Below are 56,667 nucleotides of genomic sequence, written 5' to 3' on the forward strand. Positions count from 1 at the left end.
CGTCGTGTCGGGGAGGTTGGCGATGTCGCGATCGACCTTGTTCATATCTCTCAACGTCTCCACGGGCGAAACGTCGCGTTTCGCCGGCAATCCATTTTGTTCGGGGGCGGTCTTAGAGCCTTTTCCAACCTTATGAAAGTTGGAAAACGACACGAACCATAGGGTCGCTCAGCACAGGCCCGCCTGTTTGAGCACGCGATAGGCCTGAAGCACATCGCGGAACCGGTCTTCCGAACCTCTGTCGCCGCCATTCGCATCGGGATGGTGACGCTTCACCAGTTCCTTATAGCGCGCCTTGATGTCCTTGCCAGTCGCCTTTGTATCAAGGCCAAGCGTTTCCAGCGCCTTGGCCTCAAGCGGCTTGGCCTTGCGCTCGCGCGCCTCGCGCGGATCCTTCGGTCCCTTGAACAGGTCGAACGGGTCGCGCATGCGGTTGTAATAGCCCGCGCGGCCGGAGCGCATCTGCGCCATGTCGGGCGAAGAACGCGTCGAGGCGCCGTTGACGCCCATCTTCCAAGTCGGCCGGTGGCCGGTCATCGCTTCCTTCTGGAAGCGCGCCACCTCGGTGTCCGGCACGCCGGAGAAGTAGTTGAAGCCCTTGTTGTACTCACGCACATGGTCGAAGCAGAAGCGGAAATACTCGCCCTCCTTCATGCGGCCGACCGGCGCGCGATGCGTGCCCGCCTCCTTGCAGCCATCCCACTGGCAGATCGGCGCGTGCGCCTTCACCTCCGCGTCCTTGTCGGGGCGGACGCGAATCTTCTCGAAATATTTGGGATACGGCTTCATCTAACCCATTTATGGGGCGTTCGCAGATGCGAAACAAGAATTGACATTTTCGCGATGATCGCCCTAACCGCTGAATCGCGGCTTAAAGCAGGCGAATGACCGATTTTGTTGCGCGCCGGCGGCCCGGCGAATCCTGTTTCCGGTTTTCACGCCGGCGCGCCGACCATATGTGGTGAAGGGAGAAGACGATGTCCATACAGGCGACCATGGAAGACAAGCTCAACAGGGCATTTTCGCCCGAGCGGCTGGTCATCCTCAACGAAAGCCATCTCCACGCCGGCCATCATCACGTGGAACCCGGTCACCACGCTGAGTTCGATGGCACCGGCGAGACACATTTCCGTGTCCGTATCGTCTCGGCGAATTTTGTTGGCATGAGCCGCGTCGAGCGCCACCGCGCCGTCAACGAACTGCTGGCCGACGAGTTGAAGGCCGGCGTTCACGCACTGGCTATCGAGCCCACGGCGCCCGGCGAACAGACGCGCTGGTAGGCCAAGTCCCCGAGCTGAGCTGTAGCGCGCGTCTCGCGCTGTTCAGATTATCGCTTCGATCAGGAATGGCCCGCGCCGCGACAAGGCGGCATCGAGCAGCGCGTTAAACCGCTCGCAGGTGTCGGCACGCGCCGCCTCCACGCCCATGCCTTTGGCCAGCGAAACCCAGTCCAGCGCCGGATGGTCGAGGTCGAGCATGCGCCTGGCATTTTCGCCGATCGCGTTCACCCCGACATTGCGCATTTCGCCATGCAGGATCGCATAGGTGCGGTTGGAAAAGACGATCGTCACCACGTCGAGATTTTCCCGCGCTTGCGTCCACAGGCCCTGCACCGTGTACATGCCGCTGCCGTCGGCCTCCAGATTGATTACCTTGCGGCCGGGACAGGCGATCGCCGCGCCTGTCGCCAGCGGAATGCCGCCGCCGATCGACCCGCCCGTGCCCATCATATAGTCGTGCGGCGCGGCAAAGGCCGACAGCGCGAAGAAGCGTCGCGCCGAAGTGACCGCCTCGTCGCAAACGATCGCGTCGCCCGGCAGCTTTTTGGCGACGGAGAGTGCAATTGCATCTTCCGTCAATCTGCCGGTTGGTGTTGCCTCCTCGGGAAAGGCGCTTGCAACCAACGCCGGTTGCGATTGCTTGACGCGTAGTTCGTCGCGAAGCGCCTCCAGCGCCGCATGCAGATCCTGACCATGGGCGGCGAGCGTCAGCACCTGGCAATCGTCACGGACAAGCCTTCCCGGTTTTCCCGGATAGGCGAAGAAGGCGACCGGCTCCTTTCCGCCGATCAGCACAAGGACATCGATATCCCTGAGCGCTGCCGTCGCCGCGTCGACGGGATAGGGAATGCGCGTCGGCGCGACACGCCCGCGCCCGCGCTGCATACGCGCGATCAAAACCTCGCTGAACAGCCTGACATCGCAGGCCGCTGAAATCTGGCCGGCGATCTCGAGGGCATCGGCTCGCGCCGCCCGTCCCCGAACGATCATGCCGACGCGCCCGGGAGCGGCACGGATCGCGGTAGCCACCGCTCGCACGGCGTCGATGTCGACGGCTCGCGGCGATGCGAGTTCCACTTTGACGGGCGAAACCGCGTCGGCGTCGCCCCAGGCCGCGTCCGCCGGCAGGATCAGCGTTGCGACACCCGGCGGTGTCAGCGAGGCGCGAAGGGCCGCCTCCGTGGCCGGTTGGACATCCGTGGGCCCTTCGATGCGGCGCACCCACTTCGACATCGGCGCCGCCAGCCCCTCTATGTCGCTGGTGAGCGGCGCGTCGAGCGGCAGATGGTAGGAGGCATGGTCCCCGACGATGTTGATCATCGGGCTGAAGGCGCGCCTTGCATTGTGCATGTTGGCCAGCCCATTGGCGAGGCCCGGGCCGGTGTGCAGCAGCGTCGCGGCGGGTCGATCGGTCATGCGCGCATAGCCGTCGGCCGCACCCGTCACCACCCCCTCGAACAGGCCGAGCACGCAGCGCATCGCCGGCTTGCGGTCGAGGGCCGCGACGAAATGCATTTCGGATGTGCCGGGATTGGCGAAGCAGACATTCACGTCATTAGCCAACAGCACGTCGCACAGAACATCGGCGCCATTCATGCAAATTTTCTCCCATTCACGAAGAGCAATTGCACCCGCGGATATCGGCACGGCAATATCCCGCCGCCGCTTTTGGCATGATCCAGCCACGGAATGGGCGAGCGACGGTCGGCAGGATCAGGCGATCGTCGATTTCAGGAACGCTGGCGCCGCGGCGTTCGGCGCACTGCCGTCATCTCCGCCGAAATCGCGGTTGATGGGCGGCCATTCGGGCCGGAGCGTTGTTTGGATTTCAGTACCAGATGCATGCGCGCCGACGGAACAAACAATGCCTTCCCGCAGTTGAATATGCGAGCCCCATCAAAATGGCTCCGAAGGCAACGAACATGCGTGAGAACCAATCCGACGTCTTCCATCTCTTCTCGGAAATTTATGCGAACGCCGCCCAGGAAGAGATAAGTCTCCAGCAATATCTGCTCGCCTGCCGCGAGGACAAATCGATGTATGCCTCGGCGCCGGAACGAATGGTCGAGGCGATCGGCGAGCCAAACCTGGTCGACACCAGCAAGGACGAGCGGCTAGGCCGTATCTTCTCGAACCGGACCGTCAAGATATATCCCTCCTTCTCCGACTTTTACGGGATGGAAGATACGATCGAGCGCATCGCCGGATATTTCCGCTATGCCTCCCAGGGCCTCGAGGAGCGCAAGCAGATCCTCTACCTCTTGGGTCCGGTCGGCGGCGGCAAATCCTCCTTGGCCGAACGGTTGAAGAAATTGATGGAAGAGCGCCCGATCTACACGCTGAAGGTCGGCAACCAGATCAGTCCGGTTTTCGAATCGCCGCTTGGCCTGTTCCATCCCGATCGCATGAGCGATCTCCTGGAGGACAAATACGGGATAGCCCGGCGCCGCCTGAACGGACTTATCTCGCCATGGGCGGCCAAGCGCCTCGACGAACTGTCCGGCGACATTTCCAAATTCAGCGTCGTCAAACTGATGCCGTCGCGGCTGCGCCAGATCGGCATCGCCAAGACCGAGCCTGGCGACGAGAACAATCAGGACGTCTCGGCCCTGGTTGGCAAGGTCGACATCAGGCAATTGGAAAATTTCAGCCAGTCCGACCCTGACGCTTATTCCTACAGCGGCGGGCTGAACCGAACGACGCAAGGGCTGCTCGAATTCGTCGAGATGTTCAAGGCGCCCATCAAGGTGCTGCATCCATTGCTGACGGCGACCCAGGAAGGCAGTTACAACGGCACCGAGAATTTCGGTGCCTTTCCGTACCAGGGCATCATCGTTGCCCATTCCAACGAATCCGAGTGGCAACAGTTCAAAAACAACAAGAACAATGAGGCGTTTCTCGATCGCATCCTCGTAGTCAAGGTGCCGTATTGCCTGCGCATCACCGAAGAGAGGCAGATCTACGAGAAGCTGCTGCGCGAGAGTGAATTGGCCGCCAGCCCCTGCGCGCCCGAGGTGTTGGACATCCTCAGCCGGTTCAGCGTCTCGACACGCCTTGCCGAGCACGACAATTCGCCGCTGCACACCAAAATGCGCGCCTATGATGGCGAGAACCTCAAGGAAGTCGACCCGAGGGCGAAGTCAGTCCAGGAATATCGCGACGCCGCCGGCGTCGACGAAGGCATGACCGGCGTCAGCACGCGCTTCGCCTTCAAGATCCTGTCGCAGACGTTCAACTACGACACCAACGAGGTCGCGGCGGACCCCGTGCATCTTATGTACATCCTGGAAGAGGCGATCAAACGGGAGCAGTTTCCGAAGGAGACGGAAGCCGCCTATCTCGAATTCATCAAGTCGGAGCTGGCCGCCCGTTACGCCGAGTTCATCGGCCATGAAATCCAGAAGGCCTATCTGGAGTCCTATAGCGAATATGGCCAGAACCTGTTCGACCGCTACATCGCCTATGCCGATGCCTGGATCGAGGACCAGGACTACAAGGACCCCGACACCGGCCAAATCCTCAATCGCGAGGTGTTGGACAACGAACTGTCGCAGGTCGAAAAACCGGCAGGCATCGCCAATCCGAAGGACTTCCGCAACGAGGTGGTGAAGTTCACGCTGCGTGCCCGGGCGCGCAACCATGGCCGCAACCCGTCATGGACGAGCTACGAGAAGCTGCGCGAGGTTATCGAAAAGCGCATGTTCGGCCAGGTCGAGGACCTCCTGCCCGTGATCAGCTTCGGCTCCAAGCAGGATAGCGTCACCGAAAAGCGGCATAATGAATTCGTCCAGCGGATGGTGGAGCGCGGCTATACGGAACGGCAGGTGCGCCGGCTGGTCGATTGGTACATGCGGGTGAACAAGGCGGGCTGAGAGCAGTCCGGATGGTTGCATGCCGATCTTTATCGACCGCCGCCTGAATCCGAAGGACAAAAGCCTTGGCAACCGCCAGCGCTTTCTCAGGCGTGCCCGCGAGGAGCTAAAGCGCAGCATTCGCGACCAGATCCGCGCTGGGCGGATCGCCGACGTGGACGCGGAGCATGTCGTGCCGATGCCCGAAAGAGGCACTGGCGAGCCGACCTTCAACGACGCCAGGGACACCGGCCGGCGCCGGCACATCCTGCCGGGCAACAGGCAATTCTCCCAAGGCGACCTGATCGCCAAGCCCGGCCAGGGCGGAGGCATGGGCGGTTCGTCACCGGGAAAAACCGCGTCCGAGGACGACTTTCGTTTCGTGCTTTCGCGCGAGGAGGTGCTCGATCTCTTCTTCGAGGATCTCGAACTGCCCGACCTGGTCAAGCTCAATCTCAAGGAGATCCTTGCCTTCAAGCCGCGCCGGGCGGGTTTCGCCGCCACCGGTTCGCCAACCAACATCAATGTCGGCCGCACGATGCGCAACAGCCACGGCCGCCGCATTGCGCTCAGGCGCCCCAAGCAAGCGGCGGTCGATGCGATCACGCAGGAACTCGCCTTGCTGGAGGCCGCACCGCCTGATGCTCAAGCGCGCGAGCGCGTCGTGGCGCTCAAAGAAGAGATCGAGCGGCTGGAGCGCCGGCGCCGGCGGATCGCCTTCGTCGACCCGGTCGACATCCGGTTCAACCGCTTCGACCAGCGCCCGGTGCCGAATGCGAAAGCGGTCATGTTCTGCCTGATGGATGTGTCAGGCTCGATGGGCGAGCGCGAGAAGGACTTGGCCAAGCGCTTTTTCGTGCTGCTGCACCTGTTCCTGAAGCGACGTTATGAACGCACCGAAATCGTCTTCATCCGCCACACGCACGAGGCGCAGGAGGTGGATGAGGAAACCTTCTTCTACTGCGCGCAAAGCGGTGGCACCGTCGTTTCCACCGCGCTCGAGGAGATGCATCGCGTCATCGAGCAGCGTTACCCCGCGAGCGAGTGGAACATCTACGCCGCCCAGGCCTCGGATGGCGACAATTTCGCCACCGATTCCGAGCGCTGCATTGCCCTGCTGAACGGCAAGCTCATGCGCCTGTGCCAGTATTTCGCCTATGTCGAGATCATCGACGAACGCGAGAGCCACATCTTCGGCGCGACTGAAAACGGGACGTCGCTCTGGCGAGCCTACAGCGCCATCGAATCGAACTGGCCGAACTTCCAGATGAGCCGCATAGCCACGGCCGCCGATATCTATCCTGTCTTTCGTCAGCTCTTCGCCAAACAGCCCGCGCTCCGGAAGAGCGCCTGAGGGGAACCATGGCCAGGACAGCCAGCAAACCCGGTTTGCTCTTTTCCGGATCCGACTGGGATTTCCCGAAATTGTCGCACGCCTACGAGGCGATCGCGGCAATCGCCATCGAGGACCTCAAGCTGGACACCTATCCGGTGCAGATGGAAATCATTTCCTCGCAACAGATGCTCGACGCCTATTCATCGGTCGGCATGCCGCTGATGTACCGTCATTGGTCGTTCGGCAAGCATTTCCTGTACCAGGATTTTCTCTACCGCAAGGGTGGACGGGGCCTGGCTTACGAACTGGTCATCAACTCCAATCCCTGCATCGTCTACCTGATGGAGGAAAACACCATGGCCTTGCAGGCCCTGGTGACGGCGCATGCGGCGCTCGGACACAATCATTTCTTCAAGAACAATCACCTGTTCCGGCAGTGGACCGACGCCGGGGGGATTCTGAGCTACCTGGAGTTCGCCAAGGGCTACATCGCCCGATGCGAGGAGCGGCACGGACTGTCGGCCGTGGAAAGCATTCTCGACTGCGCCCACGCGCTGATGGAACAAGGCGTGTTCCGATACCACAGGCCGCCAAAGCTGTCGTCGGAGCGGCAGCGTGAAGGGCTGCGCGAGCGCCTGGAGTATGAAGAACGCTCCTACAACGACTTGTGGCGCACGCTGCCACCCTCGCAGGAGAGCAGCAAGACGGAGAAGAAGGACGAAGGCTTGGCGGATCGGAAGAAATCGCTCAACCTGCCCGAGGAAAATCTGCTCTATTTCCTCGAGAAGAACAGTCTTATCCTGGAGCCCTGGCAGCGCGAGATCATCCGCATCGTGCGCATCGTCGCGCAGTATTTCTATCCGCAGCGGCAAACGCAGGTGATGAATGAAGGCTGCGCCACCTTCGTGCATTACACCCTCATGAACGCATTGTTCGACCGCGGCCAGATCAGCGAGGGCGCCATGCTCGAGGTCCTGCGCAACCATTCCAATGTGATCTTCCAGCCGGCCTTCGACGACCCCCGGTTCTCCGGTATCAACCCATACGCGCTCGGCCTCGACATGATGCAGGACATCCAGCGCATTTCGACCGCGCCTACGGCGGAAGACCGCGACTGGTTTCCCGACATCGCGGGCCGGGGTGACTGGCGCGATGTGCTCCTGGACGCCTGGGCCAACCACCGCGACGAATCCTTCATCCGCCAGCACCTCAGCCCAGCCCTGATACGGAAATGGCGGATGTTTGTGCTGGCCGATCAGGCCGACAACGCGCATTACGAGGTCGCCTCGATCCACAACGAGCGCGGCTACCAAAAGATACGTGCCGCGCTGGCCCAGAGCTACGACATCGGGGCGAGCCGGCCGGATATCCAGGTGGTGGATGTCGACCTGCTCGGTAACCGGCATTTGCGGCTGCAGCACAAGGTGAAGGAGGGCGTACTGCTCGACAGCGGCAGCCGCGACGCGACCCTGCGCCATGTCCGAAGCCTCTGGGGTTATGAGGTCAGCCTCGCTTCGGTCGACGCCGAAACCGGTGCTACGCTGAGCGAGCGCTCAAGCAACGACTGTTGAATTTCCGCCCGGCCGCATCGGCGGGTGCCCGGCACAACGAGTGGATCACAGCCGGTGCGCTCAACCGACCCCCGATTTCGGGAACGCCAGCGCGGCAACTTGGCCGGACCAAGTCGACAGTTTCGGGGGTGGGCGTATCTCGCGCCGCGATCGTGCCGGTTGGCAACAAGGCAGCCATCGAGGCCAGGAGCAAGGTTCGCCGATCGATCGTCATCGGCGAACAATGCATCGCGACGGGCGGGAGTTCCAGCGAAGGATTGGTAAGGCGACGGCTCGATAGCAATTCCAGGAAAAAGTGCGTAGCGGTTTTCCGCCCGGAATTGTGTAAGAACAAAGCGTTGGAGCGGCTCGGCGATCCCATCAAACACTGACCCGCTCTAACTGTCGCCGGCCGGCCGGATCCTGACCCTGGCAATCCGGTTCTTGTCGCGTTTCATGACGACGAAGCGCTTGCCGTGGAAGGTAAAAGCCTGCTTCTCCTCGGGGATCGATTGCGCCTCGTGGATGACGAGGCCGGCGATCGTCGTCGCCTCTTCGTCCGGCAGGTTCCAGTCGAGCGCCCGGTTGAGGTCGCGGATCGGCACCGTGCCCTCGACGACGACGGAGCCGTCCGCCTCCTGCTTGACGCCCTGGATGTCGACATCGTGCTCGTCCGCGATCTCGCCGACGATCTCCTCGATAATGTCCTCCAGCGTCACCAGCCCTTCGACCTCGCCATATTCATCGACGACGACGGCAAAATGCGCCTTGCGGCGCAGGAAGGCGTTGAGCTGTTCCTGCAAGGTCGTGGTGTCGGGCACGAACCACGGTTTTGACGCGATCTTCATCACGTCGATCCGCGAGAAATCATTGCCGGCTTCGTTCAGCGCGCGCAGCAGATCCTTGGCGTGCAGCACGCCGACGATGTTGTCGAGTGAACCTTTCCAGAGCGGCATGCGGGTGTGCGGGCTCTGCAGGATCTCGCGCACCACCGCTTCCGGCGCATTGTCGGCATTGACCGAGCGCATATTCGTGCGGTGGACCATGACGTCGGAAACTTCGAGCTCTTCGAGGTCGAACAGGCCGCCGATGCGGTCGCGATCCTCACGCACCACCTGGCCGTCGCGGCGAAAATCGTCGACCGCGCCGCGCAACTCGTCCTGACTCGACCGCTGCGGCTCGATGCGCGAGAGTTCATAGCCGAACATGGCAAGCAGGCGGGTTCGCACGGCAACGACCAGGATGACGAGGATGGTAAGAACGGCGAAGACGACCCAGCCAGTGTCCATCTCAGCCGGCTTTCCCGTTGCCTGGATGGTTTTCCCTGAGGAACGCCAGCACTTCCGAGGCCGGCACATCCTTGGCGATGAAAGCCTCGCCGATCCCGCGCGTCAGAATAAAGGTCAGCGCACCGCGCGACACTTTCTTGTCCTGCGTGATGAATGAAAGCAGCGCATCGGCATCGGGCAAGTCGCCCGGAATGTCGGCCATCCGCCACGGCAGCCCGACGGCACGCAGATGCGCCTCGACGCGGGCCGCGTCGTCGGGGCTGGCGAGATTGAGCCGAGAGGAGAACCGGTACGCCAGCGCCATGCCGATGGCGACCCCCTCGCCGTGGACGAGGCGCGTCCCGTCATACTGCGTGGCGGCTTCGAGCGCGTGCCCGAACGTATGGCCGAGGTTGAGCAGAGCGCGGTCGCCGGTCTCGAACTCGTCGCGGGCAACGACATCAGCCTTGGCGCGGCAGGCTTCGGCAATGGCCTGGACCCGCTCCGGTCCGCCGGCGAACACCTTTTCCCAATTCGCTTCCAGCCAGGCGAAGAAATCCGGCCGGTCGATCAGCCCGTATTTGGCAAGCTCGGCATAGCCGGCGCGAAATTCGCGGATCGGCAGCGTATCGAGCACTTCGGTATCGGCCAGCACCAGCCTGGGCTGGAGGAAGACGCCGACGAGGTTCTTGCCGCGCGGGCTGTTGATGCCGGTCTTGCCGCCGACCGAAGAATCGACCTGCGCCAGAAGCGAGGTCGGAACCTGCACGAAATTCATGCCACGCCGCACGATCCCGGAGGCAAAACCGGTGAGATCGCCGATGACGCCGCCGCCAAGCGCGATGACGACGTCGCCGCGCTCCAGCCTGGCGGCCAGGACGCCGTCGACCACCGCCTCGAGATGGGCAAAGCTCTTGGTCTTCTCGCCGGGCGGCATCGTGATGATCGCGGGCTGGATGCCACTCTTCTCGAGCCCGGCCCTCAGCGTATCGAGATGCGCGGCGGCGACGTTCTCGTCGGTCACCACAGCGGCGCGCGTGCCCGGCAGCCGGCGCGAAATCTCAACGCCGGCGCGCGACAGCAGGCCGGAGCCGATCAATATGTCGTAGGCACGGTCGCCCAGACCGACTTCGACTGTGACAGGCTGATCCGCGCTCATGATTCGACCTCGCCCGTCGCGGCTATCGCATCGATGCCTAAATGCCGGCACAGCGCCTCGATCACCTCGGCCGCGATGACCTCCTTGCGATCGTCGCGGGTCGGCACGGTGACGTCTGAGGTCGCATAGACCGGATAGCGTTCCGCCATCAGCCGCTCCAGCACGGCACGGGGATCGGCGCTTTTCAAGAGCGGCCGGTTCTGCTTCTTGGAAACGCGGTCCATCAGAAGGTCGAGTTCGGCCTTCAGCCACACCGAGACGCCATGGGCGGCGATGGCTTCGCGCGTCTGCGCGTTCATGAAGGCACCGCCGCCGGTCGATAGAACCTGCGGACCGTTTTCCAGCACGCGCAGGATGACACGCTGTTCCAAGGCCCTGAACTCGGTTTCGCCATAGCGCTCGAACAGCTCCGGCACGCTCATCCGCGACACGCTTTCGATCTCCTGGTCGCTGTCGATGAAGGGCAGCGAAAGCATGGTCGCCACCTTGCGGCCGATCGCCGTCTTGCCGGCGCCCATCAGCCCGACAAAGACGATGGACCGGCTGCCCAGCCGGCCAAGCAGCGTGCCATGGGTCTCGCCTGGGGGATTTGCCTGTAGCGCGTTCATCGGCTGTTTCTTCGGCCCTCTTTGCCGGCGTATCGACATGAAAAGCCGGTTTGCGTCAAGCGTACCGAGTGCCTTGGGCCGATATGGACAGAGCGACGCTTGCGTCAGGAGTTGCTAACAGGGTCCGCTTCTTCCTTGAATTGGCCGGATTGGCGTCCCATAAGGGCACAGGGTTTGGAAACGCAGAACAAGAAGACGGGCGAGGACTGAATGCCGACACTGTTTCGCTTTGTCGTGACCCTCGCGATTCTGGCCGGCATTGCCTATGGTACGATGTTCGCGCTGGTGATGTTCGTCGAGCCGAAAAAAGCCGAGATGAGCGTGCGTATTCCGCCGGAAAAGCTCAATCCGAAGAAAAACTGAACCCCAAGAAGACTGACTCGGAACCGCCTCAAGGACATGAACAGCGCCGCTCGCATCGAGGCCTTCCTGGAAATGATGAGCGCCGAGCGCGGAGCGGCGGAGAACACGCTTTCCTCCTATCGCCGCGATCTCGAGGATGCTTCCGAGGGGATCGATGGCGGACTTGCCCGCGCCGGCGCCGCCGACATCAGGGCCTATCTCGACGATATCGCCGCGCGTGGCTTCGCGCCGACCTCGCAGGCGCGCAAACTGTCGGCGATCCGCCAGTTCTTCAAGTTCCTCTACGCCGAGGGCCTGCGCGCGGATGACCCCACCGGCACGCTGGACAGCCCGAAAAAAGGCCGCCCGCTGCCTAAGACGATGAGCGAGGCCGAAACCGGCCGGCTGATCGACCGCGCCGCGCAGGAAGCCGGCGATGATGGGCTCGGCCACGCCGACAGGCTGGCGGCCTTGCGCCTGCATGCGCTGGTCGAAGTGCTCTACGCCACCGGACTGCGCGTTTCCGAGCTGGTTGGCCTGCCGGTGACGGTGGCGCAGCGCGACGACCGTTTCTTCATGGTACGCGGCAAGGGCGACAAGGAACGCATGGTGCCGCTGTCGGCCAAGGCGCGCACGGCGATGCGGAACTGGCTTGAAACCCGGGCCAAGCTGCCCGCCTTCGCCAACAGCCCGTTCCTGTTTCCGGCGGCATCCGACAGCGGCTATCTCTCGCGCCAGGTCTTTGCCCGTGACCTGAAAGGATTGGCGGCGCGCGCCGGCATCGCCTCGGCCAAAATCTCGCCGCACGTGCTGCGCCATGCTTTCGCCAGCCATCTCCTCCAGAACGGCGCCGACCTGAGAGCCGTTCAGCAACTGCTTGGCCATGCCGACATATCGACGACACAGATTTACACCCATGTGCTGGAAGAGCGGCTGGTGCGGCTGGTCAACGATCATCATCCGCTTGCCGACTAGGCCTCATATCGCTATGTGAGGACGACATTTCACCGCCCGGAGCCTTGGTTTCAACGGTTCCGCTGTCATTGCCTTCCGACGTATCGGTCCGCCCAAGCATGTACAATTACCTCGATTTCGAAAAGCCGGTCCAGGATCTTGAGCTCAAGATCCTCGAGCTCAAGAAGCTTGCCGAGAACGGCGAGGCGGTCGATGTCGCCGATGAGATCACCAGGCTCGAGAAGCGCTCGCGCGACGCGCTGCGCGAACTCTACAAGGCGCTGACGCCGTGGCAGAAAGTGCAGGTAGCGCGCCACTCCGACCGGCCGCACTGCATCGACTACATCAAGGGCCTGTTCAGCGACTTCACGCCACTCGCCGGCGACCGCAATTTCGGCGAGGACCAGGCGATCGTCGGCGGCTTTGCCCGTTTCCGCGGCGAGCCCATCGCGATTCTCGGCCAGGAAAAGGGTTCGGACACGGCGAGCCGCCTGAAGCACAATTTCGGTTCGGTACGCCCCGAAGGCTATCGCAAGGCGGTGCGGCTGATGGAACTGGCCGACCGTTTCAAGATCCCGCTTTTGACGCTGGTCGACACGGCCGGCGCCTATCCCGGCGTTGGCGCCGAGGAGCGCGGCCAGGCCGAAGCCATTGCCCGATCGACCTCGGCCTGCCTTGGCCTGAAAGTACCGTCGATCTCGGTGGTTATCGGCGAAGGCGGTTCGGGCGGCGCTATCGCGATCGCCACCGCCAACCGCGTCTACATGCTCGAACACGCCATCTATTCGGTGATTTCGCCGGAAGGTGCCGCCTCCATCCTGTGGCGTGACACGACGCGCTCCAAGGACGCGGCAACCAACATGAAGATCACCGCGCAGGATCTCCTGGAACTGAAGGTCATCGACGCCATCATCCCCGAGCCGATGGGTGGCGCCCAGCGCGCCCCCGAAACGGTGATTGCCGCGACCGGCGATCTCATAGCCAAGACAATGAACGAATTCGCCGGCGCCAACACCGATTTCCGCGAACAGCGCCGCGAGAAGTATCTGGCGATGGGCCGCAGCCTCTGACGCCTTTTGGGCGGCGGAACAAGGCAGACGGAAGCTGCCTGTCCACGCCAATGTGGCGGCGATGAGCAATTTCGCCACAAAAATGCCGCCCCATTCGGTTCAATGAAACCACCGCGGGAGAACGGCCGAGCCTTGCGGTAAGGAATTTTCAAGGTTAACGGGCTTACGGTCCGTCAGTGTTCAGCATGCGGGTGTGGCCGTTTCGAAGCCATTGGCCCGAAAGAAAAGACATAGCCTTATCCATGTTTGCCAAGCTTGCCCGTACTGGAGTTCTTGCCGCCTCGATTGCCGTCGCGGGCTGTAATGATTCGTCGATGAAGGACTTTGCCCCGGAAGCCAACAAGCCGCTGCCCGACAAGGTCCTTGCCGATATGAGAGCCAAGGGCATGGTCCGCACCTCTTCGGTGATGGCGCGCATCTTCAAGGAAGAAGGCAAGCTTGAGATCTGGAAGGCCAAGACCAATGGCCGCTACGACATGGTGGCGAGCTACGACATCTGCAAATGGTCGGGCAAGCTCGGCCCGAAATACACCGAAGGCGACCGCCAGGCGCCGGAAGGTTTTTACACGGTTCGCCCGTCGCAGATGAATCCGCGCTCGAATTACCATCTGTCGTTCAACATCGGCTTTCCCAACGCCTATGATCGTGCCAATGGCCGCACCGGCCAGAACCTGATGGTGCATGGCGCCTGCTCGTCATCGGGCTGCTATTCGATGACCGACGCCCAGATCGAGCAGATCTACGCCTTCGGCCGCGACGCCTTCCAGGGTGGCCAGACCGAGTTCCAGATCCAGGCTTTTCCGTTCCGCATGACGGCCGCCAACATGGCGCGCTACCGCAACGACCCGAATTACGAATTCTGGAAGATGCTGAAAGTCGGCTACGACAATTTCGAGGTCACCAAGGTGCCACCGAAAGTCGACGTCTGCGAGAAGCGCTACGTCTTCAACCAGGTCGCCCCCGATGGGCAGACCTTCAATCCGACCGGCCCCTGCCCGGCGACCACGCAGCCGGATTCGCTTAGGAGCGCCTATAACGCCTATCAAAGCACCTATGACTCGGCCTTCAACAGCGCGCTCAAGGCCAGTGTGCCGCCACCCAAGCCGACGATTGCCGGCATCAAGGAAGCGAGCATCGTCTCCGACTGGTCCAAGCGCCGGGCGCGTGGCGAGCGCGTGCCGATCGATCCGCCGTCGCTCAACACCGACGGTTCGGTGACCGAGACGTCGCGCATGGGCCGCATCGATTCGCCCGCCGGCCGCAAGATGGCCGCGCTCGAAGCCGAAAAGGCCGCCAAGGAGAAGGCCGAGCGAGAGCGGGTGGCGGCGATAGAAGCGGCAAAAGCGGCGAAGGAAGCCGCCAAGGCGCAAGCGTTGGCCGAAAAGGAAGCTGCCAAGGCGCAAGCCGTGGCTGCGAAGGAAGCGGCTAAGGCCGCCAAGGAAGCTCCGGTTGCCCCCGCGACCATCGCGGCCCCGGCGGAGGCCGCGCCGGCAGCCGAGACGCAGGCGGCGAGCGCCGATGAAAGCCGGGTTACGAAGCTGAAGAACAAGTTGCTCGGCATGTTCGGCGGCTGAGGTTTTCACCTTGGCCGAACTGATAGCTATCTACGACCTCAAGGGGCTGAACTGCCCTTTGCCGGTCCTCAAGGCGAAAAAGCGCCTGGCCGGGATGCAGCCCGGCAGCAGGCTCTGGCTCGAAACCACCGACCCTCTGGCTGTCATCGATATTCCTGCCTTCTGCGCCGACAGCGGACATCAGTTGATCGAGACGGCGGCGATGTCCGGTGGCCATCGCTTTCTGGTCGAACGCGGCGAATGGCAATCGTAGGAAGCTAACGCCCGGCGATCGCCAGGGGATTGTTTTCCAGCGCCGCGCGGTCGGGCGTGTCGACCGAAGGCCGGTTGGTGAAGGCGGCGAACAGCCGGCGCACATAGTCTTCCGGCATGTCGAGCGTAATCAGCACCAGCCGCGTGCCGCGCTGGCTGTCCGGCCAGGACGGCAACCGCACCGGCGGATGCAGGATCTTCTGGACGCCATGCACGACCAAGGGCCGCGACGGATCCTCCTGCAATTCGATGACGCCCTTCATCCGCAGCAGGTGCTCGCCATGTGTGGAACGCAGGAGATCGAGGAACATCTCGATGGCTGAAAACGGCACCGGCCCGTCATGCACCAGCGAGTGGGTTTTTACGCGCTGATCGTGGCGATGGGCATGGTTATGCCCTTCATGGTCATGGTCACGGTGGTCGTGATCATGCGCGGCTTCTTCGCCGAGCCAGCGCCGCACGTCGGCGGATTTGGCCGCAGGATTGTAGAGACCGCAGTCGAACAATGCCGCCACCCCGGTTTTCGTCTCCCCGGCATCGAGCACTCGAGCCCCGGGATTGATCTGCCGCAAGCGCGCCCGCAGCGTGGCGAGGTCGCCGTGACCGGTGGCCAGATCGGCCTTGGAGAGCACGATGCGGTCGGCCACGGCGACCTGCTTGACCGCCTCGACATGCGCATCGAGCGTGGCATTGCCGTTGACCGCATCCACCAGGGTGATGACGCCGTCGAGCCGAAAGGCCTGGACCAGCGCCGGATGGGCCATGATCGACTGCAGCACCGGCGCCGGGTCGGCCAATCCCGTGGTTTCGACGATGACGCGGCCAAGCCGGACGATGCGGCCGGTCTGCAGCCGGTCGACCAGGTCGGCCAGCGTGTCGACAAGTTCGCCGCGCACCGTGCAGCACAGGCAGCCGTCGGAAAGCTGGATGATGCCGTCGGAGGCCTGCTCGACCAGCAGATGGTCGATCGCCACCTCACCAAACTCGTTGATGATGACCGCGGTGTCGACGAGCGCCGGATCCTTCAGGAGCCGATTGAGCAATGTCGTCTTGCCGGCGCCGAGAAAGCCGGTCAGCACCGAGACTGGGATCGGGAAACCGCTCATCTGGTTCTGTCTTCTAGTTTGACCATGATCTCTCGCGAAAGCCGGATCATGCTCTAATTCGCGACCTTGGCCGGCTGGTCGCCTTGCGCGGCGGCACCCACGACTTTCGGGCCGGTGCCGGCGGGCACCGGCTTGTCGGGCCGCCAGGTCGGGATTGGTACGTCGGCATATTCCTGCGCGCCCTCGTCGAGGATCGCCTTAGGCGCCGGCCCCGTCGCGCCGCCAAGGCCGACGGCAACCAGTGTCGGTACATGATCGAGCTTCTCCCGATAGGGCGATTTAGGCTGGTCCTTGGCGGCGGCCGGCGGCGGCGCCTCGGACTGCTCCGCCTTCGTCTTCTTCTTGCAGACTTCGTCATGCATGTCGTTGGGCGAGACCAGATCACCGTAGGGCGCGAGTGTGGTGACGGTGGTGGACCCCGCGGCAGGCGCGTCAAAGCCCTGATCGAGCAATTTGGCCGCGGTTTCGGCACGGCTGACCGCCGACTTCTCGCCAAGCACGACCGCCACCAGCGTACGTCCGTTGCGGGTCGCCGACCCGATCATGTTGAAGCCCGACGGGCAGACAAAGCCGGTCTTCATGCCGTCGGCGCCGGGATACCGGCCGATCAGGAGATTGTAGTTCGGAATGGCCTTCTTGCCGACCGCGAGCCCCTCGATCGAGAACCACGGCGCATATTGCGGGAACTCGCGGCGGATCGCCATCACCAGGATCGAAAGATCGCGCGCCGTCGTGTACTGGTCGGGCGAGTAAAGGCCGTTCGGGTTGACGAAATGGGTGCCGTTCATGCCGAGCCTGGCCGCCTCGGCATTCATCCTTTCAGCGAAGGCTGCCTGCGAGCCGCCGACATTCTCGCCGACCGCCATGGCGATGTCATTGGCCGACTTGACCAGCATCATCTTCAGCGCATTGTCGAGCCGCATCACCGAGCCGGGCTTGAAACCCATCTTGCTTGGCGGTTCGCCAGCGGAATGTTTGGTCACCTTGACCGGCGAATCGAGCTGGACTTCTCCGGCCGCGATCGCCCGGAAGGTCACATAGGCGGTCATCAGCTTGCTGAGCGAGGCCGGATACCAGCGCTTGAACGCATCCTGGTGCTGCAGGATCTGGCCGCTCTTCAGGTCGAAGACCACCACCGGATTGGCCAGCGCTGGCCCAGCCAGGACGGACAGCATGATTGCGCCAGCCGGGAATAGTTTGAGGAAATGCCTGTACCGCATGATCGAATCCGAAATCGCCTCTTGCCCTGATTGCCCCTGGCTCCGTAAGATTTCATTACGTGACCGCCAGCATAAGGATCCGACCCTCAAAAACCGGACCGCATTATTGCGGTGCTATTTACCCTATGTGACGCCAACATGGCAAAGCGCCTGACAATCATAATTGCAAGGCACCCCGGGCCCAATTGCAAACCATCAGGCTGAAGCCGGCTGCACCAACAACGAAATGGAACCATCATGCCAATCCTCAACCGCGCCGCCGAAATGCAGGACGAAGTCGCCGGCTGGCGACGACATTTGCACCAGACGCCAGAACTGAACTTCGATGTCTTCAAGACGGCGGCTTTCGTCACGGAAAAGCTGAAAGAGTTCGGCTGCGACGATGTGGTGACCGGCCTCGGCAAGACGGGCGTCGTCGGCATCATTCGCGGCCGTCAGGGGGAAGGCCCCACAATCGGATTGCGCGCCGACATGGATGCACTGCCGCTCAAGGAGATCACCGGCAAGCCCTACGCGTCGACCGTTCCGGGCAAGATGCATGCCTGCGGCCATGACGGCCACACCGCGATGCTGCTCGGTGCGGCGAAATATCTCGCCGAGACGCGCAACTTCACGGGCTCCGTGGCGGTGATTTTCCAACCGGCGGAAGAAGGCGGCGGCGGCGGAAACGAGATGGTCAAGGACGGCATGATGGAGCGTTTCGACATCGCTAAAGTGTTCGGCATGCACAACATGCCCGGCCTGCCGGTCGGCCAGTTCGCCATTCGTCCGGGCCCGATCATGGCGGCGACGGCCGAATTCACCATCACCGTGAAAGGCCGCGGCGGCCATGCGGCGATGCCGCACGGCACGATCGATCCGATCGTCATCACCAGCCAGTTGGTCGGCGCCTTGCAGACGATCGCCTCGCGCAGCACCGATCCGGTCGAAGCCGTGGTGGTCTCGGTGACCAAGTTCCACGCCGGCGACGCATACAACATCATCCCGGAATCGGCTGAGATCGCCGGCACCGTGCGCACGCTGAAGAAGGAGGTGGCCAGGAAATCGGAAGAGCGGATCCGCGCCATCTGCGCGGGACTTGCCACTGCCTATGGCGCGACGATCGAAGTCGACTACGACGCGAACTACCCGGTGACGTTCAATCATGCCGATGAGACCGTCTTCGCCAGCGATGTGGCCGCCGACGTGGCGGGCGATGCCCAGGTGCACCGCGAGATCCAGCCGGTGATGGGCGGCGAGGATTTCTCCTACATGCTGGAAGCCCGGCCTGGTGCCTTCATCTTCATCGGCAATGGCGAGACCGCCGGTCTCCACAACCCGGCCTACGACTTCAACGACGAAGCCATCCCGCACGGCATGAGCTATTGGGTGAAACTGGCGGAGACGGCGCTAGCCGCCTGAGGCCGGTCATATAAAGCGCCGGCCAAATTGCGTTCGGCCGGCCCTCTTGGCGAAACGATCCGAAGCGGCTATGTGTCGGGCCGCGTGGTCCCGTAGCTCAGTAGGATAGAGCGGCAGATTCCTAATCTGTAGGTCACAGGTTCGATTCCTGTCGGGATCACCAATATTTTTAATTACTTGGGCGACGACTACCGTACCTTTCGCAAATTAGTACGGCAATTGGTACGGCAAAGTTGCGCCTGTTAACGTTCTGATCCGCCTGTCAGGCGAATCACCGAACCTCACGATATCTGGGCTGAGGAAGCCGAGGCTCTCATGCCAGCGTCCCGTTTCTTCGACGGGTTTGTCGAATACACCAAACGGGTCTCCCCAACCTGCCTCGTGCATCTGGAGCGCAACCGCTACAGCGTTCCGGCGTCCTTTGCCAATCGGCCTGTGAGCCTTCGGGTCTATCCGGATCGTGTCGTTGTCGCTGCGGAGGGTCTGATTGTCTGTGAGCATCGGCGCGTCATCGATCGCTCCCATGATCGACCAGGGCAGCGATCTATGACTGGCGGCATTATTTGGCTGTCGATAGCTTCCGATTCAAAAACAGCTCCGCGATCATCAGCGCTTCGCCGGTCATTTGAACAAAACGGTCTTGCGTTGCGCGGTCATCACCATCCGTGCCGAACGCGTCAGGCCTGCAAGACCGATGAAGCCTATCTGGGCATCAACGCTTGCCCCTGTCCTGGCAACAACCGAGGTGGCTTCAAACGTGAATTCCAGGACCGGGTATTGCCGCGGGCTTGATCGCATTGACCCCTGGCTCATCCAGACTGTTCTCGAATTTGGCTACGGCCGCCGCGGCAAGCGAATTCCCTATGACGTTGGTGGCACTTCTCCCCATGTCCAGAAACTGGTCAATGCCAATTATGAGGAACAGGCCTGGCTCCGGCAGGCCGAACTGATGAAGAGTAGCCAAGATCACCACCAAGGACGCGCGGGGCACTCCTGCCACGCCCTTGGAAGTGAGCATAGTGTACCAGCAATCGCGAGTTGTGTGCCCATCGACAGATCAATGCCATAGGCTTGTGCGATGAAAAGGGTTGCGAAGGTCGTATAGGCCATCGTGCCATCGAGGTTGAAGGAGTAGCCGAGCGGCAATACGAAACTTGCGATGCGCTTGGGCACACCGAAACGCACAAGCTGATCGAGGATTTTGGGATAAGAGGCTTCCGAACTCGCTGTGGAAAAAGCCAGCAGAAACGGCTCTCGCATGCGCTTAACCAGATCGAACATGCGCCGGCCAAGCAAGAGGTAGCCAACAACGATCAGCAACATCCACAGTATGAACAAGGTGAGATAGAAGCTGCCCAGGAATTTGGCGAAGTTCAGCAGAATTCCAGGACCGGACTTGGTGATGACGGAAGCAAGCGATGCACACACCGCGATGGGTGCCATCAGCATCACATAGCTTGTGATCTTCAGCATCATGTGTGAGACGCGATCAGCAAGATCGATCAGCGGCCTGCCGACGTCGCCAAGGGCCATGAGGGCGATGCCGGCGAACACCGCGAAGACGACGATCTGGAGGATTTCGCCCTCCGCCAATGACTTGAACACCGAAGTGGGTACCAGGTGGTCGACGAAACTGGACAGACTGAAACTCTGGGTCGACAGGTTTGCGGTGTTGGCTCCTTGATCGGCGATCACGATGCCAACGCCTGGATGCAGCAGGTTGGCCATCAACAAACCGAGCGCCAGAGAGACGACTGACGCGGAAACAAACCAGGCCATGGTCTTACTACCGACACGCCCGACAGTGGCGGCATCGCCCATGTGGCCGATACCGACGATGAGCGTGGAGAGCACAAGAGGCCCGATTATCATCTTGATAAGGTGCAGGAAGACGGCGCTGATGAGCGACATATAGCCGGCCAATGCCGCGGCGGTGTCCTTGTTGGGAAAAGAATAATAACGGGCGGTGCCGATCGCGATACCCAGCACCAACCCACCCATTACGTGCATAAAGCTCTTGTTCAAGTTGGCCCCTCAATTTGCTGTTAAAATTCCATTCCGGTTGACGGCGCGGTGCTTCGTTCGCCCTCGATGGCGAAAGGGTTTCCCAGGTGGTGCGGCATCGCTCGCCGGCCCCCGCGCAAAAGAATGTGTAACGACGACCCTGTCAGGGACCTTTGCCGAGAGGGCGAAGTGGTGAGCGAGGGCGGCCGGTGACCATCAGAATCCGCACCAGCTTCCTTGCGCCCGCGCTGCCGATGCTGGCAACCGAAGGGGAAGGGCATCCTTGGGGGGTGGGTTATTCATCGTTCAAATCACCTTGAGGTCGGCCTGCTCAGGCCGCCGCGTGAATCGTAAGGTGGGTTTCCGTGTCGCAAACAGGTGATCGATTCAATCCGCTGACATTCCAAAGTTCGGCAATGGCAATGTCTGGCCAATGGAGACATGGATACAAGCCAAGAGATCACAAAAAGCGCAAAATGGACAAAAGATACGCATAACATGCCAGAAAGATCGCTGCAGGAATGCAGTTCCCCATCAGGTTGTAGAAGTAAAAGGTTGAAATCGACAGGTTAGACGGAGTGATGGCCGTTCGATCGGTTTGGATTGTGCTGAAGTGGCGTGGGGCGCAGCCCTGCTGACGTCGCGCACCCCAATGTGTGACACCCAACGTGTTTGCCGAGGCGCAACGATGTTGCATCACGGACGTGACAAAGCATCGAGCAGCTGGCGACGGCATGGTTGACGCGATTTGTGGTCGTTCGCCTGGTCTGCCCATCGAAACATCAGCGTTTTCCGACGCAGTGGTATGCAATCAGGGCTTCCCACCAGATGGGTCTAACAAAGCTGTGACTAACTGCACTTTCATGTCGTGTTTCTCAGGCGTCTGCCTCCCCCGCTGTAAACTCCTGCTCCATGCCCGGCTGAGGAGTGGCTGTCGCATGCGGAGTGGTTGTTGTGGCGAGGTATAAAGGACAGTTCCTGGATGTATTCGACTGGTGGTGCGATGAACTGCGCGCCGTCCGGGGGAGCCTTGTTCCCCAAACAGACCGGCTCAAGACTTCCGACTGGACCATCGGCATTGCCGATGACGGTATCCGCCTGCAGGCGGCTGAAGGACCGAAATTCCAGTCGCGGCCCCTGGAACTCGATGCAATCGCCGACGACATCGCGGCACAGCTGCGAACCGGGCGAAGACATCCCACCGTTGCAATCCGGATCGACAGCACGCTTGTTCTCACGCGGCAGCTCTCGACACAACGGCTGCCGGTGCGCCAGGCCCGCGACATGGCCGAGCTCGACCTGATGGCCTCAACGCCGATCGATCTGTCGCAGGTTCACATCGCTTTCACCGAGAGTGCCGATAGCGGGCATTCCTACCGGGTGATCAGAAAGAAGACGCTGGCGCCGGCGCTTGACGCCATCCGGGCAGTTGGGGGCAGTCTTTCCTCGCTGGCCATTGCCAGCGCGGAGCGGACATCGCGAGCGGACCTGCTCAGCCTAGCGGCGATCTGGCCTTCTCGAGCAGGTGACCGCTTTGCCCGGCGCACCTGGATCACTACGTCTGCTGCCTTGCTCGTCGGCGTTGCCGCTACATACGCGCACGCACATTGGCGGTACTGGCAGGCGGCAGACACGCTGGACGAGCAAATCGCCGTTGCCCAGGTTCAGGCCAAGAAAGCGCGAACTTCGCTGCAGAAGCGCCAGACCGAACTCGAACAGACTGAAAGGCTGCGCGCGGATAAGAAGAGCGCAGTCTCGGTGGTTCGGATTCTGGCGGAACTCACGCATCTGTTGCCGGACAGCGCCTGGGTGACGGATCTGTCATCCAGGGGGACCCAGGTGACGATTACCGGCTTTGCAGCTTCGGCTGCTGACCTGATCCAGCCAATCGACGCCTCGCCCCTGTTTTCCGCCCCTGAATTCTCGGCGCCTGTTGTCAAAATTCCGGGACAGACCGGGGAGCAATTCACGATCACGGCAAAAGTCGGGGATGGATGAACGATGCTGACGCAAATCCTCAACAGCCGTGTGCTGATCCGCCGCTCGGTGGCGCTGGGGATTGCCGCCGTGTGCGCACTGCTGGTCGGCTGGCTTTTGTTCGCGGCGCTCGGCAGCATCGCTTTGGCCAGCGCCGACATCGATCAGAAGCGCGCGACGCTGGGGCAGATCGATGCCGTGGTCGCACTGGCCAGGACCGTCGAAGCCTCGTCATCGCCGGTTGCCGACACCAGCAATGGCGAATTCTTGTCTGGCGAAAGCGAGGCGGTCATTCGTGGCTCTCTCCAGACCAGGCTGAACACCATCGCCGCCTCAAACAAGGTGACCGTGCTGTCGGCCGGCAACGCGCCCGTGCTCAACGAAGATGGGGTCGCCTATCTCGGTCTGCGCGCCAATCTTTCGGGCACGCTGGAAGGCGTCCATGGCTTCATGCTCAGTCTAGAAACAACACTGCCGATCCTGTTCATCCGTGAAACCATGCTGCGGGCAACAAACATCGCCCCTTCCGAGACGGCCAATGTCGAGCCGGAGATTTTTGCCGAAGTGCTATTTTACGGCGCGCTGCAATCGGCCCCGTCCGTGGCCGCCACAGCGGAGGCAAAGCCATGATCCGTATCGTGGCGGCACTGGGCCTTGGCGCACAGGAGATAAGCTTTAGAAGGTCCAAGAGTCATGAAATTACATGATGTTATCTTACCGCAAAAGATATTTTACTAAATATTTAAGAACTGCACTGCGACAACCGGCTTCTCCTCCAGGCGGCTTCTCCTCCTCCAGGCGGCTCGAGGCAGAGCCGGGCAATGACAAGCGCCTGCGCGATCTTGTCGTGGCGGGCGCCGACCGGAGTTTTGCCGCGTGGCACTTCGGCGGCAGGCCGAAGCCAGCCGAGAGACATGGTTGAATTGCGATGCGCTCCTGAGAGACCACCGGAGGCATTCATCCCAACGGGTACGGTGCGGAGGGTCCTTTGAATTTACGGTCATCTACACAATGGGATTGATGCCGCCGGGCCCAGCGAATGGTCCTGTAGGTGTCGGGTGAGGCGCGGTTGGTGTTGAGATAGACGCAGGTGCCCAGGATCTGGCCGCTGAGTTTGATCTTGCTGGTTGTCGAGGCTAACCCCGACGACAAGACCCTGCGGATTGATGGCGCTCGGACTGCTCTTGACGCCGGGATTAGGCCCCAGCAGGCCGGCGACGGGTTGCAGCAGTATCGGCGTGGCGCCCGGGCCGCTGCTGAACCAGACCGCATGACGCTTATGGCATCCTCGCGGGCGTCAATGGCACTCTGTCGCCGAAACACCAACGCAAAGCTTTCCGGCGTACTGAATGCACGCCTCGTCGCGCGGTAAACGAGTTGTCATGAGGGCCTGCCGTCACTTAGCCGTAACAACTCGCGCGAGATGGCGTTGAGCCCCATGCGCAGGCACGAGAGGTGGCCGCTTGAGCGCCACCGGCATGAGAAACACCAGCGGACCCCCGGAGCGGTCGCCGCGGCTCGCTTTGAGCCCGGCGTGCAGGTCGATTAACATTGCGCCGACCGGACGTATTACATTGATATCCTTATTAGTCTTGGGAGATGCGACAAGCCGAAGCCAAGATCTTGTTATGGTTGCCAATGTTAAGGTAGAGGTCACCACCGCCCGCGCCCGAGGCTTCAACGCACTCTTGCTGACTTTCGGTCAGATCGCTCCAATTGATCCAAGTAGGATGTGCGTTCGCTTCCATGGATATGCACGGCGACATGAACAGCGCTACCGCGACTACGAACAATTTTTTCATGACAACACCTCATAGGGTTCAAATCATTGACAACAGTCTGTCTTGTCAGACCACCGGCAATAATCATGCATCAGAAAAAAGCTGCTCGGATAGAAAAATAAGTTATTCACAGAAATGTCGCCATGCGCGGGTTTTTACCGTCTTTTTGTCTAACATTTACGCTAATTATTACCGACATGGCTGAACGACTCCCGATTTATTCCTGTTTTTCCCTGCGCTCCTTGAGCTCGCGGGCGGCGCTATCAAGGGCGCGTCGCAATGTGTATCGCATGACGAATTCGGCATTGCGCTGCCGAACGCGGTCGAGATCGTAGCCGACCAGTCTGGGCAGAGCCGCCAGATCCTGGTGGCTGGCGATGCCGTAAAGCACCGCCGTATGGTCGCGGTTGAACCATCGTCCCATCATCGGCATCGAGACGTCAGGCTTTCGAGCCTTGATCAGGTACATGGCCTCGTTGCGGGCCAGAACGACCTTGCGGTGCTTCGTGCGGCTGGCCACGTCACTGACACGGACGCCGACCCGGCCGCACACCTCCCTGACGATCGTCAGGGCCCAATCGGGCATTCCATGACGGCGCAAAATCGCCATTCCCTCCCGTGCCAATGCCTCCTCCATAAGCTTGACGCGCGCCTGTTTTAAAAAGGCGGCCGAATAACCATGATTTCTCGATATCGCTATCCAGGGGTCTCGTGCTGCTACGTTCATTGTTCCACACTTTCGTTCTGGTTTTGCGGACAAGCCGGTGCCTCTCACGGACCCGTGCCCTTCGATTTTCGTCAAGCCGCCATCAGCCAGCCACAGGGCATGCGGACGCCGTCGAACGCCGCATGCGGTCGATCATATGGAGGCCAGGCTCCCTTTGCGCCGTCGCCGCGTTGTGAATGCGTTTGCGGCTCATGCCATGGTATTTTTTGCGCAAAGCGGTGCGGACGCCAGCCAGCGTCGTCTCGACACGAGACCACTCAGTGAAGCTCGCAGACTGAGCGCAATGATGTTTTGCAAAAAGTTCCCGGGACGCCCTTGGCCGTCAGGGTCGCCGGCTTGAACCATTCGATAGCCTTGAGGCGGCTACTCGCGAATATGGCGATTACAACAATCGGGACCGAGCACCCCGGCCGGATGCAGACTTCCCGCTAACGCCAAACTCTTTGGTTCGTTCTATTCAGCCTGCAATAATATGCACACAAAAACACAATTGTCAAAAACGTACAATTACATGGCTTGGAGCGAAAAACGGCAGTAAATACAACACAATATTCCATATTTTATGTTATCATTTTAGGCAATTACCTTTCAATTTGCCTAAGGGCATCTGGCTCTCTCACTCGGTTCATCCTGTTGCCTGCCGCCCGTGGCGGCGCAATCTGGCGCCCGGCAAAGCATCCGGAATGGCGCCGTTCACCGCCAGGTTTATCCGCAGTGCACCACTGCATGCGCATGCTGGCTATATCTGGTCGCTGGACGAAGCACTGGTCAGCAGGCCTTCCCGGCCAGTTTGTTCAAAAGCTCCTGAACACAGGATCCGAACCCTGGGAGCGAGCAGCATGGGCACAAGAAATGCGCGATACGCCGGTTACCATGGAATCACTCGCGGCCACGGAGCACGATCATCAATAATGGTTCCTGAGGCGACCGCTGCGGGGCACTGGATCAACATTCCGGCCGACGAGATCATCGGGGCTAACACACGCCTCGCTTTGGTCTCGCAAGACAATTGAGGTTCTGATCGTTCCACATCGCCAGGAGGTGGCCCGCGCTATCGGCTTGGGGGAATAGCGCGGGCCATTGACGGCCTCGCGAGGGGGTAGCAGGCCGTCAATATGGCTGAAACCGATACTGGCTCCGACCGTGCGATGGCTCTGGACCTTACGCCATTACACTGAAACCCAGCGCCAGCTCGCATCTGCTTATGCTAGATTGTTGCCATCTTTTCTTGCACATATTTTGATGTTTTTGCCCGTAATGCGCTTTTTGTGATTGCTCGGCTTGTCTGCGATATCCGATCGACTAGGACGGACCCGTTATCTAGTTGGACCCGTTATCTCGTTGGACCCGTTATCTCGTTGGACACTTTATCTCGTTGGACACTTTATCTCGTTGGACCCTGGCCGTTGTCGAGCCGGGTGCTGTTCGGTGCCATTTTGTAGTGCAGTGCGGCGATGCACCTTCAGACCAGACCGATCGTCGTGACGAGCTAAAATCCAGACCATGTTCGCGATCGCCGCGCGTGCCAGCTCGTTGCCACCGCCAAGGCGAACTTGACCTTCGGTGTTCTGCCCGGGAGGTTGGCACCAACCCAGAGCGATCGTCATCGGGAGGATAGCACGCTGTACCTCGACAGATCGCTCCAACCCACGACCAGGGCACTCAATATGACAATCCGACCGATCAATCCGCGTGATCACGCCGCCGTCCTGGAACTCATCAACGCTGACCGCCTGGAGGGCCAGCCGGAATGCTCGCTTGAGATGCTGCGATCCGCCCTCCGCGGCCAGTCCAGCGTCGATGACGCCTGTTGGTGCGAATTGAGCGATCTGCGCACGATTGTCGTCGAGGCCCATGGGCGGGTGGCGGGCGCAATGTCGTTCGCCAGGCATAAGAAGACCGGGGACTATGCCATAGCGTGGCTGCATGCGTGTGAGAATGGCGTCGTTATTTCGGATTTGATTGACCATATCGACGTCCGCGCGCGCGAGAAGGGACATGGAATTCAGGCCTTCCATCTCGCCACAAACTTGACCGCCGGGCTCGAAGCTCTTCCCGCGCGCCATCGCGAAACGACCTTGAGGTCTTTTCATGGGTATGGGTTTGGCCATGAAGACATTTCATCTTACATGGTTCTCGCGAGTAAAGCTGGGCGGACACCGGACCCCGCAATCGCGGTTACAAAGCAAGAGCCATCACGTTGGACCCTTGAACTGTGGGCAGGATCCCAGCTCGCCGGCAGCGCCGAGATAGGCTGGCTTTATGGAACGGGCGTAATCTGGCATCTGGAAGTTGGCCATGAGCATCGTGGGCAAGGGCATGGCAGACGGCTCGCCACATGTGCCAGCTCCCTGCTTCTTGAGTATGCTTCATCGGTGATTCTCTGTGTCGGCCACGACTGTGGCGGCGCGCGCGACTGCTCCCGCGCCAAACATCTATATGCATCCTTGGGATTCGTCCAAGTCGACACGCTGGTGTCGCTGACGAAATGCCAAGTCTGATACAGTTTAATGCCTAGGCTAGAACCTGATCCCCACCTGTTGATCTCCACTGGGAATTGACCCGGCATTTCCACAGAGAAGTGACCCGCTTGTCATATATGTTTCGGTTCGGGGTTTACGGTCAAGGTTAACAGGGTCAGAACTGGCTGGATCGCGATAGTTGCCCGGCCAGTGGCGTCTTCACGGCCCAGGTCGGTCGATCGCCGGCCGTGCGCACGACCGCGGGAGCGGGGTGGTGTCCGGGCGGCCACGCGAGGTCGGGGCTTGCCACGACCACCAGCCGATCGCGCAGGAAGACTCGTCCGACGAGGCTGTTATCCGGATCGGGATTGACCCTGATCACCAGATCAAATCCCTCCTCGAACATGTCGACGGAACGGTCTTCCGTCGACACATCGAGCCTCACTTCCGGATATTTCAGGGCAAACACGGCGGCGATCTTTCCCATCGCGGTCTGCCAAAAACCAGTGGCGCGCTGATCCGCAACCTGCCTCGCGGTCTTTCACCTCCCGAGGCGATCGCTGCGGCTGTCTCGTCGAGTTCGGTAAGCAGCCGGCCCGCACGTTCGTACAGCGCTCGGCCTTCCTCGGTCAGCTTGAGCATGCGTGCGCCGCGTTCGAACAGGCGCAGACCAAGGCTGGCCTCAAGCTCCGGTACCCGACGTGACAGCGTCGCCTTGGGGCGAGCGGCAGCGCGGGCGGCACGCCCGAAGCCGCCATGGCGCGCCACGATGACGAAATCAGCGAGAGCAAGCAGATCCATGTGTTCCACCAGTGATACGCTGCGTTCAAATATCACAGCTATCGGCCCATGTGCGAACCACTCATATTCGGGTTGTCAAAGCAACCCAACTCGGAGAAACAATCATGACTATCCTCGTTACCGGCGCCACTGGCCGTGTCGGCCGCCAAGTCGTCCAGCAGCTCGTCAAGCGCGGCGCCGATGTGCGCGTCCTCGTTCGGGACATCTCGAAGGCCGACTTTCCGGCCGTTGTAGAGGTCGTTCAAGGCGAACTGCTCGACATCGACTCGCTGCGCAAAGCGTTTGCCGGCATAAACACACTGTTCCTGCTCAACGCCGTGTCGGGGGACGAATTCACCCAGGCGCTCATCACCCTGAACATTGCCCGCGAGTCAGGCCTCGAGCGAGTTGTCTACCTGTCGGTGATCCACAGTGATCGCTTCGTCAATGTGCCGCATTTCGCCGTGAAGTCCGGCGCGGAGCGGATGATCGAACAGATGGGCTTCAGCGCCACTATCCTGCGCCCGGCCTACTTCATCGACAATGAACTCATGATCAAGGATGTCATCTTCAACCATGGGGTCTATCCGATGCCGATCGGAGCCAAGGGCATCGCCATGGTCGACGCCCGCGACATTGCCGAGATCGCAGCCGTCGAGCTGATCCGTCGTGACCAGGCCCCGGGCAAGCTGCCGATCGAAATCATCAATCTGGTCGGCCCCGATACGCTGACTGGTTCGGATGTAGCGGCGATCTGGTCGGATGTCCTGGGCCGCCCGATTGCCTATGGCGGCGATGATCCTACCGGGTTCGAGCAGAATCTGGCGAACATCATGCCCAAGTGGATGGCCTATGAAATGCGCCTGATGGCCGAGCGCTATGTCGCCGACGGCATGCTTCCGGAGGCCGGCGACGTCGAGCGTTTGACAGGGATCCTGGGCCGCCCCCTGCACTCCTATCGCAACTTCGCGAATGAGCTTGCGGCATCGGTCTGAGGCCAACCGCATTCGCACTCACCTTCAACGAGTGGCAGCTGTATGGCCCGAATCAATCCCTACTGGGGCTTGTCGCTCGGCGTCCATTTGAAGTGGTCGCCGTCTTTCTCGATCTGCCCAATACCTGGGAACGGAAAGTGTGGCGCGAAGATCATCTCGTGGTCCTTGGCCAGTGTGGCCAAGGTCTTGGCCCTGTTCTGCTCACCTTCCGGCTTGTCGCCGTCGAAGGCCACGGTCCAGTCCGGCTTGGCGAGCGAGATGATTGAGCTGTGCACCGTGTCGCCAATATCGAACAGCCTTTCTTTTCCGGATTAGATCTGATAGCCGACATGGCCAGGTGTGTGCCCCTTGAGCGCTACCGAGGTGATACCAGGCGCAATCTGGGCGCCGGCCTTGAAGGGTTTCACATGGCCGGCGATGACCTTGACGATATCGGCCGCATCCTTGTTGGACTTGGCGAAATCCCACTCCACGTCAGACATCCTTATCGTGGCATTGGGAAAAGCCAATTTGCCGTCCTTGACCAGCCCTCCTACGTGATCGGGATGGGAATGGGTGATCAATATCTCGTCGACGTCAGCGGGTTTGATGCCGGCCTTGGCCAGGCTGTCCTGCAGCGCACCGCCGACACCCGTGTCGATCAACACGACGCTGGTCTTCGATTTGACCAGCAGGGCGTCAACACTCAGCGTGATGGTATCGGTCGGCGCCCCCGCCGCCTTGAGCAGCTCGCCGACTTCCGCGGGGCTGTGATCGAGGCCGAAGGTCTTGCCATCGTTGGGCTTGATGAACTGGGCGTCGTGCAGGGCGACGATGTCGAGTGTGCCAAGCTTGAATGACTTGGCATCCGGCTGCTGCGCCGGCATTTGCGCCATTGCCAACCCCTGATGGAGCAGCATCAAAGTCGTTGTGGCCAACAGCCTGATGGAATTGGACCTTATCATGCGGGTATCCTCTGGCTGCGGAGGCGCGACCGTATCGGAAGACAGCTGGTGCGGCGGGCAATTCCGGGGTCGGGCCGATCACAAATTCGCTAGGGATATAGGGCACGGTCCGGCAATGGCGACCCCTTACCGATAGCCGCTTCCCGGGACGACTCGGTAGGCTGGCGTGTTCTCAAAGGCCTCGGCGAGCCCCGAAGAATAGTCCGCGCTTCAGCGTCGGCGCACTTCGGTTGGGTCATCGGCGACACCCACGCGATGACGGTAGACCATTTCCCAGCCCTTCCAGCCCGTGAACAGAAGAATGAGAACCACGATCAGCGAGAGGACCAGGCCGGTGGGCATCACCGCCGTCTCGCCATGGGTATAGCGCGAGTACCAGTTGTAGAGTTCGACCAGGACGACTAGCACATTGCCGCCGGCGTGGAGCCAAGCGTCACGCAGATTTCGGATTTGAACATCGCCCAGGACATCGGTCAGCCCGGCAAGGGCTGCCAAAGCGGCCATTATCAGGCCCGCCCCAAGCAGCCAGATACTAGCGGTCACCCATCCCGGATTGCCTGTTCGCCAGAAGATCAGGTCGCAAACGAAGGTAGCGACGAAGAAAGCGATCGGGAAAGGAATCAGCATGGGATGGATCGGATGGCCGGCAATGCTTGCCGTGCTTTGCGGGTTGCGGGCCATGGTAATGCCTCCAAAGGCAGTCGCGCGCGACTGCGGTACATCTCTGAAAGACAGTGTGGAGTAAAACGCCGGCTGCAGGTGAAGGTTCCACACCCCAAAGCGGTAGAGCTCCGAAGCGGAAGGCGCGCGGGCACGGTTCGATGGCGGAGCTGGTTGAGTGGAGTCGTGGGGCGGATAGCCATGCCGCAGTAGGCGCAAGGTTATCCGTGCTTACCCGCCTTGGCGAACCACGGCGGGCCTGCTTCGGCTGCGATCGGGCGGGCTCAGCCGACCCTGACGACAAAATGCTTGGTCACCGGCTCGATGATCTTCCAGGTGCCCTTGAAATCGGCTTCCACCACGAAGGCGTCGCCGGGGCCGACCTCGACCGGCGTGCCGCCGTCGGGCGTGATGATGATGCGGCCGGCGATCATGTGGACGAACTCATAATCGGTGTAGGTCGCATGATAGGTGCCGGGCGACGCCCGCCAGGTTCCCGATATCACCTTGCCATCCGAAGTCGTGTGCTGGACAGCTGTCTGCATGGTTGGCTGGCCCTCGACCGCGATCCAGCCAGGCAGATCGCCGGCTTCCGCGTGCTCGACCGCGCCGAATTTCAGGATGGTCTTGTTCGTCATGCCGGGCTCCGTTTGCTTCATGTGTCCTGCGGTTCGGATAGCCGATGCACATGACGGGAGCAATGCCGTGCCATGCCAAACAGGCACGGCGGCGCATTCGGGCTGACCGGCGCGGACCTGGAGGATTATGGCTTGTGCCGTGCCGAGACCAGCTCTGCCTTGCGTTGCGCCGTCTCCAGCCCGAGGCCGATGAAGGCGCGCGCGTGCTTGGCGAGCGCCATGTTGTCGGTCCACAGATTGCGCCAGATCGCCGTCTTCTTCGACAGGTTCTCGTCGACAATCTCCGAGGAGAAGGATTCGAAGCTGAGATCGTCGGCATAGCCGATTGCGGTCAGCGCGTCGAAAATCCCTGCGAAATCGATGTTGCCGGTGCCGAGGAAGCCGCGATGGCTTTCGCCGATATGGACATAGCCGATCTTGGCCGCGGCGTGGCGGATGGCCAACCCGACATCGGCTTCCTCGATGTTCATGTGGAATGTGTCGAGATGCAGGAAGATGTTGTCCGACCCGGTGTCCTCGATAAAGGCCAACCCTTGCGCGGCGGTGTTGAGCAGGTTGCTTTCGAAGCGGTTGACGATTTCGAGGTTGAGCGTGACGCCGGCTGCCTTCGCCGTCTCGGCGACCTTTGCCAGCGTTGCCGCGCTACGGTTCCATTGATCGCGTGTCGGTGCCTCGATCTGCAGGCCATGGCTGGTCGAAAGAATGCCGGCGACCTTGCTGCCGCCAAGGTCGCGCGTCAGCGCGACGGTGTCGCTGAGGATCTCGACACCGCGGGCGGCGACCGCCTTGTCGGCGCTCGAAATATCGCCGTCACCAGGCAATCCGATGCTGATCGCGACGCCGAGACCAAGATCGGCGATGCGTTTGGCAAGCCCGCCAATATCGACATTGGCAGGGTCGAGATAAGAGAATTCAATCAGGTCGAAACCGGCCTCCCTGGTATTGGCCAGCGTGCGTTCGAGTTCGCTCTGCGCCGAGCTTGCCGACCAGACGAAGGAATGGATTCCGATGCGTGACATGATCGTCTCCGGTTAAAGCAATTCCGGGAAAAGCATGCAGCGGTTTTCCGTCCGGAATTGCGTAAAACAAAGAGTTAAGCGGCGAGGAGAATGGTGCGGCCGGATCGCTCCGGCCGCACCGGCCTTGGGAGGCTTATCGGGCCGCGGTCCAGCCCTTGTAGTCCTTCAGGTTCTCGGCCGTGATCAGCTTCGGGTCGAGCAGTACGGTGGCCTCCGCCGGCTTCTTGCCGGCGAGCAGGTCGGCCGCCATGGTCAGCGACTGGCCGGCCATCACATAGGGATCCTGCGAGGCCGAGGCCTTGATCATCGATTTGCCGGAAGAAAGTTCCTTTTCGATATCCGGCGCGCCGTCGACCGCGGTGAAGATGAACTCCGAACGGTTGAGCTGCTTGGCGGCGAGTTCCGCGCCGATCGCCGTCGGATCGTTGATGGCGAACACCGCGTCGATCTTGTCGAAACGGGTGAGCAGCGACTGGAACACTTTCAAGCCGCCATCGCGGGAGCCTTCGGCGTTCTGGTCATCGGACAGGATCTTGATGTCGGGATGCTGGGCAAGCACGTTCTTGCAGCCTTTCACCCGTTCCAGGATCGACGACGACGCCGGCCCGTTGAGGATGACATAGTCGCCCTTGCCCCCGGTGTGGTCGACCAGGTATTGGCAGGCTTCCTCGCCGGCCTTGACGTTGTTGGTCATCACCGTGACGTCGGCACCGGGCGCCGAAACGTCGAAGGCCGCGACGATGATGCCGGCGGCCTGCGCCTTCTTCACCGCCGGAGCGATGGCCTTGGCATCGACCGCGTTCAGCATGATCACATCGACGCCGGCGGCGATGAAGGAATCGACCTGCGAGACCTGCTTGTTGAGGTCGTAGTCGGCCGACACCGACGTCACTTCGACTTTCGGATTGATCTTCCTGGCCGCGTCCTCGATGCCCTTGATGGTGGCGACGAAGAAGGGGTTGCCGAGCAGGCCGACCGAGATGCCGACCTTGTTGAGGTCCTTGGCCGATGCCGGCGCGATGGCGACGGCCGCGAGGGCGGCGCCGCAGAGCAGTTTGGCGATGGTCTTCATTACGCTTACTTCCTCCTGATGCCCCGCGCCTCTCACGGTGCGTTACACAAGCCGGTCGTTGATGCCGGCGACTAGGTCACTCACGTTCTTGCCCCTGCCTGGAGCCGGTAGCGGTCGAGGGCGACCGCCACGATGATGACCAATCCCTTGATGATGTACTGCCAGATGTCCGAGACGCCGGCCAAGATGAGGCCGTTGGAGAGCACCGCGATGATCAGGCCGCCGATCAGCGTGCCCCAGATCGAACCGACGCCGCCGACGAAACTGGTGCCGCCGAGAATGACGGCGGCGATGGCGTCGAGTTCGTAGCTTTGCCCGAGCTGCAGGCCGTTGGCGGCGTAAAGCCTTGCCGCCGACATGGCGCCGCCAAGGCCGGCAAGCAGGCCGGAAACGCCATAGACGAAGAGCAGCACCAGCGGCACCTTGATGCCGGTCAGCCGAGCTGCCTCGGCATTGCCGCCGACGGCATAAATCCAGGTGCCGAGCACCGTGCGCTTCAGCACCAGCCAGGACAGCACCACCACCGACAGTGCGATGACGACGAGCCAGGGGATGCCGAGCACCGAACCGTTTCCGATGAAGTCGAACGGCAGGTCGGAGTTGAACACCGTCGTGTCCTGCCCGAGCAGGCGGGCAATGCCGCGCACGGCTGTCAGCGAGCCCAGCGTGACGATGAACGGCGGCAGCCTGATATAGGCGATGAGCAGCCCGTTGATGAGCCCGAAGCCGAGCCCCGCCAGGATGGCCGCAGGCACGCCGAGCAGGCCCCAGTCGGGCACCAGCGACACCAGCACCGCCACCATCGCGGCGGCTGCGAGGATAGAGCCGACCGACAGGTCGATGCCGCCGGTCAGGATGACGAATGTCATGCCGGCGGCAAGCACGATGTTGATCGACGATTGCTGCGTGACGATGAGCAGGTTGGTGCCGGTGAGGAAGCGCGGGTTGATGAACTGGAAGCCGGCCGCCAGCAGCACCAGCACCGGCAGCATGCCAAGCGCCGCAAGCGCGGTGCGCAGCCGCCGGCTCATGACCGCCGCCTGATCCACGCTCTTCGTCGCGGTCGTCCTGTCTGTCATCGCTGAGACGCTCCCGTCGCTAGTTCCATGATCGCTTCCTGACGAAGCGGCTCGCCTTCGGATGCCGTCACCTCGCCTGATATGGCGCCGTCGCGCATCACCAGCACGCGATCGGCGACGCCGATCACCTCGGGCAACTCGCTTGATATCATCAGGATGGCGATGCCCCGGTTGGCGAGATTGTCGATCAGCCGGTAGATTTCCGATTTGGCGCCGACATCGACGCCGCGGGTCGGCTCGTCGAGGATGACCACCTTCGGCTCGGTCTCCAGAAGGCGCGCGAGCAACACCTTCTGCTGGTTGCCTCCCGACAGCGAGCCGGCATTGGCCTGCGCCGAGTTGGTGCGGATCGACAGGTCGGCAATGGCCTTTGCCGCACGCCTGTCGGCGGCCGTGAAATCGCGAAGGCCGCCGGCTCGCGCGTCCCTGACAAGTACGCCCATGCTGATGTTGTCGGAAATGGACATATCGAGGAACAGGCCGAGTTCCTTGCGGTCCTCGGTGAGGTAGGCGATGCCGGCGTCGAGCGCCTCGCGCGGCGAGTCGATGGTTATGGGCTTACCGTCGAGCTCCATCGTGCCGGCGCTGCGTTTGTCGGCACCGAAGATCAGCCGGGCAAGCTCCGTGCGGCCCGAGCCGACGAGGCCCGCCAAGGCCAGCACCTCGCCGTGATGGAGATCGAACGAACAGTTCTTCAGCAGACGAGCGTCGGACATGCCGCGCACCGAGAGCGCGACGGCGCGTTCTCCGTCTGGAGGGCGATGATCCTTCTTGTAGAAGGCGGAGAGATCGCGGCCGACCATCATCGACACCAGGCGCGAAGCGTTGAGGTCGGCGCGATCGAGCGTACCGACATAGCCGCTGTCGCGCAGCACGCTGACGCGGTCGGCAAGTTGGTAGACTTCCTCCATGCGGTGGCTGATGTAGATGATGGCGATGCCTTGCGCCTTCAGCGTCGCGATCACCTCGAACAGGCGGTCGGTCTCGCGAGAGGTCAGCGATGTAGTCGGCTCGTCCATGACGATGATGCGCGCATTGGTCGACAGCGCCCGTGCGATCTCGACCAGTTGGCGCTCGCCGAGCGACAGGCCGGAGACCAGCGCACGCGCCGAGAACGAGACACCCAGCCGACCGACGATCTCCGCTGCGCGCCGGTTGCACTGGTCGCGGTCGACGATGCCGAAGCGGCGCGGCTCGTTGCCGAGGAAAATGTTCTGCGCCACCGTCAGGTTCGGCGCCAGCGACAGCTCCTGGTAGATGACCGCGATGCCGGCGGCGCGCGCCTTGATCGGATCGCCGGTCGCGGCGGGCGCGCCATCGATCAGGATCTCGCCGCCGGGATCCGGCCGATAGGCGCCGGACAGCACCTTCATCAGCGTCGATTTGCCGGCGCCGTTCTCGCCCATCAGCGCGTGCAGCTCGCCGGCGTGGACGCTGAGCGAGACGTCCTGCAGGGCACGGATCGCGCCGAAGGTCTTGGAGATGTGGCGCATCTCCAGCACCGGCTGGCGCGCCGCCTGCGTCTGCACCGCGCTCATCGCGCACCACCCGCCGCCGTGGCGGCGGCACCATGCCCGGCAACGAGATCGCGCCAGGCGTCGCGATAGCCGGCAAGCCCACCGAATTGTGTCCCCTGCACCGGCTCTGGCGGCTCGGCTGCGAAGTCGCGCCCCACGCTCTCGAAGGCGAGCGCCGCGGCACCCGTGGCGCTGCCTTCGAGCGAAGCACCTTGCAGGAAGGCCTGACCGGGACGCAGCTGCGCCAGCAGCCCGGCAAGCAGGCCGCCAGTGTTCAGCCCGCCATCGATGATGACGGTGTCGTCGGAATGGATGAGATCGAGGCAGAGATCGATCATCAGCGCCACATAGAGCAGAGCCACGGCCGCGCGTTCCTTGGCATCGGGCGTGCGCCCGACCAGCCGGCCGGAACGGTCCGGCATCGGCCCGCCCGCAGCGAAGCTCGGCAGCGCCATGAGGCCGGCATCGATCGCCTGGTGGATCGAGCCACGCGGGATCGCGCCTTGCCAGTCGCCGCTGATGACGGCGAATTCGCGCCCGCCCATGAAGCGGATGGTCGGTACTGGACCACCGTCGACATCGACATTGACCAGCATGTCGCGCTCACGGTCGAGCGCTTCGAGCGGACAGTCGGGGTTGAGCACGACCACCCAGGTGCCGGTCGACACGACAGTCAGCGGGCCAAGCTCCTGGCGGCGATAGGCATGCAGTGCCGCATTGGAGTCGTGGACGCCGTTGTGGATGGCGACCGGGCGCCCGGCACCATCGAAGCGCTGCTCGCCGATGACGGCGCCGGCGCGTTCGAAAGCCGGCATCTGGCCACGCCAGCCCTCGGCGTCGACCAGCGAGGAGAAATCACGTTTGCGCGGTGCCCACAAATGCGAATGGCAGCCGAGATAGGAGACTTCGCAGACCGGCCGGCCGCCAAGGCGCCAGCTCCAGTACTGGGGATAGCCGAGGATCCATTTCGCCGCCGCGAACGCGTCGGGATCGACTTCCTGCAGCCATAGCATATGACGGCCATAGTTGAAGCCGAGCGGCAGGCGGGGGGAGAATGTCTCGCCGAAATCCGGGATGCGGCGGTCGATCCGCGCCACGATTTCGGCCGGTGGCTCCTGTTCGTAGTCGAGGATCGGATGGGTCAGCGCCTTGTCGTCGACAAGAGCGAAGGTACAGCCATGGCCCGACACCATCACCCCTTCGACACCATGGTTTTCGACCGCGGCGGCCACGGCACCGAACGCCCAGCCATGGAGGGCGGCCTCGTCGAGCACGCTGAAGCCGCCGTGGCGCGCCCATTTCGGTTGCGTCCGGCGCTCGTCGAGAATGCGTCCGTCCTGGCCGAAGACGAACAGCTTCGAATTGGTCTTGCCGAAGTCGAGCACCGCCACGTTCACGCGAGGGCTCCCGAGGTTGAAGCGATCCGCACCATGACGCCGGCATCCTCCAGCATGCGCGCATCGGCATCGGAGAGCCCGTCATCGGTGACCAGCGTGCCGATGCGCGACAGCGGCAGCGCGACATTGCGCGCGTGGATCGACAGCTTGCGGCTGTCGGCCAGCACCACGATCTGGTCGGCGCAGAGGCTGAGCTCGACGATGGAGCGGACCAGCAGCGGATGCGATTCCAGCAACCCTTCCTGGTTGAGCCCTTGTGTGCCGAGAAAGAATTTCGAGGCATAGAAGGGCGTCGCCTGGGTCGGCGAATGGATGATGCCGGGTTCGCGGTGCAGATCGCCGCCGGCAACCGTCAGGCTGCAATGGCCATGGTCGCTGAGATAGGCCGCGAGCGGCATCGAATTGGTGTAGAGCCGGATGTTACGGTCGGCGAGCTTGACGCCGAGATGGAAGCAGGTCGAGCCGCCATGGACGATCACGGCGTCGCCATCGCGCACCATGGTCGCGGCGACGGCCGCGATCTGCCGCTTGGCCTCGACGGCAAGGTCACGGTTCTCGTCATAGGGCCGGGCATAGGCGACGCCCGCATGCGAGGCGCCATCGAGTGCCGAAATGCCGCCATAGACCTTGCGCGCCTCACCGGCCTCGTCGATACGGTCGATATCGCGCCTGACCGTCGCCGCCGAAACGCCGAGCCGCTCCTGCAATTCGCGCACGGAGGCAAACGGGCGATCCCGCAGCAATTCGACGATCTGACGCTGGCGGCCGAGGTCGCTCAACCTTTCCTCCCTGACGCCATTTCTATGGCAATTGGTGCAACTTACTCAACATTAGTTGGATTGCAAGCTGCTTTTGACGATAGTAGATCACTATTGACGCAGATCACTCACATCTTCTATACCAGCGCCAACACCCGTCCCGACGACGGGATTTCGTGCAAGCGTTGGAGAAAAGGGCCATGGCGACCCAAGCTGATGCACAGGAACTGGCCGCCTTGCGGGCGCTTTCGGCCAGCATCGGGCTGAACCCGCATATGACGCAGGCGGCGGGCGGGAACACCTCGCTCAAGGCCGGCGACACACTGTGGATCAAGGCCTCGGGCACCTGGCTGAAGGACGCGCTCAGCGACGACATCATGGTGCCGGTGGCGATGGCGCCGCTGCTCGAGGCCGTCGACCGTCGCGACCCCGCCGCCGACAAGCCACAGGCCTTCGCCATCGGAGACCTCAATCCACGCGGCCTGCGTCCGTCGATCGAGACCACGGTTCATGCCTTGATGCCGCAACGCGTGGTTCTGCACGTCCACTGCGTCGACACGATTTCGCTGGCCGTGCAAGCCGATGGCGAGGCCGAGGTCGCCACACGGCTGGGCGGCATCGAATGGGCCTGGGTGCCCTATTTCCGGCCGGGCCTGCCGCTCGCCCGTGGCATTGCCGAGAGATTGCGCCCCGGGGTCAACGTACTGATCCTTGGCAATCACGGGCTGGTGGTGGCCGCGGAAACCGTCGCCGAGGCGCAGGCCTTGCTGCACCGCGTCCGGTCGCTGCTGGCGCGCCCGGCGCGCGCGACCGCCGCACCCGACATCGCCGCCCTGACGACGCTGGCCGGCGACTACCGATTGCCGGCGGACATCGAAGCGCATGCTGTCGCGCTCGATCCGGAAAGCCTGGATATGGCCGAGGCCGGCAGCCTCTATCCGGACCATGTCATCTTCCTTGGCCAGGGCTCGGTCGTGGCGAGGTCGGGCGAGGACGTAGCCGGCGTCGTCGCGCGGCTCGGCGCGGCGCCCCCGGCGATCCTGTTTCCCGGCGCCGGCGTGCTGATGCGCGGCGACGCCAGCGCCGGTGCCGACGCGATGCAGCGTTGCCTGGCCGACGTGACCACGCGCGTCGATGGCAAGGCGCGGCTGAACTATCTCACTGCCGCCGAGAATGACGAACTGGTCAACTGGGACGCCGAGCAGTATCGCCAGAAGCTCAACGCCGCCGGCACGGCCTGACAAGGAACGGGACGACATGACGCCACTTGTCGTCGGCATCGACATCGGCACCTCCGGCGCCCGCGCGGTCGCCATGCGCCAGGATTTTTCCATTGCCGCCCAATCAGCCGTGCCTCTCGACAAGTTCGGCCCGAACCCCCGCGATCCCCCGACATGGTGGCAGGCGGTCCAGGCGGCGCTGGCCGGGCTGCTCTCAAGCATAGACCGTGCCACGGTCCGCGCGATCGCCGTCGACGGCACATCGGGCACGCTGCTGCCGGTCGACATCGATGGGCGGCCCCTGGCCGAGCCGCTGATGTACAACGACAAGGTCGATGACGTAGACATCGTGGCCATCGTCGCGCGCGAGGCGCCGGAAGCGAGCGCCGCCCACGGGCCGACTTCAGGCCTCGCCAAGGCGCTCCGATTCCAGCGCTTGCCCGGCATGGCGGGCGTGCTGCACCAGGCCGACTGGATCGCCGGCAACCTGTCCGGACGCTTCGACGTCAGCGACGAGAACAATGCGCTCAAGACCGGCTATGACGTCGAGGCCCGCCGCTGGCCTCATTGGATCGCGGCCACCGGCATGCGCATGAATTTACTGCCTGATGTCGTTGAGCCGGGCCAGGTCACCGGCACGCTCACCACGGCCGCCGCCACGCTTTTCGGCCTGCCGCCCGATGTGGTTGTGGTTGCAGGCACCACGGACGGCTGCGCCTCATTCCTGGCGACGGGCGCTACGGCAGCCGGCGACGGCGTCACCGCATTGGGGTCCTCGCTGACCATCAAGATCCTGTCCGACCGGCCGATCTCGGCGCCGCGCTTCGGCATCTACAGCCATCGTCTTGGCGACACCTGGCTGGCCGGCGGCGCATCGAATTCTGGTGGCAAGGTGCTGGCGCGGCATTTTCCGCTCGCGCGGATCATCGAGCTCAGCGCCATGATCGACCCGGCGACCGAGACCGGCCTCGACTACTATCCGCTTGGGACGGCTGGCGAACGGTTCCCCATCGCCGATCCGGGCTTGCCCCCACGGCTCACCCCTCGGCCTGCTGACGATGCCGATTACCTCAAGGCGATGTTCGAGGGCATGGCGGCCATCGAAGCGCTTGGCTACGGCAGGCTGGCCGAACTCGGCGCGCCGGCCCTAACCTCGATCCGCAGCGTCGGCGGCGGCGCCGCCAATCCGGCGTGGAGCGCGATCCGGCAGCGCAAGCTCGGCGTCGCGTTCCTGCCGGCCCTGTCGGACGAGGCAGCCGCGGGTACCGCACGGCTGGCGCTGAAGGGCGCAAGCGAGACAGGGCTTCTATGAACGTCGAACACCTCGATAGCATCGCACCGCTGGCGGAACGCTACCAACTCTTCCTGCTCGACCAGTTCGGCGTGCTGCATGATGGCCAGGCTCCCTATCCTGGCTCGGTGGATGCATTGTCCACGCTGAAGCGCGCCGGCAAAACCGTGGTGCTGGTTTCAAATTCCGGCAAGCGCGCCCGGCCCAACGAGGATCGCCTGCTGAAGCTTGGCTTCGCGGCCGGCAGCTGGGACCATTTCGTGTCTTCGGGCGAGGTGGCGTGGCGACGCTTTCACGACATGACGGCGTCCGGAGCGTTGCGGTCCGGCACGAAATGCCTGCTGATCAGCCGCGACGGCGACCGTAGCGCGATCGAAGGCCTGCCCTTCGCGCTATGCGAAGCCGGTGAAGAGGCTGAACTGGTGCTGATCGCGGCCAGCGAGGGAGACCGCTACGGCCTCGACCACTATCGCAGGCTGCTGGCCCCGGCTGCGACGCGACAAGTGCCGTGCTTCTGCACCAATCCAGACAAGATCATGCTGACGGCGATCGGACCCCGCTTCGGCGCAGGCGAGATCGCCGATCTCTACGAAAGCCTGGGCGGCAGCGTCACGCGCATCGGCAAACCCTATCCGGGGATCTTCGAAGCGGCGCTCGCGTTGGTCGGCGAACCGGAGCGCGGCAGCGTGGTCTGCGTCGGCGACAGCGTCGAACACGATATTGCTGGCGGCAACGGAGTCGGCATCGCGACGGCACTGGTGATGGGTGGGATATTGGCCGACGCGCCTGACCTCGCCGCTGTCTTCGATGAGCATAAGGCTTGGCCGGACTATAAGGTGTGGTCCTTCAGCTTTCGCTGACCGCCGCCAGGATCCGCCTTGCACTCTCCTCGTCGGTGATCAGGATTGTGGGCGCGATCAGGTTCATTGCGCCGAGCAGGGCGTCGGTCTTCTCCGCGCCGCCGGAGGTCAGAACGCGGATTGGTGCCTTGCGCAGCCGGTCGACATCCACCGACATCACATGGTTGTTGACGGGATGGTCGACCAGATCGCCGTTGCGGTCGTAGAAGTGGAACAGGAGGTCCCCGACGGCGCCGCGCGCCAGCAGCGCCTCCCGGTCCGCTTCCCTTAGGAAGCCGCCGCGCGAGAAGGTGGTGGCCGAAGCGATCCCGCCGACACTCAGCAGAACGGCATCGAGCGCGTCGGCCATTTCAAAAACCTCCTGCAGGCCGCAGCGTTCGATCAGCGCGATCTTGGTCTCGACGCTGTCGACGACGGCTGGCGTCGGCATCAGATAGCCGTCGCCCTGAAAAATCTGGGCGAAGCGCCAGGCGAACTCGGCCGGGTTGACCCGGCGCGCGACGCCGACGCCGCCAAGCAGCGAAATCACCTTGAAATCGGTCAGCGATTTGGCGCTGATGAACGGCAAGGTGTGGAACAGCGTATTGCCCCAGCCGACACCGACCTGCATGCCGGATTTCATCGCGTCGGACAGGAACATGCCGGTCTTGGCGGCTATTGCCGGGATCGGATCGGCACTGGCCGCCGTCAGCGGCGCCACCAGGGCCTGCTGCAGGCCGAAGGTTTTTTCCAGCGCGCGCTCCAGCCGCACGATCTCCAGAAGCTCGCTCTCGATGGTAATCTTGACCTCGTTGCGCGACCGCGCCTCCGCCAGCATGCGCACGATGGTGACGCGGCCGACGCCGAGCACATCGGCGATCTCGTTCTGCGTCATCTGCTCGACGAAATACATCCAGGCGGCGCGGATCCTGAGGCGGTCCGTGCGGCTCTCGCTGACGACCTGCTCGGTCGCTTCGGCTCCTGCCCGCCTTTCCTCGGCCCGCCTTTCATCGGCCCGCCTTTCCACGATTTGTCGTCCCCTGGCCAATCATCCCTCCCCCGCGACGGACGAGCGCGCCGTCGCCGATTCTGCATGCTGGTCTAGTATCGCCTATTGATCTACCAATCGATAGGAACAATGTAGAGTGGGTGGCGCCCGTCACGGATGGCGCCGCACGGCACATTCGAGGCTAACCGCGATGCTCCGACAAATCTCCGAAGATGTCCGCGTCAACCTCAAGGACCGGCTGCGGGAAGTCCGCGACATCATCCGCCAGAGCCGCCACGACGGCGCCAGCGATGCCAGCCTGCTGCGCGAAGCAACCAGCCATCTGCCGCCATTTCCGGGCAAAGGCATCGAAGGCCTGCTCAGTCATGCCGCGAGTGCCGTCGACGAAGCGCTGTCGATCGCCGAATCCTTTGTCCCACACGAGCGCCCGATAAGGGTGGACGGAACGACTGTAAAAGGGCTCGCCACCTATTTCCCGGCCGGTGACGAAGACCAGCAGTTGAGCGCCGAGCGCTTGTTCCGGCGCGACATGTACTATCTGACCAAGGCGGTGCTTGCCGGGCTGAAGATCGACCACGCCCGTATCCATGAAGCCGGGTTCGCCGCCGTCCACGCGGCCATGCGCAAGCGCCATGGCGAATTGTTGGCTGCGCTGGCCGCGCCGCGTGCTGGACTGCAGGCCATCGCGGCCATCTGCGCGGCACTGCTGGTCGAGTTGCTCAACCAGCGTCCGGTCCGCTTTGGCGAAGCCGCGCCGGAAACGAACGCCGCTGGCGGCCAGGCGCTCGACATAAGCTGCCTGGCGCCGGTCGTCCTGGCCTGCGGCCTGGCGACCACCGGTCGAGACGGCGCGCCGGAGCCCGACATGCTGGAAATCGCAATTCTGGCGGCCGACATACGTCATGAGCGCATTGCCCAAGCGTGCGCCAAGGCGAGCCCGGTCGATGAATTGACACCTGTGTTCGCCACCTTGCTTGCGCATCTGCCGTAAGCTCCAGCGGCGATTGCGGAACTACTCCCCGGCTGCCATCGCCGTGATCGTCTTCTTGGCGCGCTGGATCGAGGCCGGGCTCATCGACAGCTCGGTCAAACCCATCTCCACGAAGGCCGGAATGAGATCCGGCCGGCCCGCCGCCTCGCCGCACATGCCGACCATGATGCCGGCGGCGACGCCGGCCTTGGCCGTCAGCTCGATCGCCGACATGACCGCCGGATTGGTGACGTCGTTGAGCTTCGCAACGGTCGGGTTGAGCCGGTCGGCGGCCATGATGTACTGGGTCAGGTCGTTGGTGCCGATCGAGAAGAAAGCCACTTCCTTGGCCAGTGCCGGGGCGATCAGCACGGCGGCCGGGGTTTCGATCATCACGCCGAGATCGAACGTCGCATGCGGCACGCCTTCGGCCTTGAGTTCGGCGGCGCATTCGTCGACAAGAACGCGCGTCTGCCGCACCTCGCCGAGATCGGAGACCATCGGCAGCATCACCTTGATGTTGCCATGCACGGCGGCCCTCAGCAGCGCCCTTAGCTGGCGCTTGAAGATATCGGGCCGGTCGAGGCACATGCGGATGCCCCGCCAACCGAGGAAGGGGTTCTCCTCGTCGGGGAACTCGATGCCGGCAATCGGCTTGTCGCCGCCAATGTCGAGCGTGCGCACGATGACCGGATAGGGTGCGAAGGCCTTGGCCAGCGCCGCATAGGTCTCGGCCTGCATGTCCTCCGACGGAAGGTGCATATGGCGCATGAACAGGAGCTCGGTGCGGAACAGGCCGACACCCATGGCGCCGGCCTCTTGCGCCGCCTCGATCTCTTCCAGCGAGCCGATATTGGCCGCGACCTCGATGACCCTGCCGTCCGCCAGTTTCGGCGTCACCGTCTTGAAGGCGGCCAGGCCGGCACGCTCCTTCGCCGCCGCTTCGACACGACCGGCGAAATCGGCGCGCGTCGCCGCATCGGGGTCGATGATCACCTGGCCGCTGTTGCCGTCGAGCGCCACCTCTTGCGCCTTGCGCAAAAGGTGGATCCGGTCGCCAAGGCCGAGCACCGCCGGAATGCCATGCGAGCGGGCGATGATGGCGATGTGCGAGGTGGCGCCGCCATGGCCGCACACCACCCCGCCGATGCGTTTCAGCGGCGCCCGCGCCAGATCCCAGGCGCCGATATCATCGGCGATCAGGATCGCGCCTTGCGGGATGTTTTCGAGGCTGGCGTCGTCCTGGCCAAGCAGCACCAGGCTGATCTGCCGTCCGACCGCATGGACATCGTCCGCCCGCGCATTGAGATAATGATCGTCGACGGCGCTGAAGTCGGCGGCGATGGTGGAGGCTGCGGTGATCGTGGCCGAGACAGCGTCATTGCCGCCCCTGATTGCCTTCTCGGCCTCGCCGGTCAGGCTGTCGTCGGCGGCGATATCCCTCAGCGCCGCGACGATGCCCCGGTCACCGGCCGACAGGCTATCCTGCGCCAAGGCCCGGTCCATGCGTGCCTGAACGGCGGCGACGGCGGCGTGAAACCTGTCGATCTCGCCGGCGATCTCATCGGCCTGCAGCATGCGGCCCTGCCCGGCGATGTCAGGCGGGAAATGTACGAAAGCCGGCCCGATGGCGACGCCCTCGCTTGCGGCGACGCCGCGCAAACCACTGCTTGCTTCGTCTGATACGGCGGGCGCGGATCGGGGCGCTGGCGCGGGTGCCGCTTCCTTGCCGTGGTCATTGGCTGGAGCGTGGGTTTCTTCGTCGTCGAGACCCGCCTTGGGGTTTTCGAGATAGCCGATCAGCGCCTCGATCGCCTCGATGGCGTCGGCGCCGTTCGCCCGCACGGTGACTTCCTGGTTTTCCTTGACCGCCAGCAGCATCAGCTTGACCGAGCTCTTGGCACTGACCGCCTTGCCGTCCTTGACCAGTTCGACGTCGGATTCGAAAGCCTTGGCGAGCTTGACGAAGCGCGTGGCGGGACGGGCGTGCAAACCTTCATGCACTCTGACGATGGTCGAGCGTTCCATGGCGAATACTCTGCTTTTTTGGGCGCCAAAGCCAGACTGGCTGGGCGCGAATGCTTTCAAGCGGCGATGGTGATGATCGCGTCTGTCTTCAGGGCAGCCACGAGGGCTTGCGTATCGACCTGGGACGCGCAGATCTCGCCCGGCCTTTCGGCCTCGGTGGCGCCGTTGAACGAGATGACGACGTGGCCCATCTCGAGCACCTTGCTCCAGGCGCTGGAGCCGACGGCGGTTATGACAGCCGAAACCGGGCCAAGAGTGATCGACGCGCCCTGTTCAGGCGCGCCGTCGCTGGGTCCGATCTCCGTCTTGTGGAGCACCGAGACCTCGGCAAGCTCCGGTGGCGAGCCATCCGCGAACAGAATGACCACGCCGCCCTCGGCGAGGTCCGCCACTTCGGGTCCTATTGCCGTGACCCGTGTCTTGAGAAGAACCGACATATGGCGAACCTCGTTATTTCTGGTGTTTAAAACACGATCAGGGAGACGACCCAGGCGATCAGCACCGAGACCGGACCCATGATCTGGCGGCTGATGAGCACCGCCGGCACGCCGATTTCGATGGTTTTCGGCTTGGCTTCACCCAGTGCAAGGCCGACGGGAACGAAGTCGCAGCCCACCTGGGTGTTGTAGGCAAACAGGGCCGGCAGCGCCATCGCCGGAGAGATCGTGCCGTTGGCAATCTGCGGGCCGATGATGGCAACGCCGATAACCTGCGCGATAACAGCGCCTGGCCCCAGGATGGGCGACAGGAACGGCAGGCCGCAAATGGCCGAGATGATCAGCAGGCCGACGATATTGTTGGCCAGCGGACCCATCGGCTGCGCCAGCACGTCACCGACGCCGGTATACAGGATCAGGCCGATGAGCATTGTCACGAAAGCCATGAACGGCAGCACGTTGCGGATGACCTGGTCGATGGTGCGGCGGCCGGCATTGAAGAAGATGCCGACGACACGACCCATGACGCGGCCGATCGTGCTGATGAAACCGATCAGGCCACCCTCGCTGGGCAGCGCCGTCGGCGTCGCTGTGTTGTTGGTCGAACTCATCGATGCTGCTCCCCCTGCAGTCGTGACCGCCTCGGACCCGTCCGCCATTGTGACGTCGGCCGGCTTGACGCCCGAAACGTAGATATCCTCGGTGATGAACTGGGCGAGCGGCCCGGACTGTCCGACCGGCGTCAGGTTGACGGTCGGGATACGCTTGCGCGGATAGACGCCGCATCGCGCGGTGCCGCCGCAGTCGACGACGACAACCGCCATTTCGCTTTCGATCGGCGGCGCCCTGAAGCCGTCGACGGCTTCAGCGCCGGTCATATCGGCGATGAGCTGCGCCACCGGATGAATGCCACCACCGGTGACGGAAACAACCTTGCTGCGCTGTTCGGTCGGCTCGATCACAAGCGGACCGCCCCACCCTGTTTTGCCCCGGGTGATCCGTACGGCTTTGTATGTCTTGGCCATGATGTCCTCCCCGCCCTTACAGCTCGACGCCCTGGCGGCGTGCCATGATGGCGGTGATGCGCTCGGTCAGCATCCCCTTGAGCAGGATGACGACGAGGCCGACGATGGCGTACCAGATGGCAACCTTGACATGGTAGCCGGCGGCAATGACGCCCCGCTTCTCGAGATCGAGCAAGGCCACGAGCATGCCTCCCCAGACGAAATATTCGCCAGGGTTGATGTGCGGAAAGAGGCCGAGCGGCGGATGCACGTAGGACACGGCCGCGTCATAGAAGGCCGGCTTGTGCTTTTCTTCCAGGAACGAGCCGAAGGTGTAAGCCATCGGGTTGGTGAGGAAGAACACCGCCAGCAGCGGCAGCACGGTGTAGCGAGTCAGCGCGATACGGCCAGCGCCACGCGCCAGACCGTGAACCCGCTCTTCGCCGACCAGTTCGGTGACGGCGTAAAAAGCGGTCATCAGCACCACAAGCGTCGGGATGATGCCGGTGACAAAGCCGGCGAAAACCTCGCCGCCCTTCTGGAAAATGCCGATGAAGTACTTGCCGATGGCAGTGAGCCAGCCAAGCTGCTCTTCCTGCTGCAGGTTTTTCAGCTGCTCCTTCAGCTGATCGGCGGTGACCGGCCCGCTGTCGGTCTGCGCCTGCGCCAGGACCACGAGATGATCGGAAGCATGCTCGACGGCGAGCTTGCCATGCAATGCAGCATCCGAGACCATGGCACCCGCGACATGCAAATTGTGCACGGCCAGGTCGGCATGCTGCGCCAACAACGAAAATACAGACATTTCTCCTCCTTATGCCGGCCCGCCGGTAGATCCCAGTCGGCGCACGGCCTCCTCTAAGCCCTTGCTACATTCAAGCCGGCCAAACCCGGCTTCTTCCCCGGCTCCGACCGTGCTTTGTCGATCTGTTCGATCGCCCGCTTCACGGCCTCGGCCACACCGGGTTCCCCCTCCCCCATGATCGCAGGGTTGGACCGGAGTCGATCGAGGGGAACGCCCTCGAATTCTTCATGTCGCTTGAATTTGGTGAACACGGAACGCCCGCTCATCACCATCATGCGGCGCACGATCAAGTCGGGCGTAACCACGACCAGCGCGATCGTTCCCTTGGCAAATCGGCCGCGAAAATTGCCGGCTCCGACGAAGCCGTCCTTGAACTGGTCGGTGACGCCCCGGAAGACATCCGAATAGTGCCGCATCTGCAGCCAGACGCCGAGCGACTGCAACGCCCACACAATAACCAGCAGAAGCAGTCCCCACTGCCAAATCGCCATTCGGTTCTCCTCCCGAAGCCTCGGTCGAGGCGCACCTTGGACCGGCGCGCGACAACAGCAAAGTGAGAACATTTGTTTCCGCCAATGTCAATATGTATGATATTGGCCTCTACCACGGTCATCCACAGGGCCGCTGCGCGATTACCGTGACGGCACGACTGTGATAACCTGCGGGAAACGGGATACAGGAAATGGAACTGCCCTTCAGGGACGAACTGGCCCTCATGCCCGACCTGCGCCACCGGCTGCGGCAGTTGCGCTGGTTCCGCGCCACCTTCCGCGGCAGCGCCAAGGTGGTTTCGGACACATTCGGCGTACGCTTCGACATCGACGAGGCGAAGCTGACCCGGGCTTTTCTCGATTGGGTCGAGGTCATGGAAGCGCAGAAGCGTTTTGCCGCGATCGACCGCGCCGATTTCATCGTCTTTGCCGCCGGCCTCGTGCTGCGCGAACTGATAAAACAGGCGCCGGCTCGGGAAATCTCCGGCCTCACCCAGCTCATCGAAACGGATCAGAATGCCGGCACGCTGGACATCATCCGTTTCTGGCCGGAAGGCTTTCTCTACACCAACTACTGTGTCTCGGTGATTTCGGCGATCTACGAGCAGGAGTTTGGCTCGGCGCCCAGTATCGACAAATGCGCCGACGACCTGCGCACATGGTGGTCCTATCGCGAGAACGTCACCGAAATTCCGGCGTATGCCGTGGCTTTCCTCGACCGCTTCCTGGGGGCGGAACCGAACTGGATCACGCCCGATCGCGCACAGTCGCGGCAGGCCATGCAGCGGGCGCTAGGGTCCTCCCGCGCCAGCGACGTCTTGCGCCAGCTTTGAATCGGCCTCTATTACCCCCTATCCACGAGGCCGAGCGTGCCCGCTATTGAACATTTGACTTTTTGCCGGTAGCGATGTGCGAAATCTGACAGAGGCCGGGAGAAACGCGTGGCGCCGTCAAGACTGATCATTTTCGATTGCGACGGCGTTCTCGTCGACAGCGAGCCGCTGGCCGCCAAGGCCTATGAACGTGTCTACGATAAGCATGGCATGCCGGGCGTTCACGGCGGCATCATCGCCCAGTGCGTCGGCATGAAACAGGCCGATATCATCGTCAGGATCAAGGAGTTGACCGGCCATCAGTTTCCCGCGTCGGCCGACGGCGATATCTGGGCCGAGACCAAGGTGCTTTTCACCGAAGAGTTGAAGCCAACGCCTGGAATAGGCTCGTTTCTGGAAACGCTTGCCGGCGACCGCTGCGTTGCCTCTTCATCCTCCATCGAGCGTATAAACCACAGCCTGGCGGTGACCGGACTGGCACGCTTCTTCGGCGATGCGATCTACAGTTCCTCGATGGTCAAGAACGGCAAGCCGGCGCCGGACATCTTCCTTTTCGCGGCTGCCAGGATGCGCGCCAAACCAGCCGACTGCATCGTCATCGAGGACTCGCCTTTCGGCATCCAGGGCGCGGTTGCCGCCGGCATGACGGCGATCGGCTACACCGGCGGCGGCCATACCTATGCCGAGCATGCCGCACGGCTGACGGCGGCCGGCGCCGATCTCGTCTGCGCCGACTGGCATGAAGTGAGCCGGCAATTGGCTGGACTTGGTGTGCCAGCCTAAGTGGCAGAGGCTAAAGAGGATGGTTTGGCGGCCATTCGCTGCGTGGAATCTCGGAGCCGACACGGAAGCCGAACGACAGGACCCTGGTCGCCTCGGCATCCACCTCGCATCGGAAGCTCAGTTGGTACCATGTGGTTGTCGTGCTGAAGGCCGCTTCGGGGCGGTCGAGAACATTGCCGGTTTTCAGCGGGATCGTCGGCAGCCATTTGGGAGAATAGTCGGCACCCTGCAGCTCCTGGTCCAGCACGTTGGCGCATAGGGTCGCAACGCGCTGACTACGAGGTACGCCGCTCATGGAACTCGTGGCCAACGCGTCGCCGGTAGCACCCTGCGAGTAGAGTCTCCGAACCCCCGGAAGACCGGAATACATCGGTGATCCAGCACCTGCGTCGTTCGTGGGATTTGAGGCGGTGGCTTTTCCGGCCCGGGACTTCAGGGCCTTTTCTGACTTGAACTTCATCGTCTTGACGACTTTGGCCTTGGGCTTTTCGGTCGCGGGCCCGGTCTTGGCGTCGCTCTCGGCTGGCGACGGCTTCGGCTCTACGGCTGCTTGCTGATCGGCGGCTTTTGGCGCAGCCAGCCGTTTATCAGCGTCCTCCGTGACCTGCTTATCCTCGCTCGGCGTGGGCTTGGCGACGGTCGGCTCGGTTGGCGGATTCTCATCGGCCTTGCTCGCATCCGGCCGCGGCTCCGCGTTTGCCGTGGCGGGGGGGTTGTCCTCGGCGGACTTGGGCTCAACCGGAGGCTTCGAAGCGTCATCCTTTGCAGGCGACGGCGCATTGTCCTTGGCCGCCGCCCCATCCGGGGATTTCTTCGGTCCTGTATCTTTGTCGCCATACTGGAAAACGCGCTTCAAAGCGGTGTCATCAGGTTGTTTGCGCGGCTGTTCGGGTGGTTTTTCAACCTTCTGCTCGGGGGGCTTCTCAGCCTTCGGTTCCGGCGGTTTCTCGGCCTTGAGCGGCTGCGGTTTTGGCTTGTCGGGCGGAGGCACGAGCGCGACGCTTATCGGTTGCTCCTGCTGCGGCTCTTGTGAGGCTTTTGACAGGCCTTGGATGAAGAACGATGCGACAAGCGCATGCAGCACCAGCGATGCGGCCAAGGCCCACAGCAGATTCCGGCGCCATTCGCGTGTCTCGTCCTTCATCTTTTCCGATGTGGAATGAAATAGCGGCGGCTTCAAGCATAAGGACCGGATTGGCGCCATTTAGCCGCTGACAGCTTGGTGATCTGAATGATGCCGCGCAGCGAGATCGGCTAGCTTTGCCGCCAGCGTGGGATTCCGTCCAGAAATCCTTCGTCCAGCCGCGTTTCGCCAAACCAGTTCAGCCGGTTGATGCTGACGAAGCCGGCATCGATCGCCGCGTTTTCGTCGCCCGGCCCACTGGCATGCGCGCGCCCACGCGGCACGGTGATGACCGTGCGATCGCCGTCGCTTTCCATCACCTCGGCGGTGCGGCCGATCTTGTCGCGGCCGATGCGCGGCTGTCGGATTTCGGCCGGCAGCGCGGTCGGCAGGTTGACGCTCAGCCAATGTCCCTCTGTCGCCCAATCGGCGCGCGATTGCCAGAGCGAGGCGATCAGCCTGCCCAGCCATTCGTCGTCGCCATCGGCGAATTCAGGATTCTTCACGCGCGAAAAGCCGATCGCCGGTACGCCCCAGAAAGTCGCTTCGCGGGCAATACCCAGCGTGCCGGAATAGGCGATATCCTCGGCGACGTTGCGGCCGTCATTGATGCCCGACAGCACCAGATCCGGCTTCTTCGCCTCGGCGAACAGCCACGTCATGGCGCTCACCACGCAATCGGCTGGCGTGCCGGAGCACGAATACCAGTTCGGCTTGACGCGCCGCATCATCAGCTGCCTGGCGATGGTCAGCGACGAGCCGGCGGCGGTGCGCTTGCCGTCCGGCGCAACCAGCCAGACATCGTCGCTCAACCCGCGAACGGCATTCACGAGACGGGCAAGACCCTGCGCTTCGATGCCGTCATCGTTGCAGATCAGGATTCTCATGATGCGCTTCCTTGCCGCACCGTGATGCGTTGGCCCGTACGGCATTGCGTGAGCAACGACGGGATATGGCCTTTCAACTCGCCAAGAAGATCGGGGGCGCAGGAATGCCCCAGTGCCCTGGGGCGTCCCGCCTTCTCCCAGATGCCGACATTGCCCGATAGTGTCGGGTGAGTGGGCATGCGGATCCAGTCCGCCCGGCCGGCCTTGTGCATGAGATCGCCCGGAGAGCCCAAGGGCAGATGTCCGGTGAGCAGCACCGGAAACCCGGCATCGTCGGCGCGAGGCAACAGTAGCGACGACGGGCCGGCCTCGCCCATGCCGTCATCGGCCAGCAGGGGCAGCGAAGGCAGCGGGTCGGCGTCGGTCCAGTCCACGGCACTCCGCAGCCGCAAGCGCAGCATCTCGGATGCGCCCGGCAGCAGCGCTGAAGTGGCGGCGACCTGCGCTTCGAGCGACGAACGCATGCCGGCGTGAATGGCGAACGACCCGGGCAAGGCCGCGATCAGTTCCAGCGATCGGCCAGACAGCGGCGTCGGCAAGAGGCATCCCTGCGGATGCCGCGCCACCCATTCGGAAATTTCTTGCGCCCGGGCAGCCCCCGGCACGGGATCCGCGCCGTAGGAGGCATCGAAGACCAGGAGATCGCAGTGCCGGATCGTGTCCATGACGAACACATTGCTGTCAGGCACCACATCGGCGGAATAGGCGACGCGGCTTGTCCCGTCATCGACGGCGAACCAGACCCCGCCAGCGACATGACCTGAACGTCCCGAACTGACGACGAGATTGCCGCTCGTGAGCGTGTCGCCGGGCTCGAAGAGCTCGATGCGGTTTTCGGGCAAGGGAAATCGCCTGAAATCCTCCGGCTCGGCATAGGCGGCGAGCGTGGCCGGCGCCTCGGCGCGGGTCTCCGCCGTCATGAAGATCGGACCGCTATAGCCGCGTGACAACAGCCAGCTCAGTGCGCCGACATGATCCTCATGGGCATGCGAAACGAAAACGGCGTCGATATTGTCGATCTGTCCGTTGAGCGCTGGATAGTATTCCGCCCCCGAAGCGCCGACCTTGATGCCGACATCGAGCAGGATGCGATGGTCGCCGCTGTTGAGGGCGAGGCTGGTGCGGCCCTTTTCTCCGAAGCCGCCGGCAAGGTCCACCATCATCACGGGGCCGTCCCCGCCGCCGGGACCAGCCAGCCGGATTTTATGCGCAGGCGCGCTTGCGCCCCGTTCACCAGCACAACCGGGTCGGGCTGCTCGAAATGCAAGGTGAGGTCGGGACCAGCGGCCGGTGCGAATTCAATCCGCGCCGCGCCGCCCTGGTAGATTGCCCGCTTGACGAGACCGTCGAAGCCCGAGGCATCGGCCGAAAGCTCGATATCGGCGGAGCGGCAGCAGATCTTGGCGCCGGCGCGCGGCCGCTCGCCAAGCCGGCAACGGACCACCAGCTCGGTTCCGAGAACCCGGACCTTGCAATGGCCGTTTTCCTCGCTGGCCAACACGTCCGCCGGAAGCAGAATGCCTTGTGAAATGAAGGAGGCTACCATTTCATTTGCCGGCTTATGATAGAGTTCGCGCGGGGTCGCGAGCTGCGCCAGGCGTCCATGGTCCATCACCGCGATGCGGTCGGCCAGCGCCATCGCCTCGGCCTGGTCGTGGGTGATGTAGACGATGGTCGTGCCCGTGCGCTTGTGGAAGGCGGCGAACTCGTCCTCCATCGATGCTCTGAGATGGACGTCGAGGTTGGCGAGCGGCTCGTCGAACAGCACCAGCGAGGGTGTCGCCACCAGGCAACGCGCCAAGGCCACGCGCTGGCGCTGGCCGCCGGAAAGATTGGCGGGCCGGCGCTCGCCGAGCCCCTGCAGATTGACCAAGGCGAGCGCGTCTTCCACTTTTTGGCGCGCAACCGCCTTGTCGAGCTTAGCCACCTTCAGCGAATACCCAATATTCTCGGCGACGCTCATATGCGGCCACAGCGCGTAATTCTGGAAGACGATGCCGACGCGCCGCTTTTCCGGCGCGACGCTGCCGCCGCTGTTCGACACGACATCGCTGCCGATGCGGATTTCGCCCGAGGTCACCTTTTCGAAACCGGCGACCAGTCGCAGCAATGTCGTCTTGCCACAGCCGGAGGGGCCGAGCACCGCCAGAAACTCGCCGTCAGCGACATCTATCGAGACATCCTTCACGGCGTCGAAATCGGCGAAGCTTTTGGTCACATGGTCCAGGGTCAGTCGCGCCATGGCAGAACTCCGCTCGGAAGATGAGGGGCAAGCAGGTTGGTCACCAGCATCAGCACGAAGGTGACCGCGACCGTGATGACCGACATCGCCGCCGCATAATTGGAATCGCCGCCCTGCTCGAACGAAAACATGACAACGCCAATAGTCTCCGAGCCCGACGACCACAGCAGCGCCGAGACGGTGAGTTCGCTGAGCGCCGTCATGAAGATCAGCAGGCCGCCGGCGATCGCCGCCGGCGCGACCAGCGGAAAGACGATGGTGCGCATGCGCGTGAACAGGCCGGCGCCCGCCACCTGTGCGGCTTCTTCAAGTGCCCGATCGATCTGGTGGTAGCCGCTGATGGTCGGCCGCAGCGCCAGCACCAGGAAGCGGGCGAGATAGGCGTAGAGGATGATCCAGACGGTGTTGTAGAGCTGGACGCCGGTTAGCGGAATCGGCCGCAGGAACAAGAGCAGCGAGGCGATCGCCAGCACCACGCCGGGCAAGGCGTACGGCAGTTCGACCGACAAATTGAGCAGTCGCACCCAGCGCTGCTTGCCCCAAGCGATGAGGTAGCCGACCGGCACGGCAACGACGACCGCGAAGAAGGCGGCGGCGATCGACAGCCAGAAACTGTTGAAGAAGGCGCGGTTGGCGGCATCGTGTTCGAACAGCACGAAGCGGTAATTGTCGAGCGTCGCCGTCTTGGCGGTGAGTGCGATGCCGTAGCCCGGCACCAGCGAGGTCAGTACGAGCCCGAACAGCGGCAGGACCAGCACCAGCACGATGAGCAGCCACAGGCCGGCCTCGGCGACCGGCCGCCAGCGGCGCAGTTCATAGGGTTCGGCAGGCAGCGATGTCGAGGAGATGCGGTAGTCCCGGCGGCGGCTCACCACCTCCTGGGCAAGGATGCCGGCCATGGCGATGATGCCGATCAGCACCGACAGGAACGCGGTCTCGCCGAGTACCGCCGGCCCCCCGCCGGCCAGCTTCTGATAGATGAGCGTCGGCAGCACCAGATAGTTGGCGGGAATGCCGAGGAAGGCTGGAATGCCGAAATTGCCGACGCAGGAGACGAAGGCCAGCGCCGCGGCCGCCATGATCGACGGCGTCATCAAAGGCAACACGATGGTGATCAGTACGGTGAACCAGCCGGCGCCGCCGGCCCGCGCGGCCTCGACCAGCTCGCGCGGCAGCTTGCGCAGGCCGGCCCGCACCAGCAGGAACACGAGCGGGCCGTATTGGACGCCGAGCAAAAGGATGATGCCCGAGGTCGAGTAGAGCGGGTTCTTCGTGCCGAGCGGCGGCGCTGCTCCGAAAAGCTTGAGGAATGGGCTGGCAGGGCCGAACAGTTGCAGCCAGGCCAGCGCCGTCACCTGCGGCGCGATCATCAGCGGCATGACGTAGCAGAGCACGAGGGCGCTTCGGCCACGTATGTCGGTCAGCGAGACGAGCACCGCCACCAGTGTTCCCGACAGCACCGCCAGAAGAGTGCCGCCGATGCCGACGACCAGCGTATGCCATGTCGCGATCCAGGTTGCGGGGCTGGCAAGTCCGGCCTCCACGGCCACCGTCGACAAGACACCGCCGGGTGCCACGATCTCCTTGACGAGGCGCAGCATGGGCAGCAGCGAAAGCAGGACGATAACGACGGCCACCGCCGCCGTCAGGACCATTTCCTGGCCCCGGCTCTCCCTGATGCGTGTCGGCATGATTGCGTTTCCTGGGATCGGTGCGGGCGGCATGCCGTCGAAACGGCATCCCGCCGCGTTGCCGGCTCAGCCGCCGAACAGGTCCTGGAACTTCGCCTTGTCGGCGTCGGTCTTGGCGACGATCGCCTTGGTGTCGAACGGCATCACGTTGACCTTCACGCCTTCCGGCAGCCATTCGGGACGACCGACCGAGGCGCGTGCCGGCAGGTAACCCATCGACAGTGCCAGCTTCT

At 62.8% G+C, this 56,667-nt stretch carries 53 protein-coding genes, 1 tRNA gene and 3 pseudogenes (2 of these 57 running past the window's edge); 23 read left to right on the plus strand and 34 right to left on the minus strand.

The window, feature by feature from the left end; translation table 11 throughout:
- Together cobS and ACVWWD_RS04520 are read right to left on the minus strand one after the other, a co-directional pair.
- On the minus strand, positions 1–45 hold the 5' portion of the coding sequence (gene cobS / locus ACVWWD_RS04515) for a cobaltochelatase subunit CobS (protein ID WP_015315506.1). Its footprint begins 942 nt before the window's first position; the window shows 45 of its 987 coding nt (coding positions 1–45); it begins with the start codon at positions 43–45; its stop codon lies beyond the left edge, outside the window.
- A gap of 123 nt (positions 46–168) precedes the next feature.
- Complete coding sequence (locus ACVWWD_RS04520; RefSeq protein ID WP_023770821.1) at positions 169–789, minus strand: J domain-containing protein; 621 nt, start codon at positions 787–789, stop codon at positions 169–171.
- Positions 790–977: 188 nt separating this feature from the next.
- On the opposite strand from ACVWWD_RS04520, the gene ACVWWD_RS04525 reads away from it, so the two are divergent.
- Positions 978–1,280, plus strand: coding sequence for a BolA family protein (locus ACVWWD_RS04525; protein ID WP_352550753.1), 303 nt, complete (start codon positions 978–980; stop codon positions 1,278–1,280).
- Between the two features lie 42 nt (positions 1,281–1,322).
- Here the strand turns inward: ACVWWD_RS04525 and ACVWWD_RS04530 are convergent, their stop codons facing one another.
- Positions 1,323–2,876, minus strand: a complete 1,554-nt coding sequence (locus tag ACVWWD_RS04530) for an acetolactate synthase large subunit (RefSeq protein WP_023795018.1) — start codon at positions 2,874–2,876, stop codon at positions 1,323–1,325.
- 326 nt (positions 2,877–3,202) lie between these two features.
- Here ACVWWD_RS04530 and ACVWWD_RS04535 point away from each other — a divergent pair, with 326 nt between their 5' ends.
- From ACVWWD_RS04535 to ACVWWD_RS04550, 4 genes are read left to right on the plus strand one after another with little or no spacing between them, the layout of a single operon-like run.
- A complete protein-coding gene (locus ACVWWD_RS04535) occupies positions 3,203–5,152 on the plus strand; it encodes a PrkA family serine protein kinase (RefSeq protein WP_140616802.1) in 1,950 nt (649 codons plus the stop codon).
- 19 nt (positions 5,153–5,171) lie between these two features.
- Entirely contained in the window at positions 5,172–6,485 is a 1,314-nt protein-coding gene (locus tag ACVWWD_RS04540) for a YeaH/YhbH family protein (RefSeq protein ID WP_352550750.1), read from the plus strand.
- 8 nt (positions 6,486–6,493) lie between these two features.
- Complete coding sequence (locus ACVWWD_RS04545) at positions 6,494–8,038, plus strand: SpoVR family protein (RefSeq protein WP_352550748.1); 1,545 nt, start codon at positions 6,494–6,496, stop codon at positions 8,036–8,038.
- Positions 8,035–8,409, plus strand: coding sequence for a hypothetical protein (locus tag ACVWWD_RS04550; RefSeq protein ID WP_352550746.1), 375 nt, complete (start codon positions 8,035–8,037; stop codon positions 8,407–8,409). The genes ACVWWD_RS04545 and ACVWWD_RS04550 overlap by 4 nt, the downstream gene beginning before the upstream one ends.
- Positions 8,410–8,415: 6 nt before the next feature.
- On the opposite strand, the gene ACVWWD_RS04555 is transcribed toward ACVWWD_RS04550, so the two are convergent.
- Genes ACVWWD_RS04555 through ACVWWD_RS04565 form a run of 3 tightly spaced genes read right to left on the minus strand, consistent with a single transcriptional unit; the run spans position 8,416 to position 11,052 of the window.
- Positions 8,416–9,306: an HlyC/CorC family transporter gene (locus ACVWWD_RS04555; RefSeq protein WP_352550744.1), complete on the minus strand. Its 891-nt coding sequence runs from the start codon at positions 9,304–9,306 to the stop codon at positions 8,416–8,418.
- Between the two features lies 1 nt (position 9,307).
- A complete protein-coding gene (gene aroB, locus ACVWWD_RS04560; protein WP_352550742.1) occupies positions 9,308–10,444 on the minus strand; it encodes a 3-dehydroquinate synthase in 1,137 nt (378 codons plus the stop codon).
- Entirely contained in the window at positions 10,441–11,052 is a 612-nt protein-coding gene (locus tag ACVWWD_RS04565) for a shikimate kinase (RefSeq protein ID WP_352550740.1), read from the minus strand. Before ACVWWD_RS04565 ends, aroB begins: the two co-directional genes overlap by 4 nt.
- A gap of 210 nt (positions 11,053–11,262) precedes the next feature.
- On the opposite strand from ACVWWD_RS04565, the gene ACVWWD_RS04570 reads away from it, so the two are divergent.
- The 5 genes from ACVWWD_RS04570 (at position 11,263) to ACVWWD_RS04590 (ending at position 15,245) form a co-directional block, all read left to right on the plus strand.
- Positions 11,263–11,415: a hypothetical protein gene (locus ACVWWD_RS04570; protein WP_015315495.1), complete on the plus strand. Its 153-nt coding sequence runs from the start codon at positions 11,263–11,265 to the stop codon at positions 11,413–11,415.
- Positions 11,416–11,451: 36 nt separating this feature from the next.
- Positions 11,452–12,369: a site-specific tyrosine recombinase XerD gene (locus tag ACVWWD_RS04575; RefSeq protein WP_352550738.1), complete on the plus strand. Its 918-nt coding sequence runs from the start codon at positions 11,452–11,454 to the stop codon at positions 12,367–12,369.
- Positions 12,370–12,467: 98 nt separating this feature from the next.
- Positions 12,468–13,418 carry an acetyl-CoA carboxylase carboxyltransferase subunit alpha gene (locus tag ACVWWD_RS04580; protein ID WP_023770831.1) on the plus strand — a complete coding sequence of 317 codons (951 nt, stop codon included), beginning with the start codon at positions 12,468–12,470 and terminating at the stop codon, positions 13,416–13,418.
- Between the two features lie 242 nt (positions 13,419–13,660).
- Positions 13,661–14,992 (plus strand): L,D-transpeptidase family protein, encoded by a 1,332-nt coding sequence (locus ACVWWD_RS04585; protein WP_023783602.1) that lies wholly within the window; start codon positions 13,661–13,663, stop codon positions 14,990–14,992.
- Positions 14,993–15,002: 10 nt separating this feature from the next.
- Positions 15,003–15,245, plus strand: a complete 243-nt coding sequence (locus tag ACVWWD_RS04590; protein ID WP_023770832.1) for a sulfurtransferase TusA family protein — start codon at positions 15,003–15,005, stop codon at positions 15,243–15,245.
- A 4-nt stretch (positions 15,246–15,249) separates the two neighbouring features.
- Here ACVWWD_RS04590 and ACVWWD_RS04595 read toward each other — a convergent pair whose 3' ends face one another.
- Together ACVWWD_RS04595 and ACVWWD_RS04600 are read right to left on the minus strand one after the other, a co-directional pair.
- Positions 15,250–16,350: a CobW family GTP-binding protein gene (locus ACVWWD_RS04595; protein WP_352550733.1), complete on the minus strand. Its 1,101-nt coding sequence runs from the start codon at positions 16,348–16,350 to the stop codon at positions 15,250–15,252.
- Positions 16,351–16,403: 53 nt separating this feature from the next.
- A complete protein-coding gene (locus tag ACVWWD_RS04600; RefSeq protein WP_352550731.1) occupies positions 16,404–17,570 on the minus strand; it encodes a D-alanyl-D-alanine carboxypeptidase family protein in 1,167 nt (388 codons plus the stop codon).
- A 237-nt stretch (positions 17,571–17,807) separates the two neighbouring features.
- Between ACVWWD_RS04600 and ACVWWD_RS04605 the strand changes: the two genes are divergently transcribed.
- The 3 genes and pseudogenes from ACVWWD_RS04605 to ACVWWD_RS04615 form a co-directional block, all read left to right on the plus strand.
- Positions 17,808–18,971, plus strand: coding sequence for a M20 aminoacylase family protein (locus ACVWWD_RS04605; RefSeq protein ID WP_015315488.1), 1,164 nt, complete (start codon positions 17,808–17,810; stop codon positions 18,969–18,971).
- Positions 18,972–19,057: 86 nt separating this feature from the next.
- Positions 19,058–19,134: transfer RNA gene (locus tag ACVWWD_RS04610), tRNA-Arg, on the plus strand.
- Positions 19,135–19,271: 137 nt separating this feature from the next.
- Positions 19,272–19,543, plus strand: a pseudogene (locus ACVWWD_RS04615) (Mu transposase domain-containing protein); the annotation flags it as partial.
- Positions 19,544–19,722: 179 nt separating this feature from the next.
- Here ACVWWD_RS04615 and ACVWWD_RS04620 read toward each other — a convergent pair.
- Positions 19,723–20,981: pseudogene (locus tag ACVWWD_RS04620) on the minus strand (dicarboxylate/amino acid:cation symporter).
- A 939-nt stretch (positions 20,982–21,920) separates the two neighbouring features.
- Here ACVWWD_RS04620 and ACVWWD_RS04625 point away from each other — a divergent pair.
- Together ACVWWD_RS04625 and gspM are read left to right on the plus strand one after the other, a co-directional pair.
- Positions 21,921–22,973 (plus strand): PilN domain-containing protein, encoded by a 1,053-nt coding sequence (locus tag ACVWWD_RS04625; RefSeq protein WP_457102926.1) that lies wholly within the window; start codon positions 21,921–21,923, stop codon positions 22,971–22,973.
- A 3-nt stretch (positions 22,974–22,976) separates the two neighbouring features.
- Positions 22,977–23,582: a type II secretion system protein GspM gene (gene gspM, locus ACVWWD_RS04630; RefSeq protein WP_352551898.1), complete on the plus strand. Its 606-nt coding sequence runs from the start codon at positions 22,977–22,979 to the stop codon at positions 23,580–23,582.
- A gap of 956 nt (positions 23,583–24,538) precedes the next feature.
- Here the strand turns inward: gspM and ACVWWD_RS04635 are convergent.
- Positions 24,539–24,754, minus strand: a complete 216-nt coding sequence (locus ACVWWD_RS04635; protein WP_352551896.1) for a hypothetical protein — start codon at positions 24,752–24,754, stop codon at positions 24,539–24,541.
- Positions 24,755–24,950: 196 nt separating this feature from the next.
- The gene (locus tag ACVWWD_RS04640) at positions 24,951–25,343 is read right to left on the minus strand and encodes a helix-turn-helix domain-containing protein (protein WP_352551894.1); all 393 of its coding nucleotides are present in this window, start codon (positions 25,341–25,343) and stop codon (positions 24,951–24,953) included.
- A 1,784-nt stretch (positions 25,344–27,127) separates the two neighbouring features.
- On the opposite strand from ACVWWD_RS04640, the gene ACVWWD_RS04645 reads away from it, so the two are divergent.
- Positions 27,128–27,961 (plus strand): GNAT family N-acetyltransferase, encoded by an 834-nt coding sequence (locus tag ACVWWD_RS04645; protein ID WP_352551892.1) that lies wholly within the window; start codon positions 27,128–27,130, stop codon positions 27,959–27,961.
- A gap of 122 nt (positions 27,962–28,083) precedes the next feature.
- Here ACVWWD_RS04645 and ACVWWD_RS04650 read toward each other — a convergent pair.
- Positions 28,084–28,723 (minus strand): annotated as a pseudogene (locus ACVWWD_RS04650) (LysR family transcriptional regulator); the annotation flags it as partial.
- Between the two features lie 104 nt (positions 28,724–28,827).
- Here ACVWWD_RS04650 and ACVWWD_RS04655 point away from each other — a divergent pair.
- On the plus strand, positions 28,828–29,697 hold the full coding sequence (locus ACVWWD_RS04655; protein ID WP_352551891.1) for an SDR family oxidoreductase: 870 nt from the start codon (positions 28,828–28,830) through the stop codon (positions 29,695–29,697).
- Positions 29,698–29,756: 59 nt separating this feature from the next.
- On the opposite strand, the gene ACVWWD_RS04660 is transcribed toward ACVWWD_RS04655, so the two are convergent.
- The 10 genes from ACVWWD_RS04660 to ACVWWD_RS04705 all read right to left on the minus strand — a co-directional run bounded on the left by ACVWWD_RS04660 (position 29,757) and on the right by ACVWWD_RS04705 (position 38,802).
- A complete protein-coding gene (locus tag ACVWWD_RS04660; protein ID WP_352551889.1) occupies positions 29,757–29,972 on the minus strand; it encodes a hypothetical protein in 216 nt (71 codons plus the stop codon).
- 36 nt (positions 29,973–30,008) lie between these two features.
- On the minus strand, positions 30,009–30,641 hold the full coding sequence (locus ACVWWD_RS04665) for an MBL fold metallo-hydrolase (RefSeq protein WP_352551887.1): 633 nt from the start codon (positions 30,639–30,641) through the stop codon (positions 30,009–30,011).
- A gap of 210 nt (positions 30,642–30,851) precedes the next feature.
- Positions 30,852–31,322, minus strand: a complete 471-nt coding sequence (locus tag ACVWWD_RS04670) for a DUF2231 domain-containing protein (protein ID WP_352551885.1) — start codon at positions 31,320–31,322, stop codon at positions 30,852–30,854.
- Positions 31,323–31,585: 263 nt separating this feature from the next.
- Entirely contained in the window at positions 31,586–31,939 is a 354-nt protein-coding gene (locus tag ACVWWD_RS04675) for a cupin domain-containing protein (protein WP_015315483.1), read from the minus strand.
- 125 nt (positions 31,940–32,064) lie between these two features.
- Entirely contained in the window at positions 32,065–32,958 is an 894-nt protein-coding gene (locus ACVWWD_RS04680) for a sugar phosphate isomerase/epimerase family protein (RefSeq protein WP_352551882.1), read from the minus strand.
- Positions 32,959–33,091: 133 nt separating this feature from the next.
- A complete protein-coding gene (locus tag ACVWWD_RS04685) occupies positions 33,092–34,030 on the minus strand; it encodes an ABC transporter substrate-binding protein (RefSeq protein ID WP_015315481.1) in 939 nt (312 codons plus the stop codon).
- Between the two features lie 80 nt (positions 34,031–34,110).
- A complete protein-coding gene (locus ACVWWD_RS04690) occupies positions 34,111–35,109 on the minus strand; it encodes an ABC transporter permease subunit (protein ID WP_457102927.1) in 999 nt (332 codons plus the stop codon).
- On the minus strand, positions 35,106–36,647 hold the full coding sequence (locus ACVWWD_RS04695) for a sugar ABC transporter ATP-binding protein (protein ID WP_023770853.1): 1,542 nt from the start codon (positions 36,645–36,647) through the stop codon (positions 35,106–35,108). The genes ACVWWD_RS04690 and ACVWWD_RS04695 overlap by 4 nt, the downstream gene beginning before the upstream one ends.
- Positions 36,644–38,023 (minus strand): FGGY-family carbohydrate kinase, encoded by a 1,380-nt coding sequence (locus ACVWWD_RS04700; RefSeq protein WP_352552710.1) that lies wholly within the window; start codon positions 38,021–38,023, stop codon positions 36,644–36,646. The genes ACVWWD_RS04695 and ACVWWD_RS04700 overlap by 4 nt, the downstream gene beginning before the upstream one ends.
- Positions 38,020–38,802, minus strand: coding sequence for a DeoR/GlpR family DNA-binding transcription regulator (locus tag ACVWWD_RS04705; protein WP_457102928.1), 783 nt, complete (start codon positions 38,800–38,802; stop codon positions 38,020–38,022). Before ACVWWD_RS04705 ends, ACVWWD_RS04700 begins: the two co-directional genes overlap by 4 nt.
- Positions 38,803–38,981: 179 nt before the next feature.
- Here ACVWWD_RS04705 and ACVWWD_RS04710 point away from each other — a divergent pair, with 179 nt between their 5' ends.
- Genes ACVWWD_RS04710 through ACVWWD_RS04720 form a run of 3 tightly spaced genes read left to right on the plus strand, consistent with a single transcriptional unit; the run spans position 38,982 to position 42,152 of the window.
- On the plus strand, positions 38,982–40,022 hold the full coding sequence (locus ACVWWD_RS04710; protein ID WP_457102929.1) for a class II aldolase/adducin family protein: 1,041 nt from the start codon (positions 38,982–38,984) through the stop codon (positions 40,020–40,022).
- 16 nt (positions 40,023–40,038) lie between these two features.
- A complete protein-coding gene (locus ACVWWD_RS04715) occupies positions 40,039–41,313 on the plus strand; it encodes an FGGY-family carbohydrate kinase (RefSeq protein ID WP_352552704.1) in 1,275 nt (424 codons plus the stop codon).
- On the plus strand, positions 41,310–42,152 hold the full coding sequence (locus ACVWWD_RS04720) for a TIGR01459 family HAD-type hydrolase (RefSeq protein ID WP_352552702.1): 843 nt from the start codon (positions 41,310–41,312) through the stop codon (positions 42,150–42,152). The genes ACVWWD_RS04715 and ACVWWD_RS04720 overlap by 4 nt, the downstream gene beginning before the upstream one ends.
- On the opposite strand, the gene ACVWWD_RS04725 is transcribed toward ACVWWD_RS04720, so the two are convergent.
- Positions 42,139–43,158 (minus strand): sugar-binding transcriptional regulator, encoded by a 1,020-nt coding sequence (locus ACVWWD_RS04725; protein WP_352552700.1) that lies wholly within the window; start codon positions 43,156–43,158, stop codon positions 42,139–42,141. The genes ACVWWD_RS04720 and ACVWWD_RS04725 overlap by 14 nt on opposite strands.
- Before the next feature lie 172 nt (positions 43,159–43,330).
- Between ACVWWD_RS04725 and ACVWWD_RS04730 the strand changes: the two genes are divergently transcribed.
- A complete protein-coding gene (locus tag ACVWWD_RS04730; RefSeq protein ID WP_023783620.1) occupies positions 43,331–44,131 on the plus strand; it encodes a hypothetical protein in 801 nt (266 codons plus the stop codon).
- A 21-nt stretch (positions 44,132–44,152) separates the two neighbouring features.
- Here ACVWWD_RS04730 and ptsP read toward each other — a convergent pair whose 3' ends face one another.
- From ptsP to ACVWWD_RS04755, 5 genes are read right to left on the minus strand one after another with little or no spacing between them, the layout of a single operon-like run.
- On the minus strand, positions 44,153–46,138 hold the full coding sequence (gene ptsP, locus ACVWWD_RS04735; RefSeq protein ID WP_352552697.1) for a phosphoenolpyruvate--protein phosphotransferase: 1,986 nt from the start codon (positions 46,136–46,138) through the stop codon (positions 44,153–44,155).
- A gap of 56 nt (positions 46,139–46,194) precedes the next feature.
- The gene (locus ACVWWD_RS04740) at positions 46,195–46,575 is read right to left on the minus strand and encodes a PTS glucitol/sorbitol transporter subunit IIA (RefSeq protein WP_023774179.1); all 381 of its coding nucleotides are present in this window, start codon (positions 46,573–46,575) and stop codon (positions 46,195–46,197) included.
- 26 nt (positions 46,576–46,601) lie between these two features.
- Entirely contained in the window at positions 46,602–47,600 is a 999-nt protein-coding gene (gene srlE / locus ACVWWD_RS04745; RefSeq protein ID WP_023783623.1) for a PTS glucitol/sorbitol transporter subunit IIB, read from the minus strand.
- A gap of 16 nt (positions 47,601–47,616) precedes the next feature.
- Positions 47,617–48,384 carry a PTS glucitol/sorbitol transporter subunit IIC gene (gene srlA, locus ACVWWD_RS04750; protein WP_031248245.1) on the minus strand — a complete coding sequence of 256 codons (768 nt, stop codon included), beginning with the start codon at positions 48,382–48,384 and terminating at the stop codon, positions 47,617–47,619.
- Positions 48,385–48,437: 53 nt separating this feature from the next.
- Entirely contained in the window at positions 48,438–48,875 is a 438-nt protein-coding gene (locus ACVWWD_RS04755; RefSeq protein WP_023774176.1) for a transcriptional regulator GutM, read from the minus strand.
- A gap of 191 nt (positions 48,876–49,066) precedes the next feature.
- Between ACVWWD_RS04755 and ACVWWD_RS04760 the strand changes: the two genes are divergently transcribed.
- On the plus strand, positions 49,067–49,708 hold the full coding sequence (locus ACVWWD_RS04760) for a hypothetical protein (RefSeq protein ID WP_023774175.1): 642 nt from the start codon (positions 49,067–49,069) through the stop codon (positions 49,706–49,708).
- A gap of 108 nt (positions 49,709–49,816) precedes the next feature.
- On the plus strand, positions 49,817–50,491 hold the full coding sequence (locus tag ACVWWD_RS04765; RefSeq protein ID WP_352552693.1) for an HAD family hydrolase: 675 nt from the start codon (positions 49,817–49,819) through the stop codon (positions 50,489–50,491).
- A 10-nt stretch (positions 50,492–50,501) separates the two neighbouring features.
- Here ACVWWD_RS04765 and ACVWWD_RS04770 read toward each other — a convergent pair whose 3' ends face one another.
- The 6 genes from ACVWWD_RS04770 to ACVWWD_RS04795 form a co-directional block, all read right to left on the minus strand.
- Positions 50,502–51,635: a DUF930 domain-containing protein gene (locus ACVWWD_RS04770; RefSeq protein WP_023774173.1), complete on the minus strand. Its 1,134-nt coding sequence runs from the start codon at positions 51,633–51,635 to the stop codon at positions 50,502–50,504.
- A 110-nt stretch (positions 51,636–51,745) separates the two neighbouring features.
- Positions 51,746–52,501: a 5'/3'-nucleotidase SurE gene (locus ACVWWD_RS04775; RefSeq protein ID WP_023794996.1), complete on the minus strand. Its 756-nt coding sequence runs from the start codon at positions 52,499–52,501 to the stop codon at positions 51,746–51,748.
- A complete protein-coding gene (locus ACVWWD_RS04780; RefSeq protein WP_352552714.1) occupies positions 52,498–53,664 on the minus strand; it encodes an MBL fold metallo-hydrolase in 1,167 nt (388 codons plus the stop codon). Before ACVWWD_RS04780 ends, ACVWWD_RS04775 begins: the two co-directional genes overlap by 4 nt.
- On the minus strand, positions 53,664–54,743 hold the full coding sequence (locus ACVWWD_RS04785) for an ABC transporter ATP-binding protein (RefSeq protein ID WP_352552690.1): 1,080 nt from the start codon (positions 54,741–54,743) through the stop codon (positions 53,664–53,666). The genes ACVWWD_RS04780 and ACVWWD_RS04785 overlap by 1 nt, the downstream gene beginning before the upstream one ends.
- Positions 54,731–56,434, minus strand: a complete 1,704-nt coding sequence (locus ACVWWD_RS04790) for an ABC transporter permease (RefSeq protein ID WP_457102930.1) — start codon at positions 56,432–56,434, stop codon at positions 54,731–54,733. The genes ACVWWD_RS04785 and ACVWWD_RS04790 overlap by 13 nt, the downstream gene beginning before the upstream one ends.
- Before the next feature lie 66 nt (positions 56,435–56,500).
- On the minus strand, positions 56,501–56,667 hold the end of the coding sequence (locus ACVWWD_RS04795) for an ABC transporter substrate-binding protein (RefSeq protein WP_023783630.1). It continues 820 nt past the right edge of the window; the window shows 167 of its 987 coding nt (coding positions 821–987); its start codon lies off the right edge, out of view; it ends in the stop codon at positions 56,501–56,503.

Source organism: Mesorhizobium sp. URHB0026 (assembly GCF_054059755.1).

Coding starts and splice junctions, on each gene's coding strand:
- ACVWWD_RS04680 (WP_352551882.1), bottom strand. CDS start 32,958: ATGTCACGCATCGGAATCCATTCCTTCGTCTGGTCGGCAAGCTCGGCG.
- ACVWWD_RS04740 (WP_023774179.1), bottom strand. CDS start 46,575: ATGTCGGTTCTTCTCAAGACACGGGTCACGGCAATAGGACCCGAAGTG.
- ACVWWD_RS04760 (WP_023774175.1), top strand. CDS start 49,067: ATGGAACTGCCCTTCAGGGACGAACTGGCCCTCATGCCCGACCTGCGC.
- ACVWWD_RS04635 (WP_352551896.1), bottom strand. CDS start 24,754: ATGAAAAAATTGTTCGTAGTCGCGGTAGCGCTGTTCATGTCGCCGTGC.
- ACVWWD_RS04665 (WP_352551887.1), bottom strand. CDS start 30,641: ATGATAAGGTCCAATTCCATCAGGCTGTTGGCCACAACGACTTTGATG.
- ACVWWD_RS04605 (WP_015315488.1), top strand. CDS start 17,808: ATGCCAATCCTCAACCGCGCCGCCGAAATGCAGGACGAAGTCGCCGGC.
- ACVWWD_RS04580 (WP_023770831.1), top strand. CDS start 12,468: ATGTACAATTACCTCGATTTCGAAAAGCCGGTCCAGGATCTTGAGCTC.
- ACVWWD_RS04715 (WP_352552704.1), top strand. CDS start 40,039: ATGACGCCACTTGTCGTCGGCATCGACATCGGCACCTCCGGCGCCCGC.
- ACVWWD_RS04645 (WP_352551892.1), top strand. CDS start 27,128: ATGACAATCCGACCGATCAATCCGCGTGATCACGCCGCCGTCCTGGAA.
- ACVWWD_RS04545 (WP_352550748.1), top strand. CDS start 6,494: ATGGCCAGGACAGCCAGCAAACCCGGTTTGCTCTTTTCCGGATCCGAC.
- ACVWWD_RS04755 (WP_023774176.1), bottom strand. CDS start 48,875: ATGGCGATTTGGCAGTGGGGACTGCTTCTGCTGGTTATTGTGTGGGCG.
- ACVWWD_RS04525 (WP_352550753.1), top strand. CDS start 978: ATGTCCATACAGGCGACCATGGAAGACAAGCTCAACAGGGCATTTTCG.
- ACVWWD_RS04600 (WP_352550731.1), bottom strand. CDS start 17,570: ATGCGGTACAGGCATTTCCTCAAACTATTCCCGGCTGGCGCAATCATG.
- ACVWWD_RS04670 (WP_352551885.1), bottom strand. CDS start 31,322: ATGGCCCGCAACCCGCAAAGCACGGCAAGCATTGCCGGCCATCCGATC.
- ACVWWD_RS04770 (WP_023774173.1), bottom strand. CDS start 51,635: ATGAAGGACGAGACACGCGAATGGCGCCGGAATCTGCTGTGGGCCTTG.
- srlA (WP_031248245.1), bottom strand. CDS start 48,384: ATGTCTGTATTTTCGTTGTTGGCGCAGCATGCCGACCTGGCCGTGCAC.
- ACVWWD_RS04540 (WP_352550750.1), top strand. CDS start 5,172: ATGCCGATCTTTATCGACCGCCGCCTGAATCCGAAGGACAAAAGCCTT.
- ACVWWD_RS04780 (WP_352552714.1), bottom strand. CDS start 53,664: ATGATGGTGGACCTTGCCGGCGGCTTCGGAGAAAAGGGCCGCACCAGC.
- ACVWWD_RS04520 (WP_023770821.1), bottom strand. CDS start 789: ATGAAGCCGTATCCCAAATATTTCGAGAAGATTCGCGTCCGCCCCGAC.
- ACVWWD_RS04720 (WP_352552702.1), top strand. CDS start 41,310: ATGAACGTCGAACACCTCGATAGCATCGCACCGCTGGCGGAACGCTAC.
- ACVWWD_RS04575 (WP_352550738.1), top strand. CDS start 11,452: ATGAACAGCGCCGCTCGCATCGAGGCCTTCCTGGAAATGATGAGCGCC.
- ACVWWD_RS04730 (WP_023783620.1), top strand. CDS start 43,331: ATGCTCCGACAAATCTCCGAAGATGTCCGCGTCAACCTCAAGGACCGG.
- gspM (WP_352551898.1), top strand. CDS start 22,977: ATGCTGACGCAAATCCTCAACAGCCGTGTGCTGATCCGCCGCTCGGTG.
- ACVWWD_RS04790 (WP_457102930.1), bottom strand. CDS start 56,434: ATGCCGACACGCATCAGGGAGAGCCGGGGCCAGGAAATGGTCCTGACG.
- ACVWWD_RS04785 (WP_352552690.1), bottom strand. CDS start 54,743: ATGGCGCGACTGACCCTGGACCATGTGACCAAAAGCTTCGCCGATTTC.
- ACVWWD_RS04570 (WP_015315495.1), top strand. CDS start 11,263: ATGCCGACACTGTTTCGCTTTGTCGTGACCCTCGCGATTCTGGCCGGC.
- ACVWWD_RS04595 (WP_352550733.1), bottom strand. CDS start 16,350: ATGAGCGGTTTCCCGATCCCAGTCTCGGTGCTGACCGGCTTTCTCGGC.
- ACVWWD_RS04775 (WP_023794996.1), bottom strand. CDS start 52,501: ATGAGAATCCTGATCTGCAACGATGACGGCATCGAAGCGCAGGGTCTT.
- ACVWWD_RS04535 (WP_140616802.1), top strand. CDS start 3,203: ATGCGTGAGAACCAATCCGACGTCTTCCATCTCTTCTCGGAAATTTAT.
- ACVWWD_RS04710 (WP_457102929.1), top strand. CDS start 38,982: ATGGCGACCCAAGCTGATGCACAGGAACTGGCCGCCTTGCGGGCGCTT.
- ACVWWD_RS04640 (WP_352551894.1), bottom strand. CDS start 25,343: ATGGCGATTTTGCGCCGTCATGGAATGCCCGATTGGGCCCTGACGATC.
- ACVWWD_RS04555 (WP_352550744.1), bottom strand. CDS start 9,306: ATGGACACTGGCTGGGTCGTCTTCGCCGTTCTTACCATCCTCGTCATC.
- ACVWWD_RS04695 (WP_023770853.1), bottom strand. CDS start 36,647: ATGAGCGCGGTGCAGACGCAGGCGGCGCGCCAGCCGGTGCTGGAGATG.
- ACVWWD_RS04585 (WP_023783602.1), top strand. CDS start 13,661: ATGTTTGCCAAGCTTGCCCGTACTGGAGTTCTTGCCGCCTCGATTGCC.
- aroB (WP_352550742.1), bottom strand. CDS start 10,444: ATGAGCGCGGATCAGCCTGTCACAGTCGAAGTCGGTCTGGGCGACCGT.
- ACVWWD_RS04685 (WP_015315481.1), bottom strand. CDS start 34,030: ATGAAGACCATCGCCAAACTGCTCTGCGGCGCCGCCCTCGCGGCCGTC.
- ACVWWD_RS04675 (WP_015315483.1), bottom strand. CDS start 31,939: ATGACGAACAAGACCATCCTGAAATTCGGCGCGGTCGAGCACGCGGAA.
- ACVWWD_RS04690 (WP_457102927.1), bottom strand. CDS start 35,109: ATGACAGACAGGACGACCGCGACGAAGAGCGTGGATCAGGCGGCGGTC.
- ACVWWD_RS04655 (WP_352551891.1), top strand. CDS start 28,828: ATGACTATCCTCGTTACCGGCGCCACTGGCCGTGTCGGCCGCCAAGTC.
- ptsP (WP_352552697.1), bottom strand. CDS start 46,138: ATGGAACGCTCGACCATCGTCAGAGTGCATGAAGGTTTGCACGCCCGT.
- ACVWWD_RS04565 (WP_352550740.1), bottom strand. CDS start 11,052: ATGAACGCGCTACAGGCAAATCCCCCAGGCGAGACCCATGGCACGCTG.
- ACVWWD_RS04530 (WP_023795018.1), bottom strand. CDS start 2,876: ATGAATGGCGCCGATGTTCTGTGCGACGTGCTGTTGGCTAATGACGTG.
- srlE (WP_023783623.1), bottom strand. CDS start 47,600: ATGGCCAAGACATACAAAGCCGTACGGATCACCCGGGGCAAAACAGGG.